The 54,475-nt window shown below is 72.6% G+C and carries 56 protein-coding genes and 2 pseudogenes; 25 read left to right on the top strand and 33 right to left on the bottom strand.

The features are described from left to right. Positions 1–101 precede the first annotated feature (101 nt). From ACFRFC_RS30330 to ACFRFC_RS30320, 3 genes are all read right to left on the bottom strand, one after another. Positions 102–728, bottom strand: coding sequence for a YigZ family protein (locus ACFRFC_RS30330; protein ID WP_382691174.1), 627 nt, complete (start codon positions 726–728; stop codon positions 102–104). A 107-nt stretch (positions 729–835) separates the two neighbouring features. Continuing rightward, a complete protein-coding gene (locus ACFRFC_RS30325; RefSeq protein WP_382691172.1) occupies positions 836–1,384 on the bottom strand; it encodes a SixA phosphatase family protein in 549 nt (182 codons plus the stop codon). Then, positions 1,381–2,205 (bottom strand): hypothetical protein, encoded by an 825-nt coding sequence (locus ACFRFC_RS30320; protein WP_382691169.1) that lies wholly within the window; start codon positions 2,203–2,205, stop codon positions 1,381–1,383. The genes ACFRFC_RS30325 and ACFRFC_RS30320 overlap by 4 nt, the downstream gene beginning before the upstream one ends. Before the next feature lie 184 nt (positions 2,206–2,389). Between ACFRFC_RS30320 and ACFRFC_RS30315 the strand changes: the two genes are divergently transcribed. After that, complete coding sequence (locus ACFRFC_RS30315; RefSeq protein WP_382691166.1) at positions 2,390–2,797, top strand: CoA-binding protein; 408 nt, start codon at positions 2,390–2,392, stop codon at positions 2,795–2,797. A 17-nt stretch (positions 2,798–2,814) separates the two neighbouring features. On the opposite strand, the gene ACFRFC_RS30310 is transcribed toward ACFRFC_RS30315, so the two are convergent. Beyond that, positions 2,815–3,174 (bottom strand): ArsR/SmtB family transcription factor, encoded by a 360-nt coding sequence (locus ACFRFC_RS30310; RefSeq protein WP_382691163.1) that lies wholly within the window; start codon positions 3,172–3,174, stop codon positions 2,815–2,817. Positions 3,175–3,191: 17 nt separating this feature from the next. Here ACFRFC_RS30310 and ACFRFC_RS30305 point away from each other — a divergent pair, with 17 nt between their 5' ends. Then, positions 3,192–4,409 (top strand): cation diffusion facilitator family transporter, encoded by a 1,218-nt coding sequence (locus tag ACFRFC_RS30305; protein ID WP_382691161.1) that lies wholly within the window; start codon positions 3,192–3,194, stop codon positions 4,407–4,409. Positions 4,410–4,460: 51 nt separating this feature from the next. On the opposite strand, the gene ACFRFC_RS30300 is transcribed toward ACFRFC_RS30305, so the two are convergent. From ACFRFC_RS30300 to ACFRFC_RS30290, 3 genes are all read right to left on the bottom strand, one after another. After that, on the bottom strand, positions 4,461–5,018 hold the full coding sequence (locus tag ACFRFC_RS30300) for a YbaK/EbsC family protein (protein ID WP_382691158.1): 558 nt from the start codon (positions 5,016–5,018) through the stop codon (positions 4,461–4,463). Positions 5,019–5,064: 46 nt separating this feature from the next. After that, entirely contained in the window at positions 5,065–5,637 is a 573-nt protein-coding gene (locus ACFRFC_RS30295) for an XRE family transcriptional regulator (protein WP_382691155.1), read from the bottom strand. 160 nt (positions 5,638–5,797) lie between these two features. Then, on the bottom strand, positions 5,798–6,535 hold the full coding sequence (locus tag ACFRFC_RS30290; RefSeq protein WP_382691152.1) for an acyltransferase: 738 nt from the start codon (positions 6,533–6,535) through the stop codon (positions 5,798–5,800). Positions 6,536–6,708: 173 nt separating this feature from the next. Between ACFRFC_RS30290 and ACFRFC_RS30285 the strand changes: the two genes are divergently transcribed. Beyond that, complete coding sequence (locus ACFRFC_RS30285) at positions 6,709–7,239, top strand: gamma carbonic anhydrase family protein (protein WP_382691149.1); 531 nt, start codon at positions 6,709–6,711, stop codon at positions 7,237–7,239. Between the two features lie 4 nt (positions 7,240–7,243). Here the strand turns inward: ACFRFC_RS30285 and ACFRFC_RS30280 are convergent, their stop codons facing one another. Next, positions 7,244–9,850 carry a beta-glucosidase gene (locus tag ACFRFC_RS30280; protein ID WP_382691147.1) on the bottom strand — a complete coding sequence of 869 codons (2,607 nt, stop codon included), beginning with the start codon at positions 9,848–9,850 and terminating at the stop codon, positions 7,244–7,246. A 204-nt stretch (positions 9,851–10,054) separates the two neighbouring features. After that, on the bottom strand, positions 10,055–10,492 hold the full coding sequence (locus ACFRFC_RS30275; protein ID WP_382691287.1) for a DUF4442 domain-containing protein: 438 nt from the start codon (positions 10,490–10,492) through the stop codon (positions 10,055–10,057). A 135-nt stretch (positions 10,493–10,627) separates the two neighbouring features. Between ACFRFC_RS30275 and ACFRFC_RS30270 the strand changes: the two genes are divergently transcribed. Further along, positions 10,628–11,677, top strand: a complete 1,050-nt coding sequence (locus ACFRFC_RS30270; RefSeq protein WP_382691143.1) for a hypothetical protein — start codon at positions 10,628–10,630, stop codon at positions 11,675–11,677. Positions 11,678–11,838: 161 nt separating this feature from the next. Beyond that, entirely contained in the window at positions 11,839–13,275 is a 1,437-nt protein-coding gene (locus ACFRFC_RS30265; protein ID WP_382691140.1) for an MFS transporter, read from the top strand. On the opposite strand, the gene ACFRFC_RS30260 is transcribed toward ACFRFC_RS30265, so the two are convergent. The 3 genes from ACFRFC_RS30260 to ACFRFC_RS30250 form a co-directional block, all read right to left on the bottom strand. Further along, positions 13,237–14,028: a spermidine synthase gene (locus ACFRFC_RS30260; RefSeq protein ID WP_382691284.1), complete on the bottom strand. Its 792-nt coding sequence runs from the start codon at positions 14,026–14,028 to the stop codon at positions 13,237–13,239. The two genes, ACFRFC_RS30265 and ACFRFC_RS30260, sit on opposite strands and share 39 nt — an antisense overlap. Before the next feature lie 337 nt (positions 14,029–14,365). Next, positions 14,366–15,535: an elongation factor Tu gene (gene tuf, locus ACFRFC_RS30255; RefSeq protein WP_382691138.1), complete on the bottom strand. Its 1,170-nt coding sequence runs from the start codon at positions 15,533–15,535 to the stop codon at positions 14,366–14,368. 331 nt (positions 15,536–15,866) lie between these two features. Further along, positions 15,867–16,601, bottom strand: a complete 735-nt coding sequence (locus ACFRFC_RS30250) for a DNA alkylation repair protein (protein ID WP_382691136.1) — start codon at positions 16,599–16,601, stop codon at positions 15,867–15,869. Positions 16,602–16,650: 49 nt separating this feature from the next. Between ACFRFC_RS30250 and ACFRFC_RS30245 the strand changes: the two genes are divergently transcribed. Next, positions 16,651–17,496, top strand: a complete 846-nt coding sequence (locus ACFRFC_RS30245) for a TVP38/TMEM64 family protein (RefSeq protein ID WP_382691134.1) — start codon at positions 16,651–16,653, stop codon at positions 17,494–17,496. 4 nt (positions 17,497–17,500) lie between these two features. On the opposite strand, the gene ACFRFC_RS30240 is transcribed toward ACFRFC_RS30245, so the two are convergent. Further along, complete coding sequence (locus ACFRFC_RS30240) at positions 17,501–18,676, bottom strand: thiolase family protein (protein ID WP_382691133.1); 1,176 nt, start codon at positions 18,674–18,676, stop codon at positions 17,501–17,503. 155 nt (positions 18,677–18,831) lie between these two features. Here ACFRFC_RS30240 and ACFRFC_RS30235 point away from each other — a divergent pair, with 155 nt between their 5' ends. Continuing rightward, entirely contained in the window at positions 18,832–19,302 is a 471-nt protein-coding gene (locus ACFRFC_RS30235) for a winged helix-turn-helix transcriptional regulator (RefSeq protein ID WP_382691131.1), read from the top strand. Between the two features lie 196 nt (positions 19,303–19,498). Next, positions 19,499–20,374 (top strand): undecaprenyl-diphosphate phosphatase, encoded by an 876-nt coding sequence (locus ACFRFC_RS30230; protein WP_382691128.1) that lies wholly within the window; start codon positions 19,499–19,501, stop codon positions 20,372–20,374. 130 nt (positions 20,375–20,504) lie between these two features. On the opposite strand, the gene ACFRFC_RS30225 is transcribed toward ACFRFC_RS30230, so the two are convergent. Further along, positions 20,505–21,035, bottom strand: coding sequence for a hypothetical protein (locus tag ACFRFC_RS30225; protein ID WP_382691282.1), 531 nt, complete (start codon positions 21,033–21,035; stop codon positions 20,505–20,507). A gap of 287 nt (positions 21,036–21,322) precedes the next feature. Here ACFRFC_RS30225 and ACFRFC_RS30220 point away from each other — a divergent pair, with 287 nt between their 5' ends. Together ACFRFC_RS30220 and ACFRFC_RS30215 are read left to right on the top strand one after the other, a co-directional pair. After that, complete coding sequence (locus ACFRFC_RS30220) at positions 21,323–21,502, top strand: hypothetical protein (protein WP_382691125.1); 180 nt, start codon at positions 21,323–21,325, stop codon at positions 21,500–21,502. A gap of 54 nt (positions 21,503–21,556) precedes the next feature. Next, positions 21,557–22,129: a chloramphenicol phosphotransferase CPT family protein gene (locus ACFRFC_RS30215; RefSeq protein WP_382691122.1), complete on the top strand. Its 573-nt coding sequence runs from the start codon at positions 21,557–21,559 to the stop codon at positions 22,127–22,129. 6 nt (positions 22,130–22,135) lie between these two features. Here the strand turns inward: ACFRFC_RS30215 and ACFRFC_RS30210 are convergent, their stop codons facing one another. Then, the gene (locus ACFRFC_RS30210; protein ID WP_382691119.1) at positions 22,136–22,876 is read right to left on the bottom strand and encodes an SDR family NAD(P)-dependent oxidoreductase; all 741 of its coding nucleotides are present in this window, start codon (positions 22,874–22,876) and stop codon (positions 22,136–22,138) included. Between the two features lie 88 nt (positions 22,877–22,964). After that, positions 22,965–23,510 carry a DUF4291 domain-containing protein gene (locus tag ACFRFC_RS30205; protein ID WP_382691279.1) on the bottom strand — a complete coding sequence of 182 codons (546 nt, stop codon included), beginning with the start codon at positions 23,508–23,510 and terminating at the stop codon, positions 22,965–22,967. A 68-nt stretch (positions 23,511–23,578) separates the two neighbouring features. Between ACFRFC_RS30205 and ACFRFC_RS30200 the strand changes: the two genes are divergently transcribed. Both ACFRFC_RS30200 and lnt read left to right on the top strand, forming a co-directional pair. Then, positions 23,579–24,037: a nuclear transport factor 2 family protein gene (locus ACFRFC_RS30200; protein ID WP_382691116.1), complete on the top strand. Its 459-nt coding sequence runs from the start codon at positions 23,579–23,581 to the stop codon at positions 24,035–24,037. A gap of 81 nt (positions 24,038–24,118) precedes the next feature. Then, positions 24,119–25,921 (top strand): apolipoprotein N-acyltransferase, encoded by a 1,803-nt coding sequence (gene lnt / locus ACFRFC_RS30195; protein WP_382691113.1) that lies wholly within the window; start codon positions 24,119–24,121, stop codon positions 25,919–25,921. Here the strand turns inward: lnt and ACFRFC_RS30190 are convergent. Then, positions 25,839–26,750: a Gfo/Idh/MocA family protein gene (locus ACFRFC_RS30190; RefSeq protein WP_382691111.1), complete on the bottom strand. Its 912-nt coding sequence runs from the start codon at positions 26,748–26,750 to the stop codon at positions 25,839–25,841. The two genes, lnt and ACFRFC_RS30190, sit on opposite strands and share 83 nt — an antisense overlap. A 42-nt stretch (positions 26,751–26,792) precedes the next feature. Then, positions 26,793–28,025 carry an FAD-dependent monooxygenase gene (locus ACFRFC_RS30185; RefSeq protein ID WP_382691108.1) on the bottom strand — a complete coding sequence of 411 codons (1,233 nt, stop codon included), beginning with the start codon at positions 28,023–28,025 and terminating at the stop codon, positions 26,793–26,795. Positions 28,026–28,168: 143 nt separating this feature from the next. Between ACFRFC_RS30185 and ACFRFC_RS30180 the strand changes: the two genes are divergently transcribed. The 3 genes from ACFRFC_RS30180 to ACFRFC_RS30170 all read left to right on the top strand — a co-directional run bounded on the left by ACFRFC_RS30180 (position 28,169) and on the right by ACFRFC_RS30170 (position 30,390). Next, positions 28,169–28,807: a TetR/AcrR family transcriptional regulator gene (locus ACFRFC_RS30180; RefSeq protein WP_382691105.1), complete on the top strand. Its 639-nt coding sequence runs from the start codon at positions 28,169–28,171 to the stop codon at positions 28,805–28,807. A gap of 78 nt (positions 28,808–28,885) precedes the next feature. Next, on the top strand, positions 28,886–29,398 hold the full coding sequence (locus ACFRFC_RS30175; protein WP_382691102.1) for a DinB family protein: 513 nt from the start codon (positions 28,886–28,888) through the stop codon (positions 29,396–29,398). Between the two features lie 500 nt (positions 29,399–29,898). Then, positions 29,899–30,390 (top strand): hypothetical protein, encoded by a 492-nt coding sequence (locus tag ACFRFC_RS30170; protein WP_382691099.1) that lies wholly within the window; start codon positions 29,899–29,901, stop codon positions 30,388–30,390. A gap of 165 nt (positions 30,391–30,555) precedes the next feature. Here the strand turns inward: ACFRFC_RS30170 and ACFRFC_RS30165 are convergent, their stop codons facing one another. The 7 genes from ACFRFC_RS30165 to ACFRFC_RS30135 form a co-directional block, all read right to left on the bottom strand. Next, positions 30,556–31,047 (bottom strand): hypothetical protein, encoded by a 492-nt coding sequence (locus tag ACFRFC_RS30165; RefSeq protein ID WP_382691096.1) that lies wholly within the window; start codon positions 31,045–31,047, stop codon positions 30,556–30,558. 111 nt (positions 31,048–31,158) lie between these two features. Then, the gene (gene ung / locus ACFRFC_RS30160) at positions 31,159–31,842 is read right to left on the bottom strand and encodes a uracil-DNA glycosylase (protein ID WP_382691093.1); all 684 of its coding nucleotides are present in this window, start codon (positions 31,840–31,842) and stop codon (positions 31,159–31,161) included. 162 nt (positions 31,843–32,004) lie between these two features. Beyond that, positions 32,005–33,585, bottom strand: coding sequence for an ABC transporter substrate-binding protein (locus ACFRFC_RS30155; protein WP_382691090.1), 1,581 nt, complete (start codon positions 33,583–33,585; stop codon positions 32,005–32,007). Positions 33,586–33,882: 297 nt separating this feature from the next. Continuing rightward, positions 33,883–34,698, bottom strand: coding sequence for an SDR family oxidoreductase (locus tag ACFRFC_RS30150; protein WP_382691087.1), 816 nt, complete (start codon positions 34,696–34,698; stop codon positions 33,883–33,885). A gap of 123 nt (positions 34,699–34,821) precedes the next feature. Continuing rightward, positions 34,822–35,583 (bottom strand): 3-oxoacyl-ACP reductase FabG, encoded by a 762-nt coding sequence (gene fabG, locus ACFRFC_RS30145; protein ID WP_382691085.1) that lies wholly within the window; start codon positions 35,581–35,583, stop codon positions 34,822–34,824. Positions 35,584–35,766: 183 nt separating this feature from the next. After that, complete coding sequence (locus ACFRFC_RS30140; RefSeq protein WP_382691276.1) at positions 35,767–36,183, bottom strand: DUF3037 domain-containing protein; 417 nt, start codon at positions 36,181–36,183, stop codon at positions 35,767–35,769. Between the two features lie 29 nt (positions 36,184–36,212). Then, complete coding sequence (locus ACFRFC_RS30135; RefSeq protein ID WP_382691082.1) at positions 36,213–36,977, bottom strand: HipA family kinase; 765 nt, start codon at positions 36,975–36,977, stop codon at positions 36,213–36,215. Positions 36,978–37,157: 180 nt separating this feature from the next. Here ACFRFC_RS30135 and ACFRFC_RS30130 point away from each other — a divergent pair, with 180 nt between their 5' ends. Continuing rightward, entirely contained in the window at positions 37,158–37,619 is a 462-nt protein-coding gene (locus tag ACFRFC_RS30130; protein ID WP_382691079.1) for a Rieske (2Fe-2S) protein, read from the top strand. 27 nt (positions 37,620–37,646) lie between these two features. On the opposite strand, the pseudogene ACFRFC_RS30125 reads toward ACFRFC_RS30130, so the two are convergent. Beyond that, a pseudogene (locus ACFRFC_RS30125) lies at positions 37,647–38,164 on the bottom strand (isochorismatase family protein); the annotation flags it as partial. 96 nt (positions 38,165–38,260) lie between these two features. Here ACFRFC_RS30125 and ACFRFC_RS30120 point away from each other — a divergent pair. Then, positions 38,261–38,707 (top strand): annotated as a pseudogene (locus tag ACFRFC_RS30120) (pyridoxamine 5'-phosphate oxidase family protein). Positions 38,708–39,052: 345 nt separating this feature from the next. Here the strand turns inward: ACFRFC_RS30120 and ACFRFC_RS30115 are convergent. Further along, positions 39,053–40,030 carry a LysR family transcriptional regulator gene (locus ACFRFC_RS30115; RefSeq protein ID WP_382691076.1) on the bottom strand — a complete coding sequence of 326 codons (978 nt, stop codon included), beginning with the start codon at positions 40,028–40,030 and terminating at the stop codon, positions 39,053–39,055. A gap of 93 nt (positions 40,031–40,123) precedes the next feature. Here ACFRFC_RS30115 and ACFRFC_RS30110 point away from each other — a divergent pair, with 93 nt between their 5' ends. Further along, a complete protein-coding gene (locus ACFRFC_RS30110; protein WP_382691073.1) occupies positions 40,124–41,077 on the top strand; it encodes a DMT family transporter in 954 nt (317 codons plus the stop codon). A 283-nt stretch (positions 41,078–41,360) separates the two neighbouring features. Here ACFRFC_RS30110 and ACFRFC_RS30105 read toward each other — a convergent pair whose 3' ends face one another. Further along, the gene (locus tag ACFRFC_RS30105; RefSeq protein WP_382691070.1) at positions 41,361–42,695 is read right to left on the bottom strand and encodes an aminotransferase class I/II-fold pyridoxal phosphate-dependent enzyme; all 1,335 of its coding nucleotides are present in this window, start codon (positions 42,693–42,695) and stop codon (positions 41,361–41,363) included. A gap of 35 nt (positions 42,696–42,730) precedes the next feature. Here ACFRFC_RS30105 and ACFRFC_RS30100 point away from each other — a divergent pair, with 35 nt between their 5' ends. Continuing rightward, on the top strand, positions 42,731–43,555 hold the full coding sequence (locus ACFRFC_RS30100; protein ID WP_382691067.1) for a pyridoxamine 5'-phosphate oxidase family protein: 825 nt from the start codon (positions 42,731–42,733) through the stop codon (positions 43,553–43,555). An 81-nt stretch (positions 43,556–43,636) separates the two neighbouring features. Here the strand turns inward: ACFRFC_RS30100 and ACFRFC_RS30095 are convergent, their stop codons facing one another. The 3 genes from ACFRFC_RS30095 to ACFRFC_RS30085 all read right to left on the bottom strand — a co-directional run bounded on the left by ACFRFC_RS30095 (position 43,637) and on the right by ACFRFC_RS30085 (position 46,551). Next, positions 43,637–44,608 (bottom strand): DMT family transporter, encoded by a 972-nt coding sequence (locus tag ACFRFC_RS30095; RefSeq protein WP_382691273.1) that lies wholly within the window; start codon positions 44,606–44,608, stop codon positions 43,637–43,639. A 316-nt stretch (positions 44,609–44,924) separates the two neighbouring features. Then, complete coding sequence (locus ACFRFC_RS30090) at positions 44,925–45,929, bottom strand: DMT family transporter (protein WP_382691064.1); 1,005 nt, start codon at positions 45,927–45,929, stop codon at positions 44,925–44,927. 91 nt (positions 45,930–46,020) lie between these two features. Next, the gene (locus ACFRFC_RS30085; RefSeq protein ID WP_382691061.1) at positions 46,021–46,551 is read right to left on the bottom strand and encodes a Clp protease N-terminal domain-containing protein; all 531 of its coding nucleotides are present in this window, start codon (positions 46,549–46,551) and stop codon (positions 46,021–46,023) included. Between the two features lie 199 nt (positions 46,552–46,750). On the opposite strand from ACFRFC_RS30085, the gene ACFRFC_RS30080 reads away from it, so the two are divergent. Then, entirely contained in the window at positions 46,751–46,954 is a 204-nt protein-coding gene (locus ACFRFC_RS30080; protein ID WP_382691059.1) for a hypothetical protein, read from the top strand. 192 nt (positions 46,955–47,146) lie between these two features. On the opposite strand, the gene ACFRFC_RS30075 is transcribed toward ACFRFC_RS30080, so the two are convergent. Then, positions 47,147–47,755 (bottom strand): PadR family transcriptional regulator, encoded by a 609-nt coding sequence (locus tag ACFRFC_RS30075; protein WP_382691056.1) that lies wholly within the window; start codon positions 47,753–47,755, stop codon positions 47,147–47,149. 272 nt (positions 47,756–48,027) lie between these two features. Here ACFRFC_RS30075 and ACFRFC_RS30070 point away from each other — a divergent pair, with 272 nt between their 5' ends. The 5 genes from ACFRFC_RS30070 (at position 48,028) to ACFRFC_RS30050 (ending at position 53,328) form a co-directional block, all read left to right on the top strand. Further along, entirely contained in the window at positions 48,028–48,444 is a 417-nt protein-coding gene (locus tag ACFRFC_RS30070; protein WP_382691053.1) for a hypothetical protein, read from the top strand. Beyond that, the gene (locus ACFRFC_RS30065) at positions 48,437–49,489 is read left to right on the top strand and encodes a polyprenyl synthetase family protein (protein ID WP_382691050.1); all 1,053 of its coding nucleotides are present in this window, start codon (positions 48,437–48,439) and stop codon (positions 49,487–49,489) included. The genes ACFRFC_RS30070 and ACFRFC_RS30065 overlap by 8 nt, the downstream gene beginning before the upstream one ends. A gap of 54 nt (positions 49,490–49,543) precedes the next feature. Next, positions 49,544–50,707: an oxygenase MpaB family protein gene (locus tag ACFRFC_RS30060; RefSeq protein ID WP_382691047.1), complete on the top strand. Its 1,164-nt coding sequence runs from the start codon at positions 49,544–49,546 to the stop codon at positions 50,705–50,707. Positions 50,708–50,890: 183 nt separating this feature from the next. Further along, positions 50,891–52,336, top strand: a complete 1,446-nt coding sequence (argG, locus tag ACFRFC_RS30055; protein ID WP_382691045.1) for an argininosuccinate synthase — start codon at positions 50,891–50,893, stop codon at positions 52,334–52,336. A 179-nt stretch (positions 52,337–52,515) separates the two neighbouring features. Beyond that, complete coding sequence (locus ACFRFC_RS30050) at positions 52,516–53,328, top strand: PhzF family phenazine biosynthesis protein (protein ID WP_382691042.1); 813 nt, start codon at positions 52,516–52,518, stop codon at positions 53,326–53,328. Between the two features lie 21 nt (positions 53,329–53,349). Here ACFRFC_RS30050 and ACFRFC_RS30045 read toward each other — a convergent pair whose 3' ends face one another. Beyond that, positions 53,350–54,126, bottom strand: coding sequence for a CPBP family intramembrane glutamic endopeptidase (locus tag ACFRFC_RS30045; protein ID WP_382691039.1), 777 nt, complete (start codon positions 54,124–54,126; stop codon positions 53,350–53,352). Positions 54,127–54,475: the final 349 nt, after the last annotated feature.

Here is a 54,475-nt window from a genome sequence, read left to right as displayed (position 1 = left end):
ACAGCTGAGACGCGAGGGCGGCGGCCCGCTCGGACACGGCCCTCGCCCCCGTCGCGCACCTGAGGCCGAACTCCCGGTCGTGGCCCCCGGCCGCGACCGGGTCAGGCGTCCCCGTACGCCTCCCCGCCCAGTTCGCATCCCGCCGACCCGGCCGTGCTGTCGGCGAGCCAGGCGCGGAAGGCGGCCACGTCGGCGTCCGGCAGGCCGATCTCGATCGTGACCTGTTCGCCGTAGCGGACGTCCCGGACGGTACGGCCGGTCGCGAGCAGGTCGTTGTGCAGCCTGCCCGCGCGCTGGTGGTCCACGGTGAGGGTGGCCAGCCGGAAACGGCGCCGGGTGAGGGTGCCGAGCGTGTCGAGGGCCTCGCCGACCGCGCCGCCGTAGGCGCGGATGAGGCCGCCCGCGCCTAGTTTGACCCCGCCGTAGTAGCGGGTCACCACGGCGACGACGTACCGCGTGTCACGACGCAGCAGCATCTGGAGCATCGGCACCCCGGCGGTGCCTCCTGGCTCGCCGTCGTCACTGGCCTTATGGATCGCGGCGTCCGCGCCGATGACGTACGCCCAGCAGTTATGGGTGGCGTCGGCGTGCTCCTTGCGCACGCGCGCGATGACGTCCTGCGCCTCCCGCTCGGTGCCGGCCGGGGCGAGCGTGCACAGGAAACGGGAGCGGTTGACCTCGGTCTCGTGCACCCCCGCGCGGGCGACTGTGCGGTACTCGTCCTGCATCCGGCCAGCCTATGCGCCGCCCGCGCGCGGGACGCGGGGAGGCTGCCCGGCGGCCGGCCGGCCGTCCCGCCGTGGCCTGGCGGCGCTCAGCAGTGGCCTGGCAGCGCTCAAGGGGTCTTCTTCCGGCCCCGGGGCACCGTCACCGCCGTCAGCAGCGCCGCGCCCGGCACCAGGGCCTCCCAGGTAGGGCCGTACCAGGTCAGGACGGCGATCGCCGAGGTCGGGAACTTCACCCGTACCCGCTCCAGGGTGTCGTCCATGCCGTCCCCGGCCAGGTCCAGGATCAGCTCCTCCAGGCCGGGGTTGTGCCCGACGAGCAGCAGGGTCTCCACCCGGGGCCGGGTCTCCCGTACGACGTGCAGCAGGTCCGGTACGTCGGCCGCGTACACCCTCGGGTCGTGGCGGACCGGCGGTGGGGTGCCCCATTGCGCGGACGCCAGTTCCCAGGTCTGGCGGGCCCGGACGGCGGTGGAGCACAGGGCGAGGTCGGGCAGGCAGTCGGCCTCGGCGAGGGCGCGGCCGGCGGCGGGGGCGTCGCGGCGGCCCCTGGGTGCCAGCGGGCGGTCGTGGTCGGGGACGCCCGTCGGCCAGGCCGACTTCGCGTGCCGCAAGATGATCAGGCGGCGCAGCGGGCCCGCTCCCTTGCGCCCGCTCACGCCCCTGCTCCCAGGTCCCGGACGAGTTCCAGGCCGAGCAGCCGGTCGGCGTAGGCGCAGGTCTCGAAGCGGGCGCCGTCGGGGATGCCGGGTGCGTTCTCCAGCCAGTGCAGCACCCGGAGCACGGCGGGTGTGTCGAGGTCGTCCTCCCAGGCGGCACGGAGCCGGTCGCGTACCTCCTTCGGCATCGGGCGGGAAGGGCTGCGCGCCCAGTCCGCGACCGCGCGGCGCCAGCGGGTGAGCGTGTCACGGGCCTCGTCCAGGGCGGGCGCGTCCACGCGCGCGTGCAGGCTCCGTTCGGTGGAGAGGAGGGCGAGGCGGAGGACGGAAGGGTCCGTCGCGGGTGGGGGGTCGGAGGCCGGGTCCACGGGTGCGACGGCGACCAGTACGCCGTCGGAGGGCTTGGGGGCGGCGCCCTGTCCGGACGGCGACGCCACGTGCTGCGCCTGCTGCGCCTGCTGCGCCTGCTGCACCACATGTATCACCTGCGCCGCGCCCAGCGCCTGGCCCAGGTCCCGCCCCTCCTCCAAAGGCCGGATGCCGAGCGCGGCGGCGTCCGCGCGCAGCTCCGTCCGGTCCGTCCGGTCCGGCGCCCCGCTCAGCAGCGCCCACACGGGCGTGCCGCCCAGCTCCAGGGCGCGGACGAGCACGTCGGCCACCAGCAGCACCCGCAGGGCGGAGATGTCGTGGCCGAGGGCATGGATCTCGACGCGGGTCAGCCCCCTGCGGAGCGGGGCGGCGTCGGCGGGGTGGCCCGTACGGGCGTCGATGATGCGCAGCACGGCCCGAGCGTAGGCCCGAAAGCTGCGATACGCAGGCATGTCGCGCGGGATCCGGGCACGATGACGGGGAAACGGCGGGGAGACGACGGGGAAACGGCGGGGAGACACGGGACCCGGGACATGAGGAAGGGACACGGCCGACGGGAATCTCCCGGGACCGTCGCACGTTCCCCTCACAGATATCCGTGTCGGACAGATCCGTGAGACCACCAGGAGGCCGGCCGTGTACGGCGACGCAGCGACCATCCGCAAGATCCTCACCGAACTGGGCGACACCTGGGCCGTGGTGGGGCTGTCCGCGAATCAGTCACGGGCGGCGTACGGCGTCGCCGATGTGCTCCAGCGGTTCGGCAAGCGTGTCATACCGGTCCACCCGAAGGCGGAGACGGTCCACGGCGAGCGGGGCTACGCGTCACTCGCCGACATTCCCTTCGACGTCGATGTCGTGGATGTCTTCGTCAACAGCGACCTCGCGGGCGCGGTGGCCGACGAGGCCGTCGCCAAGGGTGCTCGGGCGGTCTGGTTCCAGCTCGGGGTGATCGACGAGGCCGCCTACGACCGCACCCGCGCGGCGGGCCTCGACATGGTCATGGACCGCTGCCCCGCGATCGAGATACCGCGCCTGGGCTGATCCGGCCGGTCGCCGGCTCAGTCGTGCAGCGGACGGTCCGTCAGGCGGTGGTCGGCCACGTTCAGCGCCTCGTCCACGAGCCGTCGCAGATGTCCGTCCGGCAGGGCGTAGACCACCCGGCGGCCCTCTTTGCGGGTCGTCACCAGGCCGGCCAGCCGCAGCCGCGCCAGATGCTGGCTGACGGCGGGCCGCGCCGCGCCGCACAGGTCGGTCAGCGTGGTGACATCGGCCTCTCCCTCCATCAGCGCGTGCAGCAGCGTGAGCCGTGTGCGGTCGCCGAGCAGCGCCAGCACCTCGGCCGCGAGCGCGAACTGTTCCTCGCCCGGGGTGCGCGGATGCGTATCGTGCGCAGCTGATAGGTGCATGCGTGCGTTCATATGCACATAATGGCTCCATGGACGGGGTACGTCCACCTCCGGCCCGCACGCACCGGAAGGGGAGGCCCGTGAGCGACCACCCACACACCCACTCGCACACCCACCCGCACCCGCACCCGCACACTCACGGCCACGAAGACAGCCACCGTCGGCGCCCGGTCCGCCACCGGCTCTCCTGGCTCTCCCATCTCCTCACCCCCCACTCCCACGAGACCGCCGACAAGCTCGATCACGCCCTGGAGTCCTCCGCCCGGGGCATGCGGGCGCTGTGGGTCTCGCTGGCCGTGCTCGGGGTGACGGCGCTGGCGCAGGCGGTCGTGGTCGTGATGTCCGGGTCGGTCGCGCTGCTCGGCGACACGGTGCACAACACGGCGGACGCGCTGACCGCCGTACCGCTGGGGATCGCGTTCGTGCTGGGCCGCCGGGCGGCGAACCGGCGGTTCACGTACGGCTACGGGCGGGCGGAGGATCTGGCGGGGATCGTGATCGTGCTGACGATCGCGGCCTCGGCGGCGTTCGCCGGGTGGACGGCGGTCGAGCGGCTGCTGGACCCACGGCCCGTCGCGCATGTCCCGGCGGTCGCGGTGGCGGCCCTGGTGGGGTTCGCGGGCAATGAGTGGGTGGCCCGGTACCGGATCCGGGTGGGCCGGTCCATCGGCTCGGCGGCGCTGGTCGCGGACGGACTGCACGCCCGTACCGACGGGTTCACGTCCCTGGCGGTGCTGCTGGGCGCGGGCGGAGTGGCGCTGGGGTGGCAGCTGGCCGACCCGATCGTGGGGCTGGCGATCACGGCGGCGATCACGCTGGTGCTGCGGGACGCGGCGCGGGAGGTGTTCCGGCGGGTGCTGGACGCGGTGGATCCGGAACTGGTGGACCGGGCGGAGCAGGCGCTGAGGGCGGTGCCCGGGGTGATCGGGGTGAGCGAACTGCGGCTGCGCTGGATCGGGCACCGGCTGCGCGCCGAGGTGGCGGTGGTGGTGGACGGGGAGGCGACGGTACGGCGGGCGCACGCCATCGCCGTGGACGCCGAGCACGCGTTGCTGCACGCGGTGCCCCGGCTCACCGCCGCGCTGGTGCACGCGGATCCGGCACCGGTCCCGGGCGAGACGGACCCGCATCTGGCGCTGGCCCACCATGCCCAGGCGGAACCGCATCCGGCACTGGCCCACCACGCCCCGACGGAGCCGCATCCGGCGCTGCCCCACCACACTCCGGCGGAACCGAGACCGGCGTGACGAAGACGACCGGGCCTGACGAAGACGGAAGGGGCAGGGATGCCAGGAAGCTCAGGCGACGCCCAACCCCTCCACCACCACCGCGCCCGGCAGTTCGGCGAACGCCTTGCCCGGGATCAGCAGCTTGCCGCGTCGGCGTCCGCTGCCGACGAGGACGTACGGCAGGTCGAGGACGGCGGAGTCGACGAGCACCGGCCAGTCGGCGGGCAGGCCGACCGGCGTGATGCCGCCGTACTCCATACCGGTCTCACCGGTCGCGGTGTCCATCGAGGCGAAGGACGCCTTGCGGGCGCCGAGCCGGCGGCGGACGGCGCCGTTCACATCGACGCGCGTGGTGGAGAGGACGACACAGGCCGCGAGGGTGGTCTCGCCGCCCCGCTTCCCGGCGACGACCACGCAGTTCGCGGACTGTTCGAGCAGTTCCTGCCCGTAGTGCTGCACGAAGACGGCGGTGTCGGCCCACTGCGGGTCGGTCTCGACGTAGACGAGCTGGTCGGCCGGGACGCTGCCGCTCCAGCCGCGCACGGCGTCGGCGACGGGGGCGATCAGCTCGTCGAGGCAGTCGGGGGCGGGGGTGGCCTGGTCGAAGTGTCCGATAGGTGCGCGCATCACGGCACCGTAACAAACGCCCGTCGGGCCGCCGGGAGGGGTGGTCTCAGTGCACGGGTGGCACGGACACGGCCATCATCAGCCGCATCGGTACGTCGCCCTCATTGCCGTACGTATGGGCGGCGTTGGCCTCGAAGGCGGCGCTGGCTCCGGCCGGGACCCGGTACGCCGTTCCGTCCACGGTGAGGGTCAGTTCGCCCTCGGTGACGTGGAGCAGTTCGGCCGTGCCGGTGGGGTGCGGGTCGGAGGTGCTGGACTCGCCGGGCAGCAGCCGCCACTCCCACAGTTCCAGCGGGCCGGGGGCCTCGGTGCCGGCGAGCAGCAGGTTGTAGCTGCCGGCGTCGGTGTGCCAGAGCCGGACGGCCTGGTCGGCGGGGACGATCCGGACCTTGGGGCCCTGTTCGTAGTCGAGCAGGGTGGTGATGCTGGTGCCGAGCGCGTCGCCGATCTTGACGACCGTGCCGAGGCTGGGGTTGGTGCGGGCCTGCTCGATCTGGATGAGCATGCCCCGGCTGACGCCCGAGCGGGCGGCGAGCACATCGAGGGTGAAGCCGCGCACCGCGCGCCAGTGCTTCACATTGCGCGCCAGGGACTGGGTCAGCAGTTCGAGGTCCGACACATTCCGTCCAACGTCTGGGCCATTGTCTGGTGATGGCTCTCTTGGATCACTGTCCTGGATAACCGTCTTGGATAACTGTGATGCACCTGGTCGTTCACCGAACTGTACTGCGCGAAGTACATGACAGCGGCACTGGGCAAGTCCGCGACTAGGCGGGGGCTCAGTCGGCGTCGCGTTGGGTCAGGCGGGCGAGGGCCAGCAACTGCTCCGGCGTCACCCCGGCCGGGATCGGCACCGGCGCCGGGGTCCGCAGCGGCGGCTGCCAGCCCTCGGCGGGGGTCCAGCGGCGTACGACCCGGGCGGGCGCGCCCGCCACCACCGCGTGGTCGGGGACCGTGCCGCGCACCACCGCTCCGGCCGCGACCACCACGTTCCGCCCGATGCGGGCGCCGGGCAGGATGACCGCGCCGGTCCCGATCCAGCAGCCGGGGCCGATCTCCACCGGTTCCATGCGCGGCCACTGCTTGCCGATGGGCTGGTGCGGATCGTCGTACGAGTGGTTGGTGGAGGTGACGTAGACGTACGGGCCGACGTAGCAGTCGCTGCCGATGGTGACGGTCGTGTCGGCGATGACATGGCTGCCACGGCCCAGCACCACGCCGTCGCCGATGCGCAGGATCGGTTCGGGGCCGAGGTCGAGGTCGGGCATCAGACCGGCGGTCAGGGTGACCTGTTCGCCCACGATGCAGTGGGCGCCGACCTGGATCCATGGCTCGCCGAAGACCGTGCCGAGCGGGAAGGCCAGTCTGGTGCCCGTACCCATCGCGCCGAAGCGGAAGCGGCCCGGTCGCTCGGCCGTGACGGAGCCCGTGCGCTGCACCCAGGCCCAGCCCGAGTGGACCGCGCGCTGCGCCATCCGGCGCCGCCAGGACGAGAACGTGTTCTTGCGCGTAGGCACGCGTTCACGTTACTCAGCGGAAGCGTCGCGCTGTGTGCCGGTGAGCTGTGATGTTCGCCCTACCGGGTGACGTACGGTGCGAGCGGTGACGTTCGCAGAGAGGTTCCGGCGGCTCTGGCAGCTCTGGCAGCTCTGGCGATTCTGGAGGTTCTGGTGTTCTTCGGGGAGACGGTATGACGCGGCAGGCGCTGATCACGGGCATGGGCGGCAAGGAGCCCGAGGTCGATCCGACGGCCTTCGTGGCACCGACGTCCACCGTGATCGGGGACGTGACCATCCGGGCGGGGGCGAGTGTCTGGTACGGGGCGGTGCTGCGGGGCGACGCGGAGCGGATCACCGTGGGCGCCGACAGCAATGTGCAGGACAACTGCACCCTCCACGCGGACCCCGGGTTCCCGGTGACCATAGGCGAGCGGGTGTCCGTCGGGCACAACGCGGTGGTGCACGGGGCGACCGTCGAGGACGACTGTCTGATCGGCATGGGCGCGACCGTCCTCAACGGGGCGGTGATCGGCGAGGGGTCGCTCGTCGCCGCGCAGGCCCTGGTGACGCAGGGGATGCGGATCCCGCCGGGGTCGCTGGTCGCGGGCGTCCCGGCCAAGGTCCGCCGGGAACTGAGCGCGGAGGAACGGCAGGGGCTGACACGGAACGGCACGCATTACGTGGAGTTGGGGAAGGTACACCGGGAGGTGCACGAGGGGTAGCGCCTCACCGCTCCCACCCGGCCACCTCCACTTCCATTTCCGCCTCCGCCTCCACCTCCACCGCCGTCCGCAGCCCCAGATCCCCCGAGGACGCCCCGACCCACACCGTCCGTCGCCCGGTGCCCAGCGCCCAGTCCTGGTGCTCGGGATGCCAGGACGACAGTGTGCGGGCGCCGATGCCGACGGTGACCTCCCGGCGCTCACCCGGCCGCAGCGTCAGCCGCCGGTATCCGGCCAGCACCCGCACCGGCTGATCCAGCGGCACGTCCGGCGACGGCCCGAGATACACCTGCGGCACCGCGATCCCCGTACGGCCGCCGGTGTTGCGCACGAAGAAGGTGACCGCCACGCCCTGCCGGGTGCGCCGCGCGCGGAGACCGTCGTAGGAGAAGGAGGTGTACGACATCCCGTGCCCGAACGGGAACAGGGGGCGCACGCCCTGCGCGTCGTACCAGCGGTGGCCGATGTGCACGCCCTCCGAGTACTCCAGGACGCCGTCCTGCCCCGGGTAGCGGTGGGCGTCGGAGGCGACCGGGTGATGGTCGTCGTCGGCCGGGAAGGTCTGGGTGAGCCTGCCGCCGGGGTCGCAGTCGCCGAAGAGCACGGCGGCCGTGGCGGCGGCGCCCTCCTGGCCCGGGTAGTACATCTGGAGGACCGCGCCGGTGCGGTCCAGCCAGGGCATCGCGGTGGCGGACGAGGTGTTGAGGACGACGGTGGTCCGCGGGTTGGCGGCGGTCACCGCCTCGATGAGCCGGGCCTGGTTGCCGGGCAGGGCGAGGGTCGTACGGTCCTGGCCCTCGGTCGCGTCCTCGTAGGCGAACAGCACCACCTGGTCCGCCTCGCGCGCGACACGTACCGCCTCCGCCACGTCGTCGCGCCGGGTCCCGGCGGTGATCCGGCGCAGCCGGAAGCCCAGCCCGGCGCCGCCGCCCTCGGCGGTGATGCTCAGCCGGTGGATGCCCGGGGCGAGTTCGCGGGCGGCGCGGCGGACGGTGAGTCCGTCGGGGGCCGTGCCGATCAGGCCGCCCATGAAGTACTCGCCGTGGTCCGGGAGTTGCGGGAAGAGTTCCGTGCCGTCGAGCCGTACCCGGGGGCGGCGGGCGGGGTCGCCGGAGAAGTGCAGGACGAACGTCCACTCGTCGGACGCGTCGAGGGTGAGTGTGCCGTCGTAGGTCCAGGTCTTTCCGGCGGCCACGCTGCGGTGTTCGGCGTCGAGGGACGGGGTGAACGCGGCCGGGGGGATGCGTCTGCCGAAGAGGTCCTCGCCGAGGGCGTACGTCACCTGCGGGGCGGGGGTCCCCGTCCTCGTACCCCCCGTGGCCCCCGCCCCCGTAGACCCCTTAGCCCCCGTACCGTCCGACTTGGTGGCATGTCCCGCTCGGGACCGGGCCGTGATGGCGTCGAGCGGGCTGTCGGCGCGGTCGGGGACGACGTGCGCGCTGCCGCCGCCGCTGGCGAAGGGCAGGGACGCGGACGGTCCGATCACCGCGATACCGGCGTGTCCGTCCAGCGGGAGGGTGCCGTGTGCGTTGTGCAGAAGGGTGGCGCCCGCCTTGGCGACCTCCAGGGCGACGGCCGCGCCCGCCTCGGGATCGCGCTCGGGGCGCGGCGGGGCGCTGCCGTCGAGCAGGCCGAAGCGGTCCATGACGGTGAGGATCCGGCGTACCGATCTGTCGACGTACCGCTCCGGCACGCTCCCTTCGCGGACCGCTGTGCGCAGGGCCGTGCCGAAGTACGTGCCGTCCGGCATCTCCATGTCGAGGCCCGCCGTGATCGACTCGACAGTGCTGCGGGCGGCGTTCCAGTCGGTCAGCACCCAGCCGTCGAAGCCCCACCGGTCGCGCAGAATGCCGGTGAGCAGGGTCTCGTTCTCGCAGGCGAAGGTGCCGTTGACCTTGTTGTACGCGCCCATGACCGCGCCGGTACCGGCCCTCACGGCGGCCTCGAAGGCGCGCAGTTCGACCTCGTGCAGGGTGCGTTCGTCGACCCGCACGTCGATGGACATGCGGTCCTTCTCCTGGTTGTTCAGCGCGAAGTGCTTGACGGTCGCGATCAGGCCCTCGTCCTGGACACCCTGGATCTCGGCGGCGACGAGATCGGCGCTGAGCAGCGGATCCTCCCCGAACGTCTCGAAGTTGCGGCCCGCGTACGGCGTCCGGACCAGGTTGACCATCGGCGACAGCAGCACGTCCTGACCGAGGGCGCGGCCCTCACGGCCGATGACCTGCCCGTAGCGGCGGGCGAGCGCCGGGTCGAAGGCGGCGGCCAGCAGCACGGGCGCGGGCAGCGCGGTGGCGTGCCGGGCGACGCGGACCCCGGCCGGGCCGTCGGCCAGCCGCAGCGGGGGGATGCCGAGCCGTCTCACCCCTGGGACGTAGCCCGCCTGGCCGAGCGGGGCGGGGTCGGTGGCCCCGTGCAGCAGGGAGAGCTTCTCGTCGAGGGTGAGCCGGGCGAGGAGTTGCCCGAGGCGGTGGTCGGTCCCGGCCGTGCCGGTCCGGGCCGTCGCGACCGCGTGCGCGGCGGGGGCGATTCCGCTGGTGGCCGCGGCGGCGACGGCGACGGCACCGCCCAGCAGACGCAGGAAGGATCGACGGGGAACGGTGTCGGTCATGATCTCACTGTGCGACAGCGGAGCGTGACGAAACGTCAGGCGGGGCTTCGGCGCGGCGAGCGAGAAGGGTGAAGGGGGTGGGAGTGGAGGGGAAGGGGGTGGGAGTGGGGGGGGAAGGGGGTGGGTGACGGCATGCGCCGGCGATGGCATCCGCGCCGTCGGCCACGGTGTGCCCCACCGAGCGCCGCCCGGCCCACCGTCGCATCAGCTATGGGGCCGCAACGTCCAGATCACCGTCATCTCCGTCGTGACGGCACCGTCCTCGCGCCGGATGGCGACGGCGACCGGGAACTCCGGGCGCCCGCCCGCGTCCAGTTCGGCGACGACCTCGGCGATCGGGCGCCCGAGGGTGGCGGTGGCGGTGACCGGACCTCGGGCGATCTTCCTGAAGTCGATCTCCGCGTGCACGGGCAGCGGCACGGCCCGCGCGAGCTGGTCACCGAAGGCGGCCAGGACGAGGGCGCCGCTGGCGGACTCGCCGAGCGTGAACATCGCGCCGGCGTGCGGCCCGCCGACATGATTGCGGTACTCCTCCTGGTCCGGGAGGAGGAGCACCGCCTTCTCCGGGGTGGTCTCCAGGTAGCCGAGGTTCAGGGTGCGAACCATCGGCACGGTGGCGGCGAGCAACTCGCCGATCGACATCTGATCTGCGCTCATGACCCGATATTACCCACGGGTAGCGACCGGGTGCCGCTGAGGCGCGTTCCTGGCATCGGTACGTTCCTGACAAAGGCCGGTGACCTCATCGTGTCCCGCCCCGCACTAGGGTTACGGCTCATGTGGCCAGGACAGCAGCCGCCCGGGGGCGAGCAGAACCCGCAGGAGAACCACCCGCAGCAGCACAACCCGTACCAGCAGCCGGGGTACCAGCAACCGAATCCGTATCAGCAGCCTGGTTATCAGCAGCCTGGTAATCAGCAAACCCCCTATGCACAGCAGCAGGCGCAGTGGACCGTACCCACGCCGGTGAGCGGCCCGCAGCCGCCGTCGGGCGGCGGTGGCGGGAACCGGACCAAACTGGTCGCCATCGTCGCGGCCACTGCCGTGGTGATCGCGGCGGGGGTCACCGGCTATCTGGTGCTGGGCGGCGACGGCGACGGCACCAACGACTCCGCGGACCCCAAGCCCAGCCTGTCCACCACCGTGGAGTCACCGGGGTCACCCGAGTCGCCCGAATCTCCCAGCGGCGCCGCGGAGAACCCGCGCGGCAACGAGACCGAGGAACCGACCGTGCCCGGCTGGAAGGTCGTGGTGAACCCGAAGTGGGGCATCGCCTTCGACGTCCCGGCGGACTGGGAGGTGCAGTCGCCGACGCTGGCCATCGGCTTCGAGGAGTCGGACTCGGACGACCCGAAGCCGCTCATCACCATGTCCGCGACCGCGCTGTACAAGTCCAAGTGGTGCACGAGCGACGAGAACAAGGACGGCAGCACCGAGGACACCTCGCTCGGCGCGGTCGGCACCAAGGGCGCGGACGGCGCGAAGAACACCGATGAGGTCGCGATCAACAATGTGTCCTGGTGGGTGTACGGCGGCTACACCCAGCCCGACCGTGAGAGCGTGCAGAGCCCCGAGAAGGCCGAGGCATTCAGCACCGACTCCGGCATCAAGGGCTCCATCGCCTGGGCACGCTCCACGAACACCCCGCAGACGGGCAAGTGCGCCAGCGACGGCAAGGCGCTCACCTTCGGCTTCAAGAACTCCAGCAACGACTTCGTCTCCTGGAACTTCTACGGCGCCAAGGGCGTGCAGGACGAGATCCCGGACGACACCGTCCTCCAGATCCTCAAGACCGTACGGCTGCACGGCGAACCGACCGGCGGCTGACCGGCGCACGCGCGGGCCCGGGGCGCGGCCCCGAGGCGCGGACCCGGGGCGGGACCCCCACGCGGGACCCCCACCCGGAGCCCGCCGCAAGCCCGCCCCGACCCGCCGGAAATCCGGCCATAGGTTTGGCAAGCGCGGGCCGGGCCAGCGATAGTCGGCCCGTGAAGAAGCCCCCCACCCGCCACCCGCCGTTCTCCCGCGTCCTGTCCCGCCGCCCGAACCGGCCCGCCTGGGCCGGCCGCAACTACAGCCTCCTCACCGGCGCGGCCTTCATCACCAGCCTGGGCAGCAGCGGCGCGCTGATCGCCGCCGCGTTCGCCGTGCTGGAATCGGGCGGCGACGGTGGCGACGTGGGGCTGGTGGCCGCCGCGCGCACCCTGCCGCTGGTGCTGTTCCTGCTGGTCGGCGGCGCGATCGCGGACCGGCTGCCGCGGCACCGGGTGATGGTCGCGGCGAACGCCCTGAACTGTGTCTCACAGGGCCTGTTCGCGCTGATGGTGCTCACCGGGCACGCCCAGTTGTGGCACATGATGCTGCTGTCCGCGCTCGGCGGCACCGGCCAGGCGTTCTTCAGCCCGGCGGCCGAAGGCATGCTGCTGTCCAGCGTGGACGCCGAGCACGCCAGCCGGGCGTTCGCGATGTTCCGGATGGCGATGCAAGGGGCGGCACTCGGCGGGGCCGCGCTCGGCGGCGCGATGGTCGCCGTGCTCGGGCCGGGCTGGGTACTGGCGGCGGACGCGGTGGCGTTCGCGCTCGCGGGGGCGCTGCGCTGGTTCCTGGACGTCAGCCATATCCCCGAGCGGGAGCCGGGCGGCGGGCTGCTGTCCGATCTGCGGGAGGGCTGGCAGGAGTTCAGCGGACGGCCCTGGCTGTGGACCATCGTCATCCAGTTCTCGATCGCGAACGGAGTGATCGCCGCCGCCGACGCGGTGTACGGTCCGCTGGTCGCCCGTGACCATCTGGGCGGGGCCGGTCCCTGGGGTCTGGCGCTCGGCTTCTTCGGCGCGGGCACGGTCGCCGGGGCGCTGCTGATGACCCGCTGGAAACCCCGTCGGCTGCTGCTCGCCGGCACCCTGGGCGTCTTCCCGCTGGCCCTGCCCGCGGCGGCGCTCGCCGTGCCGACGTCGGTCGAGGTGCTGTGCGCGGCGATGTTCCTGACCGGCGTCACGCTGGAGATCTTCGGCGTCTCGTGGATGACCGCGCTCCACCAGGAGATCCCGGAGCACAAGCTCTCCCGGGTCGCGGCCTACGACTGGTTCGGCTCGGTCTCCCTGGTGCCGCTGGCGACCGCGCTGACCGGCCCCGCCGAGTCGGCCTTCGGCAGATCGGGGGCCCTGTGGGGCAGCGCGGCCCTGGTCGTGCTGGTCACGGCCCTCGTCCTGTGCGTACCGGACGTACGGAATCTGCGGCGCCGGAGCAAGCCGGTGACCGCGGCGAAGACACCGGAGGCCCCGGAAGGCTCCCCGGCCTCACCCGCCCAGGCCGACCCCGTGGACTCAACCGCCCCGGCCGCCCCAGACCTCCCGGCGGATCGCGCGGACCGCCCAGGCCCCGCCGCCTCACCCGACACCGAAGGCCCCGTCCGGCGGCACGGGTGACGGCACGGCGTGCGCGTCGCCGACGGGCCGCGCGCCGCCGATGAAGTCCCGTACCGCGTCGCCGTGCTGGACCCGGGCCGGAAGGGCGTCGGCGGACGTGCGCCGGGCCAGCGCCGCCGTGTCGACGGGCTGGTGGGAGGCGACGAACACGGCGTTCCCGAAGCGCCGCCCGCGCAGCACGCCCGGCTCGGCGATCAGCGCCAGCTCCGCGAACACCGTGCCGAACGTGGCGAGTTGCGATCGCAGAAAGGCGAAGGGCGCCGCGTCCGCGAGATTGGCGAGATAGACCCCGCGATCGGTGAGCACCCGGGCGACCTCACGGGCGTACTCGACGGACGTCAGATGCGCGGGCACCCGCGACCCGCCGAAGACGTCGGCGACGAGCACCTCGGCCGATCCGTCGGGGGCGCCCTCCAGCCAGGCGCGGGCGTCGGCCGCGTGGAGGGTGATACCGGCGTCCTCCGGGAGCGGCAGCTGCTCGGCCACCAGCGCCAGCAGCCCCCGGTCGGCCTCCACCACCTGCTGGCGGCTGCCGGGCCGGGTCACCGCGAGGTAGCGCGGCAGGGTGAGCGCGCCCCCGCCGAGGTGCACCACGTCGTACGGCTGCCCTGCCGGGCCCAGTACATCCAGCACATGCCCGAGCCGCCTCGCGTACTCGAACTCCAGATACGCCGGATCGTCGAGATCGACGTAGGACTGCGGAGCCCCGTCGACGGTGAGCAGCCAGGCGCGGGGCCGGTCTATGTCGGGCATGAGCCGGGCACTGCCGAGATCGGTGTCCCGCACCACGGGAAGGGCGTCGTCCACCCGTCCATTGTGAGCCCGCGCGATCCCGGCGACGCCGGGCAGGGCGGGGAGGCGGTACGACCCCGTCCGCCAGGGTGTCCGCCAAGGCGTCCGGCAGACCGTCCGGCAGACCAGCGCCGGGCCAGGCGGGCGGGAGACTGCGCGACCGGCCACCAGCCACCCACAGTCCCCCACCCCCGACCACCCTGAGAACCCAGCCCCCCTGAGAACCCAGCCGCCCGCCGAACCCGGCCGCCCTCAGAGACGACCCGGCACCCAAGCCGCCCTCAGAGCCCAAGGCCCCTCACAGCAGCGCGGTCACGGTCCCCGCGCCCACGGTCCGCCCGCCCTCGCGGATGGCGAAGCCCAGCCCCGCCTCCAGCGGTACGTCCCGCCCCAGCTCCACGGTCATCGTCACCGTGTCCCCGGGCGCCGCGACGGCGGCCTCGCCGAGGTCGACGTCCCCGACCACGTCCGCCGTACGGATGTAGAACTGCGGCCGGTACCCGGTGGTGACCGCCGTCGTGCGCCCGCCCTCGCGGGCCGAGAGCACGTACACCCGCGCCGTGAACCGCCGGCTGGGCACCACGCTGCCCGGCGCGGCGACGACATGCCCGCGCCGCACCGCGTCCCGCGCGACCCCGCGCAGCAGCAGCGCCACGTTGTCCCCGGCCTGCGCCTCCGCCATGGGCTTGCCGAAGGTCTCCAGGCCGGTGACGACGGACTCGATGCCGGCGCCGAGCACCTCGATGCGGTCGCCGAGCCGGACCGTGCCGCGCTCTACGGCGCCGGTGACGACCGTGCCCCGGCCGGTGATGGTGAGCACGTTCTCCACGGGTAGCAGGAACGGGGCGTCCAGGTACCGCTCGGGGATGGGCACATAGGTGTCCACCGCGTCGAGCAGCGCCTCGACGGAGGCCGCCCAGCGCGGGTCGCCCTCCAGCGCCTTGAGCCCGGAGACCCGTACGACGGGCACCGCGTCGCCCGGGTAGCCGTTGCGGGTGAGCAGGTCGCGGACCTCCAGCTCGACCAGGTCGGTCAGTTCCTCGTCGCCCGCGTCGGCCTTGTTCAGGGCCACGACGATGTGGTCGACACCGACCTGCCGGGCGAGCAGGACGTGCTCGGCGGTCTGCGGCATGATCCCGTCGAGCGCGGACACCACGAGGATCGCCCCGTCGAGCTGGGCGGCGCCGGTGACCATATTTTTGATGTAGTCGGCATGGCCAGGCATGTCGACATGCGCGTAGTGCCGGGTGTCGGTCTCGTACTCGACGTGCGCGATGTTGATGGTGATGCCGCGCGCGGCCTCCTCCGGGGCGCGGTCGATGCGGTCGAAGGGCACGAAGGTGCCGGAGCCGCGCTCGGCGAGCACCTTGGTGATGGCGGCGGTGAGCGTGGTCTTGCCGTGGTCGACATGGCCCATGGTGCCGATGTTGAGATGCGGTTTGGTGCGGACGTACGCCGTCTTGGACATGACGATTCCTCGAAGCCTGAGAGAAGCCTGATGAGGGAGAAGACGGGACCCCGGATTCCCACCGACCCTCCCCCTGCGGGGTCCGCCGGACGATCCGGGGAGGGTCAGCTTCGGGCGCCGTCGACTGCGGCCAGGAGGACCGGTACGGCAGCCTTCGGGGCATCCGCGGCTGCGGATGCTGCGAGGACGAAGGCGTACCGGAACATGACGCCGATCATCGCCGACGGCCCGCGCCACGTCGAACGATTTTCCCAGGCCCCGGGCGACTCCTGGGCGCCACGGGCCCTCGCGGCTCAGGGCGCCGCCGGACCCGCGCGGCTCCTGCTCCTGACTACGCGCCGACGTTCTTCAGCGCCTCCCGCACCGACAGCGGCGCGAACCGGCCGCCTTCCCGGGCGAGGAAGGCCCGTACGGCGTCCGGGTCTGTCTTGGCGTACTCGCGCAGGGCCCAGCCGATGGCCTTGCGGATGAAGAAGTCGGGATGCCCGGACTGCCGCAGGCAGTAGCCGAAGAGCCGGTCGGCGTCGGTGTGTTCCTTGTGGCGCAGCTGATGCAGCAGGGCGGTGCGGGCGACCCAGAGGTCGTCGTCGGCGATCCAGCGGTCCATGTCGGCGGTGAGCGCGGTATCGGCGGCCACCAGGGCGCCCACGACATGCGCGGCGAGCAGATCGACGGTGTCCCACCAGGAGCCGCTGGTGATGAGCCGCCGGGTCACCGGCAGGAACGCGGAGGAGCAGCGGCCGGTGTGGCGGCGCAGATAGTCGACGGCGAAGTACTGGTACTCGCGCTCGGGCAGTGCCCAGCAGCGCAGGGCGACGGCCGTGCAGTCGGCCTCACCGGGGCGGGGCGTACCGGCGAGGACCGTACGGGACAGGGTCCGCCGGACGGGGGTGGTGAGGCCGAGGAAGGGGGCGATGTCCTTCATGTACGCGCGCATGGACGCGGCCCGTTCCGGGTCGGCGGCGGCCGGGTAGGCGGTGGTGAGCCGCGCCAGCAAGGTATCGGCCAGCGCACTGTGCGGCACCCCGGCCGTGACCCCGGCCGTTCCCTCTTCTGTGACGCCCATGAGACGAACCATACGGCGATCACACTTATCCGTCGGATACTGTCGCCGAATGCTCGATGCCACCACCCGTTCTGGGGGCACCGACACGGCCGCATCCCCGGCCGCGTCCTCCGCACTCGCGCACGCCGCCGCTCTCCCCGCCGGTGCCGTGCCCCCGCGCCCCGGACTCACCGCCCGCTGCACGAGGGCGCTGCTCTCGCCGTGGGCCCGGTTCTCGCTGCTGGTCGCGCTGCTCGCCGGGGCGGCGTCGACCGTTCTGCTGTTCGAGCCGCAGCGGCTGCTCCAGGACGGCTGGCCACCCCAGCTCGGTGGTCTGCTGGCGGCGCTGGTCTTCGCCGGGGCGTACGGCGTGGTCACCGTGGCGTTCGTGCCGCGCCCCCTGCTGAATCTGGCGGCGGGCGCGTTGTTCGGGTCGCAGGTCGGGATCGGTACGGCGGTGGCCGGGTCGGTGATCGGCGCCGGGATCGCCTTCGCCCTCGGCCGATTCCTGGGGCAGGACGCGCTGCGCCCGCTGCTGCGGGGGCGGTTGCTCACCGCCGTCGACGGCCAGTTCAGCCGGCACGGCTTCCGCTCGGTGCTGGCGGTCCGTCTCTTCCCGGGCACGCCCTTCTGGGCGGTGAACTACTGCGCCGCCGTCTCCCGGGTGGGCTGGTTCCCCTTCCTGCTCGCGACCGCGCTGGGCTCGATCCCGAACACGGCCGCGTACGTGGTCGCCGGGGCCCGTGCCTCGACCCCCACCTCGCCCGCCTTTCTGATCGCCCTGGCCTGTATCGCCGTACCGGGCCTGGCCGGAGCGGTGGTGGCCTGGCGTAAACGCCATCACCTGCGGGGCCGCCCGGCGGCGAAGGACACAGCGGCGGTCTGCCCGTCGGCGGACGACGGACAAGCTCCGTAGAGCGTCAGCTCCGGACGGCCTCCAGGATCATCGCGTTGGCCAGCCCGCCCGCCTCGCACATGGTCTGGAGGCCGTAGCGGGCCCCGCGCCGCCGCATCTCGTGGACCAGCGTGGTGGTCAGCCGGGTGCCGCTGGCGCCCAGGGGGTGGCCCAGGGCGAGGGCGCCGCCGTTGACATTGACCTTGGCCGGATCGGCGCCGGTCTCCTGCTGCCAGGTCAGTACGACACTGGCGAACGCCTCGTTGACCTCGAACAGGTCGATGTCGGCGAGGCCGAGTCCGGCCCGGCGCAGCACCTTCTCGGTGGCCGGGATCACGCCGGTGAGCATCAGGAGCGGGTCGGAGCCGGTGACGGCGAAGCTGTGCAGCCGGGCGAGCGGACGCAGGCCGAGCCGGGCGGCGGTCTCGCCGGACATGATCAGGACGGCGGAGGCGCCGTCGCTCAGGGGGCTGGCGTTGCCCGCGGTGACGTGCCACTCGATCTGCGGGAAGCGCTCGGCGAAGGCGGGGTCGTGGTAGGCGGGCCGGAGCCCGGCGAGGGTCTCGGGGGTGGTGCCGGGGCGCACGGATTCGTCGCGGGTGACGCCGTCCAGCGGGGCCACCTCGGCGTCGAAGCGGCCGGCGGCCCAGGCGGTGGCGGCCCTGTGGTGCGAGGCGGCGGCGAAGGTGTCCAGGCGCTCGCGGGTGAGGGACCACTTCGCGGCGATCAGTTCGGCGCTGATGCCCTGCGGGACCAGTCCCTCGGGGTAGCGGGCGGCCACACCGGGGCCGAAGGGGTCGGCGCCGGGCGGGACGTTCGACCACATCGGCACCCGGCTCATGGACTCCACCCCGCAGGCGACGACGATGTCGTACGCGCCCGACAGCACGCCCTGGGCGGCGAAGTGCGCGGCCTGCTGGGAGGAGCCGCACTGGCGGTCGACGGTGGTCGCGGGGACCGTCTCGGGGAAGCCCGCCGACAGGACGGCGTACCGGGTGGTGTTCATGGCCTGCTCGCCGACCTGGTCCACGGTCCCGCCGATGACGTCGTCGATGAGCGCCGGGTCGACGCCGGACCGCTCGACGAGGGTGCGCAGGGTGTGGGCGAGGAGTTCGACGGGGTGCACCCGCGCGAGGGCGCCGCCCGGCCTGCCCTTGCCGATGGGGGTGCGTACGGCTTCGACGACGACGGCGTCACGCATAGCGCGGCCTCCTTGGCGGCGGGGGGCAGGACGGGCGCGGGCGGCGCGATCAAGGACGTCCAGCGGCCACCTCACCCGCACCCCTGATGAGTAGGAAATCCAAACCCACCCTACTTTGCATGGTTGGAAAATCAAACCCTCACTACACTGGGCCCATGGCCGCCCGAAAAGACGCTCGCCCCTGCTCGATCGCCGACACCCTGGCGCTGGTCGGCGAGAAGTACTCGCTGCTCGTCCTGCGGGAGGTGTGCCTCGGCAACGGCCGCTTCGACCAGCTGGTGCGCAACATCGGCGCCCCCCGCGACATCCTCGCCACCCGGCTGCGCCGCCTCCTGGACGCCGGGATCCTCACCAAGCAGGTCTACAGCGAGCGCCCGCAGCGCTTCGAGTACCGGCCGACGCGGGCCGGGCTCGAACTGGAACCGGTACTGATGACCCTGATGGCCTGGGGCGACCGCCATCTCCACCCGGACGACGACCGCCCGATGGTGATCGAACACAGCTGCGGGCAGGAACTGATCCCGCGGATCGTGTGCCAGGCGTGCGGGGAGCAGGTCCGTCACGAGGACCTCAGGGCCCACCCGCAGTCCCCGGGCTGGACAGTGACCGGCCCGACCGCCGCGTAGGCGTCACCGGCCCCGCCCCCGCCCCTCAACACCCAACTCCCGCACGGACCGCACGCACCTCCCACCCGTGAAGCCCCTGTGTCGGGGGCGGGCGCACGGGACGCTACGCTGCCTCCACCACACCCGATCACCCACATGGCCGTGCTCGGTGTGACCGTCGCCCGTTTCACGATCGGCACTTGGACTCCCAACTTCCATGTCTTGGTTCGAATCACTCATCCTCGGACTCGTCCAGGGGCTGACCGAATTCCTCCCCGTGTCCTCCAGCGCGCATCTGCGGCTGACCGCGGCCTTCTCCGGCTGGGAGGACCCGGGTGCCGCCTTCACGGCGATCACCCAGATCGGCACGGAGGCCGCGGTGCTGATCTACTTCCGCAAGGACATCGGGCGGATCGTGGTCGCCTGGTTCCGCTCGCTGTACAGCAAGGAGTGGCGCCGGGACCACGACGCCCAGATGGGCTGGCTGGTGATCATCGGCTCGATCCCGATCGGCGTGCTCGGCGTGACGCTCAAGGACCAGATCGAGGGGCCGTTCCGTGACCTGCGGATCACGGCGACCATGCTGATCGTCGTCGGCATCATCATCGGCATCGCCGACCGGCTCGCGGCCCGTGACGAATCGGGTGGCCGCCACCGCGCCCCCAAGCAGCGCAAGGGCCTCCAGGACCTCAACGCCAAGGACGGCCTGATCTTCGGCCTCTGCCAGGCCTGCGCCCTCATCCCCGGCGTCTCCCGCTCCGGCGCGACCATCACCGGCGGCCTCTTCATGGGCTACAACCGCGAGGCCGCCGCCCGCTACTCCTTCCTCCTCGCCATCCCGGCGGTCCTGGCCTCGGGCCTGTTCGAACTCAACGACGCCATGGGCAGCGGGCATGTCACCTGGGGCCCGACGATCTTCGCGACCGTCGTCGCCTTCGCCACGGGATACGCCGTCATCGCATGGTTCATGAAGTACATCAGCACCAAGTCCTTCATGCCGTTCGTCTGGTACCGCATCGCCCTCGGCATCATCATCATCGTGCTGGTCATGGCGGGTGTACTGAGCCCGCACGCGGCGGAATCGACGGGCTGAGCCACTGCTCCCGAGCGGCTCTCGACCGCCGCCCGGCCACCTCCCGACCGCCGCCCGACCGCCGCCCGACCGCCTCCCAGCCGCCTCCCGACCACCGCCCGGCCGTCGATGGTGCTCCCCGACCGTCCGGTCAGACCGTCGGGGACAACCCCGCCGCCCACGACGCCAGCGTCTCGAAGTCCGGGTTCAGCAGGCCCAGTCGTGGGCTCACGTAGTGCAGGAGGGCCGGGGCGTCGTGGTGGTCGGCGACGAACTGCCGGTCCACGTCGTCGATGTCGTCGTCGATCCACGCGAACGCCCGCCCCCGCGCCCACGCCACCACGTGCCGGGTCTTCCAGAAGGTGGGGTCCTCGGGGGTCCGGTCCCGGGCCGCGCTCGGTGGCCAGGCGATGACCGGCAGGGACTCCAGGCCGATCTGCGGGGCTATCCACTCGTTGGCCTCCGCGGCCCATGTGGTGCACCAGACCAGTTCGAAGGGCAGTGCCCGCAGGGCGGGACCGTGGTTCGGGTTGAGCCACACCCGCAGCGGCTTCTGCCACGACTGCTCCCAGCCGGTGGGCCGCATGCGATGGGTCAGATAGCCCTCCGGTCGCCGGAACGGCTTCGCGGCGTACGGGTTGAGCGGGCCGTCGACGTCGATGAGGAGGAGAGGACGGGTCATCATCTGGCGGCATCCCTCGGTGGTGGGGTGTTCGAATCGCGAGCCGGACTGGGCGTCAACGATGCCCCAAAGCAGCCTCGTACTCACGTTCCCCCGCGCCCGCACCACGCCGTTCATGCCGTTCGTCCGGTCCCGCGCCCCCCTCGGCGTCATCGTCTTCCTGCTGGTCATCGCGGGTGTCGACAGGGTCCGCGCGGCCGTTCCGCCGGGCCGATCCTGGCCAGTTGCCGCCCATCGCCGTAGCCGGCCGGTAGCGCAGTGTCAGTGCTTGCCCCTAGGCTTGCCGCATGTTCCCAGATTCCGTGCCCTTTGGTTCCGTGCGGTCTGCCGCCGAGGTGAACGAAAAGATCCGGGCGCTGTGGCTGCGCGCGGGCGGTTCTCTGTCCACCCAGGAGCGCGCGGAGTACGAGCTGCTGGTGGTCGAGTGGGCGGCGGCGATGCGCGGCAACATCGTCGAAGCGGCGTGAGCAAGGCAGCAACGGCGGCAACCGCAGCGGCCCCGCCATGACACGATCCGCGCCATGGAGCATCTCGCCGACGTCCCGGCCCGCCAAGGGCTGATCATCTTCCTGAACGGCACGACCAGTTCGGGCAAATCAGCCATCGCCGCAGAGCTGCTGCGGATCCTGGACGAGCCGTACTTCCATCTCCCCGTGGACGCCTTCCACGCGCTGCGCTCCCCCGTCCCGGTGCCGCCGGACGCGTTGGACACGCTGCTGCACCGCACCTGGCGTGGCTATCACCGCGCGGTCGCGGGCATGGCGGCGGCCGGAAATCACGTGGTCATGGACCATGTGCTCAGCGCGAAGTGGCGGCTGGAGGACTGCCTCGCCCTCTTCGCCCCACGCGATGTGGTCCTCGTCGGCGTGCACTGCCCGCTCCCGGAACTGGAACGCCGTGAACGCCTGCGCGGCGACCGGCCGGCCGGCCTCGCCGCCCGCCAGCTCCCCCACGTACACGCCCACGGCGTCTACGACATCGAATGCGACACCAGTACGACGGATGCGGCGGCGTGCGCCCGTCGTATCAAGGAGTTCCTGCCGCACCGGCCCACCCCGACCGCGTTCGAACGGCTGAGCGGCGGCCTGGTCTGAAGCCGCTCAGCGTCCGCCCGACACCCTCAGCACCGCGCCGGTCGTGAACGAGGCATCCGGCGACAGCAGCCAGGCGATGGCCGCCGCGATCTCCCCGGGGTCACCGGGCCGGCGCAACGGCGTCGTCGCCGCCATCCGCTCCGCCCGGCCGGGATCGCCCATCACCGCGTGCATCCCGGTGTCGCTCACCCCGGGCGCCACGGCGTTGACCCGCACCCCGTCGGGCCCGAGTTCCTTGGCCAGACCCAGCGTCAGCGCGTCGACGGCCGCTTTCGTGGCCGCGTAGTGCACATACTCCCCGGGGCTGCCGATCGTCGCGGCGGCGGACGACACATTGACGATCGCCCCGCCGCCCCGCCCGGTCATCAGCTGGGCCGCGCGGCGCGAACACAGCAGTGTGCCCAGCAGATTGACGTCCAGAACCCGCCGCAGATCCGCCGGGTCCGTGTCCGCGAGGCGTCCCAACGGCCCGGTCACCGCCGCGTTGTTCACCAGTCCGGTGACCGGCCCGGCCTGCGCCTCCGCGATCTCGAACAGCCGCGCGACCTCGCCCTCGACCGAGGTGTCGACCCGTACGGTCACACACCGCCGCCCGGCCGCCCGTACCCCGTCGGCCACCCCTTGCGCGGCCTGCTCGTCACGGACGTACCCGACGACCACGTCATGTCCGTCCGCGGCGAGCCGCAGACAGGTGGCGGCGCCGATCCCCCGGCTGCCGCCGGTGACGACAGTGACGGGACCAGTCATCCGGGCCTCCCCGACCATTCCTGAGCCATGCCCAGGCTATTGCTGGATCCGAGCCGTTCTCCGGGTCCCCCGCTGATCGTGATCAAGCCTACGGCCGGACATGCGCCGGCAGATCGTCCGGCAGCGGATACGGCCGCTCCGGCGGCAGCAGTTCCGTCGCGCGGCCGAGATCACCGGCCCGCACCAGCGCGTGGACCTCCGCGGCCAGCGGTGTCACGTCCTCGATGCCGACGATCCACTCGTCCGCGTACCGGCCCGCCGCCTCCCCCGCGAGCCCGAGTTGCAGCGACCGGTACGGCAGCGGGCCGAAGCGCAGATCGCGCTCCGGGTCCCACTGCACCCGCGTGGGCGCCCGCCGCAGCTGTTCCTTCCAGGCGGCCCGGTCGCCGTGCAGATCGGGGACGTAGTGCGAGAGGCAGGAGTGACGCAGCGCCCATAGAAACCCCTCACGGGTGATCTCGACGGCCAGGACCGTCTCCTGGTCGGCCTTGGCGCCCCAGCCGCAGCGGTACATCATCCAGCGGAAGGACGGCTTGATCCCCCGGCCGGTGTGACGGTCGGGATCTGGATGGGCGGGATCTGATCGTTCATGCCCGTAAGCCTCCGGCCTACCGTCGATCTTCGGCCACCGAATATCGACACGTCGAGCGAATGTCCTGCGCAGCCCTTGGCTGTGCACTCCTGATGTTCAACACTGATCGTGTGACGCAGCGTGTGGAGCTTGCGACGGTGCTGGATCGGCTGGCCGTGGACGGACTGATCACCGATTACGCGGTGACGGTCGACGACGGCGACTGGGAGGGGTACCGAGAGCTGTTCACCACAGACGGGCGGGCCGACTACACCTCGGCGGGCGGGATCGAGGGCGAGGCGGGTGCGGTGGCCGACTGGCTCGCGGAGAGTCTGCGGGGGTTTCCGGCGCGGCAGCATCTGATCGTCAACCGGCGGGTGCGGTTCGAGGTCCTGGAGCGGGACACCGGCGACGTCGCCCGGGTGCAGGCCGACTATGTCAATCCGATGGCCACCGCGGGCGCCGACGGCGGCTCGGCCGTGCCCGACTTCGTGTGCGGCGGACGGTACGCGTTCGGGCTCGTGCGCACGGCCGACGGGTGGCGGCTGCGGCATGTCGCCGTACAGGAGAAGTGGCGGCGGCTGCCCTGACCCTGCGCCGGCACCCTCGGCACCCGCTGTACCCGGATCGGCGACGCCGCCACACTGGACGCATCCGTGGGAAGGCGTCGTATGAAGTCGTGGGACCACTGGCTCACCTCCCCCTGGCGCCGCTCGGTCATCGCGGCGGGCGCGGGCGCGCTGCCGCTGGTGGCGTTCCCGGCACCGTCGCTGTGGTGGTGCGCGCCGGTCGCGCTGGTGCCGTGGATCCTGCTGGCGCGCGGGGCGGTCAGCGGGCGGCGGGCGCTGTACGACGGCTGGTGCGGGGGTTTCGGCTTCGTGCTGGGCGTGCATCACTGGCTGCTGCCGAATCTGCATGTCTTTACGTTCGTCGTCGCGGCGCTGCTCGGTGCCCTGTGGGCGCCCTGGGGGTGGCTGGTGCGCCGGTTCCTCGGCGGGCCGCCCTCGCCGGGGCGGGTCGGCGCCGCGCTGCTGGTGCTGCCGTCGGGCTGGCTGGCGGTGGAACTGGTGCGGTCCTGGCAGGCGCTGGGCGGGCCCTGGGGCATGCTCGGGGCGAGTCAGTGGCAGGTGGCTCCGGCGCTGCGGCTTGCCTCGGTCGGCGGGGTGTGGCTGCTGAGCTTCCTGCTGGTGGCGGTCAATGTGGCGGTCGCGGTGTTGGTGGTAGTGGCGGTGGTGCTGCGGGCGCGGCGGGTGTCGGCGGTGGACGGCGGCCGGGGGTCGGCGGTGACCGGTCCGATGGCGGAGACCGGAAACCAGACACCGGCGACAAGCGGAAGCCAGGTACCGGCGACAACCGGCAGCCAAGCACCGGCGACGACCGGTCCACCCGCGACCACCGGAAACCAGGCACCGGCGACACCCGGCCCAGCGGCAACGACCGGCGGCCGGGTACCGGCGGTGGCCGGGCTGGTGGCGGTCGCCGGGCTGGTGGTCAGCGCCGCCGCCGCGTCCCTGGCGTGGGTGTGGGCGCCACGCCCCGAGGTGGGTGAACGGGTCGCCGTGGCCGTCGTACAGCCGGGGATCGTGGAGGGTGCCGACAGCGGTGACCGGCGGTTCGAGCGGGAGGAGCGGCTGACGCGTGAGCTGGCCGGGCGGGGGGTGGAGCTGATCGTGTGGGGCGAGTCCAGCGTCGGGTTCGACCTGACCGAACGGCCCGATCTGGCCGCGCGGATCGCCGCGCTGTCCCGGGAGACGGGCGCGGAGATCCTGGTGAACGTGGACGCGCGGCGGTTCGACCGGGCCGGTATCCACAAGAGTTCGGTGCTGGTGGGGCCGCAGGGGCTGACCGGGGACCGGTACGACAAGATGCGGCTGGTGCCGTTCGGTGAGTATGTCCCGGCGCGTTCGCTGCTGGGCTGGGCGACCTCGGTCGGCCAGGCCGCGGGCGAGGATCGTGAGCGGGGCACCCGGCAGGTGGTGATGGACGTCGGCGACGGGCTGCGGATCGGGCCGATGGTCTGCTTCGAGTCGGCGTTCCCCGATATGAGCCGGTCGCTGGCGCGGGACGGGGCCCAGGTGCTGATCGCGCAGTCGGCGACCTCGACGTTCCAGCGGAGCTGGGCGCCGGAGCAGCATGCCTCGCTGGCCGCGCTGCGCGCCGCGGAGACCGGGCGGCCGATGGTGCACGCCACGCTGACCGGCGTCTCCGCGGTCCACGGCCCGGACGGCGAGCGGGTCGGCGCCCCGCTGGGCACGGAGGCGAGTGTGACGCGCGTGTACGAGGTGCCGCTGGCGGACGGGGTCACCCCGTATGTGCGGTACGGCGCCTGGCCGGTGTGGGTGGCGCTGCTGGTGCTGGCCGGGCTGGGCCTGGCGGAGGGGCTGCGCGCGGTCAGGCCGCGGCGGGACCGTCCTGCACCGCACGCACCACGCGCTCGCACAGCTCGTGCGTGGCGAGGGCGTCCCGGGCGCTGAGCACCTTCCCGGCCCGTACGGCGTCCAGGAAGGCCAGGGCCACCTGTTCGATGCCGCGCTGCCGGGCCACCGGCACCCAGTCGCCGCGCCGCCGCACGGTGGGCTGACCCTTGTGGTCGATCACCTCGGCGATGTTGAGCACCTGGCGCTTGGTGTCCTGCCCGGAGACCTCCAGGATCTCCTCGGTGGAGCCGCTGAGCCGGTTCATCAGGCCGAGCGCGGTGAAGCCGTCCCCGGCGAGCTGGAGCACCACGTGGTGCAGCAGCCCGTCCACCACCCGCGCCCGCACGCTGACGTCGTCCACCCGGCCGGGTACCAGGAAGCGCAGGGTGTCCACGACGTGGATGAAGTCGTCCAGGATCATCGCGCGGGGTTCCTCCGGCAGCCCGACGCGGTTCTTCTGCATCACGATCAGTTCGCGCGGATGGTCGGCGCACTGCGCGTAGGCCGGGGCGTACCGCCGGTTGAAACCGACCGCGAGGCTCACCCCGCGCTCCTCGGCGAGCGCCACCAAGCGCTCGGAGCCGGCGAGTTCGTACGCGAGCGGCTTGTCGACGTACGTGGGGACGCCCGCCTCCAGCAGCCGGGCGACGATCTCGGGGTGCACGGCGGTCGGAGCGTGCACGAAGGCCGCGTCGAGATCCTGCGCGAGCAGTGCGTCGAGCGTGGTGTGGCGCTGCCCGGCGGGGAGGTGGAGGCTGTCGGCGACCCGGTGGAGGGTGGCGGGGGTACGGGTCTGGAGGTGCAGTTCGATGCCGGGCCTGCTGCCGAGCACCGGCAGATACGCCTTCTGCGCGATGTCACCGAGCCCGATGCAGCCGACCTTCACGCCATCTCCCCGCTCTTCGGTCCGTGGGACGCCCGTCAGTCCTCAGTCCTCAGGGCGCTCGCCCGCCCCGGTCTGCTCGGAGCATACGGTGTCGTCCGCGCCCGGCTCCGTCCGCGTGTGCGATTCCCTTGGCGGGTGCCAGTCGGCGATCCCGTCGAAGCCCTTCAGGAACAGCGTGGGCCCGGCCTTCGACAGCGCCGCGACCGCAGTGTTCCGTACGGCGATGGCGGCCCGGTTGTCCGTCAGGTTGAGCCGCGCCACCCGCAGCGCCCGGCGGGCGATCCGGGTCGTACGGGGCAGCCGTGCGGCCGAGTAGGCGGCGAGGTCGGTGTGGTGGTGGGCGAGGACGATCGCGTCCTCGATGGCCTGGTTGCCGCCCTGGCCGAGGTTGGGCGGCATGGCGTGCGCGGCGTCGCCGAGCAGGGCGGCCCGGCCCCGGTGGTAGGCGGGCAACGGCTCGGCGAGGTGGTGGACGTCGTGGCGCAGCACGTCCCCGGGCCGGGCGGCGGCCAGCACGGCCGGGATGGGGTCGTGCCAGTCGCCGTAGCGGCGCAGCAGTTCGGCGCGTTCGTCGGGGGCGCGCTCACCGGCCGGGGCGAGGGCGGCGGCGTACGCGTAGACCCGGCCGTCCTTGAGCGGGTGGGTGCCCCAGATACGGCCCCGGCCCCAGGTCTCGTGCGAGGCGAACGACGCGCCGGGCACCGGGATGGTGATCCGCCAGGTGGTGAAGCCGGAGTAGACGGTCCCCGGGTGGGCGGGGAAGAGGGCGTGCCGTACGACGGAGTGGATGCCGTCGGCGCCCACCACCAGGTCGGCGGTGAGCGGGCCGTCGACGGTGCGGACCTGGGCGGGGCGGGTACGGTCGCCGGGGTCACCGGGGTCGGTGACGGTCGCCTCGGCACAGGTGCGGATCGTGCCGTCGGGGAGGCGGGCGGCGAGGGCGGCGATGAGGGTGGCGCGGGGCAGCAGCACGAGCGGCCCCCCGAACCGCTCGGCCACCGCGGTGGCGTCGGTCCGCGCCAGCCAGCGCCCGCCGGGGGTGCGCAGGCCGCCGTCGCCCTGCCAGGCGGCCAGGGCGCGGATCTCGTCGCCGAGTCCGATGACGTCCAGGGCGCGCAGGGAGTTGGGGGCGAGGGAGATCGCGGCGCCGACCGGTTCCAGCGAGGGCGCGCGCTCCAGGACGGTGACGCGCACGCCGCGCCGGTGCAGGGCCACGGCGGCGGTCAGTCCGCCGATCCCGCCGCCGATGACCACGGCCGTCGTCGTCTCCCGCATGGCTCTCCTCCTAGGACACCGACCCGCTCACTACATCCACAGTGGCCCTCACTACGGGTGTAGTGGCTTCTGTCGTCGCGACTGTACTACAGGTGTAGTGGGTGAGGATAGATCGCGATAGATCGCCGGGTAGATTGACCCCCATGCCCGAACGACCCGCCAGCGCCTCCGCCGGCACCTCCGCCGGCGTGCCCACCAGCGCCCCCGGCGTCGCCAGCCGTGCCGAGCTGGTCGCCGACACCGCCATCGCCCTGCTCGCGGCGCGCGGGATGCGTGGGCTGACCCATCGCGCGGTGGACGAGGCCGCGGGACTGCCGCAGGGCTCCACCTCGAACGTGGCCCGCACCCGCCAGGCCCTGCTGGAGCTGGCGGTACGCCGACACGCCGAGCGGGAGGCCCAGGTACTGGCGCTCGGCGAGATGCCCGACCCGCGCGGCGGCCCCGAGTCGCTGGTGAACGGGCTGGCCCTGGCCGTCCACCGCTCCCTCACCGACCATCGTGAGCTGCTGATCTCCCGCTACGAACTCGCCCTGGAGGCGACCCGGCGCCCCGAGCTGCGCGCCTACTACGACGCGACCGGCGCCGTCTTCCGCGCCCAGCTGGCCGCGCTGGTGTCGGCGATGGGCTCGACCGCTCCCGACCGGCACGCGCTGTCGCTGGTCGCCTGGACGGACGGGCTGATGTTTTCGTGCGCCGCGGGGTCGTTCAGCGCGGAGGTGCCGGGGCTGGCGGAGGTGCGGGCGGGGCTGCGGGAGCTGGTGACGGGCATGCTGGGCGAGTGACGCACCCGGCAGGCGCCGACCGGAACCCGGCGCCGGGAGACCTGGCGGATGCCCCTTCCCGCAGGTCAGGATGCATCCATGACCATCGAACGCAGTGAACCCGCCCAGACCGCCGACGAACGCACCATGCTGGAGGGCTGGCTCGAATACCACCGCGCCACCCTCGCCGTGAAATGCCAGGGCCTGACCGACGAGCAGCTTCGGACCGCGTCCGTGGCGCCGTCCGATCTGACCCTGCTGGGGCTGGTACGGCACATGGCGGACGTCGAGCGCGGCTGGTTCCGCAGGGTCCTGGCCGGAGAGGACGCCCCGCCGATCCACTACACCGCCGAGGACCTCGACGGCGACTTCCGGGTCACCGAGGCGGACACCTGGCAGGACACGTACGCGACCTGGCAGAGCGAGATCGCCGTCGCCCGCCGCCACGCGTCCGGCTTCGCCCTCGACGACCTCGCCAAGGGCAGCCACCACAGCACGGACGAGCCCTTCAATCTGCGCTGGATCTACACCCACATGATCGAGGAGTACGCACGGCACAACGGGCACGCGGATCTGTTGCGGGAGAGCGTTGATGGGGTTACGGGGGATTGAGGGACGTGGCGGGAGGGCGGGGCGCGGTGACCGGGTAGGGCCGGGCGGGCGCGGGTGGGGCCGGGCGGGGGCCGGGTGCGGCTGACGCCGGAGGGTGGGGTGGGGCGGCGCACGCTGGCGGGTGCGGGGGCTGGCCTCGGCGGCCGAAGCAGCGGGGCGGCGGGGCGGCGGGGCGGCGGGGCGCGAGCGTGAGGCGGCTGGGGGCTGGGGGCTGCGCCCGAGGGCGAGCCGGGCACGCGTGCGGGCGACCGGTGGACCGACCTCGACAGCCGGAGCGGGCGCCTCCGCGGGGCCACCCGGACCCCCGGCCCGCACTGGCAGCCGTACCGGCAGCCGCACCGGTACCCACGGGCACCGCGCCTCGCCTCGCCTGGCCTCGCCCCCAGGGCGTCAGCCGTCGTGCGGGAACACCCGCCGGTCGGGGCCGGAGATCACCCGTGTGGGTCATCCTGTGCCTGTCCGGGGCCGGGAAACGGGGCGGAGCCACCAGAGTGGCCCGGGTGCATCGAACGACGACCACCGCCACGCTCCTGGTCACCGTGGCCGTCTCGGCCCTCACCGGCTGTACGACGGTCCAGCGCCCGCCCGCGCCGGGGCCCTCGGCGACGCCCGTGCAACCGCCGGTGCCCCGGCCCGACGGCAGCTCGGGACCTCAGATCGTGCAGGCACCGGCCCGCGAGGCGCTGGAGATGATCGGCCCGACCCGGCCGCCCGCCGCACCGCAGCCGACCTCGACCGGCCGCCCGGCGGCGCCCCCGGCCACCACTCCCCCGGCGCCGAAGTCACGGGCGCCGCGCTCCGACCCGCCCCCGAGGGCGGACCGGCCCGCACCCCGGCCGCCCCGGCGGTCGACCACCGCCAACGACCTCGCCGACTCGATCGGCAAGGACGTCCGCGGCCGGACGGATGTCTGCGCGCTCGGCAAGCAGTACGGCGGCTGGCGCGAGGACAGCCCGGAGGCGCGGATCTGCGAGCAGACGTACGGGCGTTGAGGCGTGGTCCGGGCGGGGCCGTACCGCGATCCGCGCCCGGCCGTAGCCGTCCGTCGCCCCTGCACGACCGGTCGAGCCGGTCGGGCCGGTCGGGCCGGTCGAGCCAGTCGGGCCGGTCGGGGCCGCCACCCGCGGGCTTCCCCCTCGCCGCCCGCCGGGCCTCCCCTATTCCCCTCCCCCTTGGTCCACGGCCAGCCGTGTCTCCAGGCGGCCGATCGCCGCCCGGACGCCCTTGCCGTACCCGTCGTCGGCCAGGGTGGCGCAGGCACGGCGGGCACGGCGGACGTGGGTGCGGGCGGCGTCGGCGCGGGCGAGCCTCAGATAGTCGGCGGCGAGGTTCAGATGCAGCGAGGGGTACAGCGCCCGTACCGCGACCGTGCTCCCGGGGTCGGCGGGGCGGCCGTCCGTCAGCTCCTCGGCCGCCGCCAACGCCCGCAGGTCCCAGGCGAGTTCGTCCGCCGGGTCGTCCTGGGTGTCGGCCAGGTAGTGGGCCAGTGTGCAGCGGTGCAAGGGGTCGCCGTGCTCACCCAGCTCGTCCCAGAGCCGCAGCAGGCGGTCGCGGGCCTCCTCGCGGTCGCCCGCGTGGTGCAGCATGACGACCTGCCCGATCCGGGTCATCAGAGCGTCCGGCACCGACTGCTCCTGTCGCTCCGTCACCACGGCCTCCGCCCGTTCGCCGACTGTCCCGGACGACGCTAACCGCCACCGGCGGCGATCCCGCAGAGGCGGGTCCGGACCGGCCCGCAGTGGACCGGCCCGGCGCAGGGCTCAGGCCAGGTTCGGGACGGTCCAGTCGATCGGCGTGTGGCCCTGTCCGGCGACCGCCTCGTCGATCTGCGTGAACGGGCGCGAGCCGAAGAACTTCTTCGCGGACAGCGGGGAGGGGTGGGCGCCCTTGACGACCACATGGCGGCTCTCGTCGATCAGCGGGAGCTTCTTCTGCGCGTAGTTGCCCCACAGCACGAACACGGCCGGGTCGGGCCGCTCGGCGACCGCGCGGATCACGGCGTCCGTGAACTTCTCCCAGCCCTTGCCCTTATGGGAGTTGGCCTCGCCGGAGCGGACCGTGAGCACCGCGTTGAGCAGGAGCACGCCCTGGCGGGCCCACGGCATCAGATAGCCGTTGTCCGGGACGGGGGTGCCCAGCTCCTGGTGCATCTCCTTGTAGATGTTGCGCAGGGACGGCGGGATCCTCACCCCGGGGCGCACCGAGAAGCACAGGCCGTGGCCCTGGCCCTCGCCGTGGTACGGGTCCTGGCCGAGGATCAGGACCTTCACCTCGTCGTACGGCGTGGCGTCGAGGGCGGCGAAGACCTCCTCGCGGGGCGGGTAGACAGGTCCGCTCGCCCGCTCGTCCTCCACGAACTCCGCCAGCTCCTTGAAGTAGGGCTGCTGGAGCTCGTCGCCCAGGACTCCGCGCCAGGACTCGGGCAGCATGGCGATGTCGGTCACGTCAACTTCCTTACGGTGTGCGGTCGCTTCCAGGTCTTCGAACCTGCTCCCAGAACCTACAGGCGACCACTGACAATCGACTCCCGGCCCAGCCTTCGCCCGGCCCTGCGACGGCCCGGGAAGCCCGGGAAGCCCGGGTCGGCCCGGGCCGACCCCGCTCGGCTACCAGCTGGTCTTCCGCGACAGCGTCCACATCATCATGATCGTCGACGGGTCCAGGGCCTGTTCCCCGCCGGCGATCTCCTCGCTGGCGGCGATGTACTGCTTGCCCTGCCACAGCGGCAGCAGCCGGGCGTCGTCCACGAGGATCTGCTGGGCCTCCTCGAAGTCCTTCACGACCTGGGCCCGGTCGCTCTCCTGGCGGGAGCGGGGCAGCAGGACGCCGGTGATCTCCTCGGCCGGGTAGGGCGTACCGAGCGCGTTCTGTTCGCCGACGAAGGGGGCGATGAAGTTCTCGGCGTCGGGGAAGTCGGGGAACCAGCCACGGCCGAAGACCGGGTACTCGCCCTTCTGGTAGCCCTCGACGTAGGTCTTCCAGGGGCGGCTCTTGAGGGTGATCTCGAACAGGCCGGACTCCTCCAGCTGCCGCTTCAGCTCCTTGAAGAGGACGGCGGTCTCGGAGCCGTAGCGGTCGGTGGTGTACCAGAAGGTCAGCTCGACCGGGGTGGTGATGCCCGCCTCGGTGAGGATCTCGCGGGCCTTGTCGGCGTCGGGGTCGCCGTAGTCGTCGAAGAAGCCGGTGGTGTGGCCGGTCAGGCCCTTGGGGACCATGGAGTACAGCGGTTCGACGGTGTCCTTGTAGATGGTGTGCGCGATGGTCGGGCGGTCGACGATCTGGGCGACGGCCTTGCGGACGGCGGGCTCGCCGGCCATCGGGTCCTCGGGGTTGAACACCAGGTAGCTGATGTCGGTCCCGGTGCCCTCGACGAGCTGGAGCCCGGAGTCGGGGTCGGTGCTCTGGAGGTCGACGATGTCGTCGGCGGCGAGACCTCGGTAGGTCAGGTCGATGTTCTTGGCCTTGAGGGCCTGGACCATCTCGCCGGAGTCCTGGAAGTAGCGGATGGTGACCGCATCGTTGCTGCGCTCGGCGAAGCCCTGGTAATTGTCGTTGCGGACCAGTTCGGCCTGCCCGTTCTCCTGGTAGGAGGCCAGGCTGTACGGACCCGAGCCGGTGATCTCGGTGCCCTCGCGCAGGGCGTCGGCCGGGTAGTGGTCGGGGTCGACGAGGGACATCGCCGGGGTGGCCAGTACGAACGGGAACGTGGCGTCGGACGTCTTCAGGCGGAAGAGCACCTGGTCGTCGCCCTCGGTGTCGATCCGTTCGAGGTTGCCGAGCAGCCCCGCCGGACCGCCGGGGACGTTGATCGTCCGGATCCGGTCGATGGAGTGCTTCACGGCCGCCGCGTCCAGCTCGTGCCCGTCGGAGAAGGTGAGGCCGTCGCGCAGGGTGCAGCGGTACGCGGTGTTCGAGGAGTCGGTGAACTCGCAGCTCTCGGCGGCGTCCGGCTGTGGGGTGGTCGCGCCGTTCGGGTAGCTCAGCAGCGTCTGGTAGATGTTCCGGTACAGCTCCCAGGAGCCGTCCCAGGACGCGGCCGGATCGAGCGAGCTGGGTGCGCTCGTGGTGCCGACCACGATCGGGCCTTCGTCCCCGGAACCGGTGTCGGAGAACAGTCCGCATCCGGTCGCCAGGGATATGGACGCGATGGCGGCGATTGGCCGCAGGCATCGGTTCCGGTTGAACACGCGCTCGCTCCTCGATCTGCCATGCCAAGGGTGGGCAGACCCTACCGCAGCCCATAGCGGTGTGAAGCACGGTTGACCGACCAGATGGATCAACTGGTGAATGATTACGTTGTCATGGCCGAAATGTCCCCTGGAAAGACGCCGGAGACGCGTCCGTGGGGCGACAGAGACGCGTCATCCGTCAAGTGGGGGGCGGTAGTTGGGGGGCGATTGCCTACCCGGATTCACCGTCTGCTCAGTTTCACCGTCTGCTCAGTTTCACCGTCTGCCCGGTTCACCGCCCGCCCAGGTTCGCGGTCAGCTCACCCCGGCGTTCAGGAAGATCCCCCCGTCCACCACCAGCGTCTGCCCGGTGACCCAGTCCGACTGGTCGGACGTGAGGAACGCGGCGGCGCCGCCGATGTCGGAGGGGACGCCGAGCCGGCCGAGGGGGTAGGCCGCGGCGGCTTCCACCTCGCGGCCCTCGTAGAGAGCCTGGGCGAACTTGGTCTTGACGACGGCCGGGGCGATGGCGTTGACCCGCACCTTGGGGGCGTACTCGTGGGCCAGTTGGACCGTCAGGTTGATCATCGCCGCCTTGCTGACGCCGTACGCGCCGATGAACGGCGAGGGGGCGAGCCCCGCGACGGAGGCGATGTTGACGATCGCGCCGCCGTTGTCCTTCTGCCAGGCGTGCCAGGTCTTCTGGGCGAAGCCGAGCGCCGAGATGACGTTGGTCTCGAACACCTTGCGGGCCACGCCCAGGTCGAGATCGGCGAGCGGGCCGAAGACCGGGTTGGTGCCCGCGTTGTTCACCAGGAAGTCGACCCGGCCGAACACCTCCATCACGCGTGCCACGGCGACCGCCTGATGGGCCTCGTCGTGGGCCTTGCCCGCGACGGCGATCACCCGGTCCGCGCCGAGCCGCTCGACCGCCTCCTCAAGGGCGTCCTCGCCCCGGCCGGTGATGCAGACCCGGTCACCGCGCGCGACCAGAGCTTCGGCGACGCCGTACCCGATACCACGGCTCGCACCCGTGACCAGGGCGACCTTCCCGGAGAGCGGGGGGCGCCCGGCCGCGCTCGCGGCGTCTGCCGTGTCTGCCGTGTCTGCCGTGTCTGCCGTGTTCGTCATATCCGCCACATCCGCCACGTCCACCGCAGTTGCCTTGCCTGTTGTCTTGCCCGCTGCCCTGCTGCCTGCTGCCGTGCTGCCTGCTGCCCTGTCAGGCATGTTTCAGGCATGTCTCCCGCGCGCCTAGTCGAGCGGTCCGCCCGCCACGTACAGCACCTGGCCCGATACGAAACCGGCCGCGTCGCCCGTGAAGAAGGCGACGGCGTTGGCGATGTCGGCGGGCTCGCCCACGCGCTGGACCGGGATCATCGAGGCCGCGGCGGTCTTGAAGTCCTCGAAGCCCATGCCGACGCGTTCGGCGGTCGCGGCGGTCATGTCGGTGGCGATGAAGCCGGGGGCGACGGCGTTGGCGGTGACGCCGAACTTGCCGAGTTCCTTGGCGAGGGTCTTGGTGAAGCCCTGGAGTCCGGCCTTGGCGGCGGAGTAGTTGACCTGGCCACGGTTGCCGAGCGCGGAGGACGAGGAGAGGTTGACGATCCGGCCGAAGCCCGCGTCGACCATGTGCTTCTGACACGCGCGGGACATCAGGAAGGCGCCGCGCAGATGCACGTTCATGACGGTGTCCCAGTCGTCGACGCTCATCTTGAAGAGCAGGTTGTCGCGGAGCACACCGGCGTTGTTGACGAGGATCGTCGGGGCGCCCAGCTCCTCGGCGACCCGTGTGACGGCGGCCTCGACCTGGGCCTCGTCGGAGACGTCGCAGCCGACGGCGAGGGCCGTGCCGCCCGCCGCGGTGATCTGCTCCACGGTGTCCTTGCAGGCGGCCTCGTCGAGGTCGAGCACGGCGACCGCCCGGCCCTCGGCGGCCAGCCGTACGGCGGTGGCGGCACCGATGCCCCGCGCGCCTCCTGTGACGATCGCGACGCGCTGCTCAGTGGTGGACATGGCTGCTACTCCTCGCCCTCGGGGATGCGGCACCCGCGGCCGGTCCGACCGATTCGGTGAGCGACCGCTTAGTACCTTCAGCAGGACGTGACGCTAGAAGCCCTGGCACCCGGTGTCAACGGGGCACGGCCCGATGTGATCCATTACCGCCCGTACCGCCCGTACCGCCCGTACCGCGCCGGGTCAGCGCACCAGCAGGTCCAGCAGCCGCCGGGTCTCCGCCGCCGGGTCCAGGGTCAGCCCGGTGTGCACGGGGCCCGGTTGCACGACCGTCGACCGGGGCGCGACCAGCCAGCGGAAGCGCCGCCCGGCGTCGTCGCCGCTCGCCTGCCCGGCCCCCTCGCCGCCCGCGCACACGCCTTCCACCGCGCGCAGGGCGGCCCGCACGCCGGTCACGTCGGCGTCGGGGTCCAGCGCGCGTAGCCGTGTTTCGTCGAGGTGGGTGAGGGCGCCTACGTATCCCCGGGCCCGGCAGTAGAGCAGGACGCCGGCGTTGATGCACTCGCCGCGCTCCACGCGCGGGACGACCCGCAGCAGGGCGTACTCGTAGACGTCCCGGTCACCGCCCTGTCCGGCCCGGGTGATGTGGCGCTCGGTCATTGCCCCGGCCACGTTGATCCGCTGGTTGCTCACCGGGGGCCCTCCAGGCCGTTGATGCGGTCGTGGACGCCCGCTGCGCGCGCGAGCAGCGGTCCGGCGTAGGCGCGGCGCAGGTCGTCGGGCGTGTCGAAGCCGGGTTCGCCGGTCAGCCAGGCGTCCGGGACCAGGGCGGTGACCTCGGCGAGCAGTTCCTCGGTGATCTGCGGCGCGAGCCGCGCGGCGGCGGCCGTGACGTCCGGGGCGAAGGGCCGCAGGGCGTGGTCGGAGGCGTCGTAGGGGCGGGCGGCGGAGGCGTCGGCGCCGGGCCAGTTGTGGTGCCAGATCATGGTGGCGCCGTGGTCGATGAGCCACAGGCCGCCGTGCCACATCAGCAGGTTGGGGTTGCGCCAGGAGCGGTCGACGTTGTTGACGAGCGCGTCGAACCATACGATCCGGCCCGCGTCCTCGGCGCTCACCTCGAAGGCGAGCGGGTCGAAGCCGAGCGCGCCGGAGAGGAAGTCCATGCCGAGGTTGGGGCCGGCGCTGCCCTTGAGCAGTTCCTGGACCTGCTCGTCGGGTTCGCCGAGCCCGAGCACGGGATCCAGGGCGACGGTGACCAGCCCGGGTACCCGCAGACCCAGCCGGCGGGCCAGCTCCCCGCACACCACCTCGGCGACCAGCGTCTTGCGGCCCTGTCCGGCGCCGCGGAACTTCAGGACGTACGTCCCGAGGTCGTCGGCCTCGACGAGTCCGGGCAGGGAGCCGCCCTCACGCAGGGGCGTGATGTAGCGGGTGGCGGTGACTTCCTTGAGCATCGCCCCAGGTTACTGGGGCGTTCACAAGCGTCGCGGGCCGCCCTGTGGCGCAGGCGTCTCGATCGGGTGAAGATCCGCGTGACGGTGAACTCCGTCCGCTTCCCGACCGTACTTCCTGCGAGACCGCGAAACCCTCGCAGATCCAGAAAGATCACACCACGTCCCTGGAGGAACGCCAGCATGGCCAGCGATTCGCTTCACCCCGCCGTCCGGCCCGCCCGTCGTACCGTCATGGCCGCGGCCGGGGCGGCCGGGCTCGCCGCGGCGCTGACCGCGTGCGGTTCGGGGGACGACAGTTCCTCCTCGTCGTCCTCGGACGCGCCGGCGGCCTCCGGCAGCGCCCCGGCCGAGGGCGGTGCCGTGCTCGCCCTGACCACCGACATCCCCGAGGGGGGCGGCAAGGTCTTCGAGGCCCAGGGGGTGGTGGTCACCCAACCGGTCGCCGGGGAGTTCAAAGCCTTCTCGTCCGAGTGCACCCACCAGGGCTGCGCGGTGAAGGACATCGCCGACGGGGTGATCACCTGCCCCTGTCACGACAGCCAGTTCTCCGCGGCCGACGGCAGCGTGCGGCAGGGGCCCGCGACCCAGCCGCTGCCCGCCGCCCAGATCAGCGTGGAGGGCGATGAGATCAGGCTGGTCTGAGCGCGGATCCGATCGGCCGAGCACAGGTCAGCTCGACCCGAGCCCGGCTCCTGCCGATCCGACCCTGCCGGGAATCTCCTGGCGGCGACGTTCGAGGCACCCCAGGACCTCGTGTCCGTGGTCGCGACCGCGACGACCAGCGCGAGGGTGTGGCGGATCATCGCGGCGGTGCACTCGGCGGGCACTCCCGCGACGGCGCCCGAGGCGGCCACGGCGCCGGTTCCGCGGTTCACTGCGTCGAACACCGCGTTGGGGATCGCCACGTTGACGGAGACGCCGGTGACGATCACCGTGCGGCGGCCCGGATTGCGCGGCAGCGCGTCCACCTCGGCGCCCTGGGTCGGCGACAGCCCGTGCGGCCGTCGTACGACGGTGTCGTCCTCGGCTACTTCGATCGGCGGGGCGTTGCGGCTGGCGGCGCGGCCGGCGGGGCGGCATTCAACGAGGGCGTGGACGACTTGGACGCCGCTCTCGTGCGCGGCGGCCACCAGCAGGGCGACATTGGCGAGGGCGCCGGACGCGCGGGCCTGCCGGGCGTGGGTCGGTTCTCGACCGCGCCACCAACTCCGCCAGACCCGTCACCGTCCGTTCAGGGAGACCGTATGGCCGCCATCGCTCAGCGCCGGAGCCGGTAGATCACGATGTCCGCCGAGGGGCCTGACGCGTTTCTCGCCGTGGAGCGGACCTGCCGGGTGGCGACCATGGCCGCCGACGGCACCCCGCACCTCAGTCCCCCTGTTGTTCGCCGAGGACGGCGGCGTGCTGTGGCTGTACTCGCCGCTCACTGACCCGGAGCAAGCGCTGGGCCCGAGCTGCGCCGGGACGCACGGATCGCCGTGGTGGTGAACGCCGGGCACGACTAAGGGGAGTTACGCAGGGTGGAGCTGACCAGGTGAGGTGGAGTTCGTCGGGGAGCGCCGCGCGCCGGAGAACCGGCTCCTGAACTCGTCGCCGTGGAGCGGCTGTTCGCCCGGAAGCACTTCGCCCTCGACGAGCTGCCCCACGACGGCCGACATGCCTGGCTGCGGCTGACGCCGGAGACGGTGGCGTCGTGGGACTTCCGGAAGGGGGGTGGGGCGGGGGCATAGCACCGCCGACCCCGCCCGGTCGCCGGACCGCCGGAGGCAAGGGGTGGGGCGGAGATGCAGCACGGCCCACTCCGTCCGGTCGCCGGGCTGCCGGAGGCGGCGAGGCGGGACGGAGGCGCAGCACGGCCGGCCCGTGAGCCCACCGGGCACCCGGAGGCAGGGCGGCGAGCCGGGGGCACTGCATCGCCGACTCCATCAGGCCACGGGACCACCGGAAACCGGGCGGTGGGCCGGGGCACTGCACCGCCGCCCCCCTCACATCACTGGACCACTGGACCACCGGACGACCGGACGACCGGACGACCGGACGACCGGACGCAGGCGATGGGCCCGGGCATTGCCCCCTCAAACCACCCGACCACCGGAAACCAGGCGGTGGGCCGGCGAAGTGGCGCCGGTTCGGCCGGGCGGGGTGACGGACGCGCCGATCTTCTCGCCGGCCATGCGCAGGGCCTTGACGGCCGCGCGGATCGACGGGCGGCGGTCGGCGTCGGCGCGCCAGACTACGTAGACATGGCGCTGTACCCGCTGCTTGAGCGGGACCGTGACGACGCCGGGTGGCATCGGGTGGCGGCCGAGCAGGGGGGCGATGCAGACGCCCAGCCCGGCGGAGACCAGGCCGAGCTGGGTGTGGGTCTCGGCGGCGCGATGGCCCAGGATCGGCTCGACACCGCGCGAGCGCAGGGTGAAGACCAGCCACTCGTGGCAGAACTCGCCCTCGCCCCAGGTGATCCACTCGTCGTCGGCGAACTCCCCGAGGTCCACCTCGTCCCGGTCCGCGAGGGGATGGTCGGCGGGCAGGGCAACGTCGGCCGGGTCGTCCAGGATCGGCGCCTTGACCAGCCCGTCGGGCAGCGGCAGCGGCTTGTTGTACCAGTCGAGGACGACGGCGAGATCGAGGTCCCCGCGCACCACCCCGCGGATGCCGCCCTCGGGCTCCAGCTCGCGGGAGCGCAGCCGCAGCCCGGGGTGTTCGGCGCGCAGCGCGGACAGGGCCAGCGGGAACAGGCCGCGCGCGGCGGTCGGGAACGCCGACAGCCGCAGCTCCCCCACCACCTGGCCCCGCTGTGCCTCCAGATCGGACTGAGCGAGCTGCACCTGCGACAGGATCCGGGCCGCGTGATCGGCGAGCAGCCGCCCGGCGTCGGTGAGCCGTACACCCCGCCCGTGCTTGGCGAGGAGCCGCTGTCCCACCTCGCGCTCCAGCTTGGCCATCTGCTGCGAGACGGCCGAGGTCGTGATGTGCAGCCCCTCGGCGGCACCACTCACCGAGCCGTGCCGGGCGAGGGCGTCGAGGGTGCGCAGCCGGTCGAGATTCAGCATGGCCCCAGCCTACGCACAATTAAGCGTTGCTACGAGATACACCGCACGAGATTTCGATTGTGCTACGACGTCAGCGGCGCGATCGTGGACCGCATGACCACCGTCCCCCGCACCACCGCCTCGGGCGCAGCGGGACTCCCCGCCGCCACCCGCCCGAAGGGTCCCCGCACGGACTGGCGGCTGCGCTTCGCCGCCCTGTCGCTCGTCTGGGGCTTCAGCTTTCTGCTGATCAAGGTGGGCACGGACGGCTACGCCCCGTTCCAGGTCACCCTGGGCCGGCTGGTGTTCGGTACGGCGGTGCTGGCGGCGGCGATGGCCGTGCGGCGGGAGCGGCTGCCGCGCGGGGCCCGTACCTGGGCACATCTGACGGTCGCCGCGCTGCTGATCAACGCGCTGCCGTTCTCCCTGTTCGCCTACGCGGAGCTGACCATCCCGTCCACGCTGGCCGGTATCTGCAACGCCACCTCCCCGCTGTGGGGCATGGCCCTGTCGCTGGTGGCGCTCTCCGAGGACCGGCCGACCCGGGTCCGCGTGGCCGGGCTCGGCATCGGCTTCCTGGGCGTGCTCACCGTGCTCGGCGCCTGGCAGGGCTTCGCCGGTCTGGACGCCACCGGCACGGCCCTGGCGCTGCTCGCCGCCCTGAGCTATCCGATCGGCTGGATCTACGTCCGCCGCACGCTGGCCGGGTCGAACGCGTCGCATCTCTCCCTGACCGGAGCGCAGTTGCTGCTGGCGACGGTCCAGCTGGCCGTCGTCACTCCCCTGTTCACCTCCGCGCCGGACGGGTTCCACCTGCTGCCCCTGCTGTCCATCGCCGCCCTGGGCACGCTCGGCACGGGCTTCGCGGTCCTGGTCCAGTACGGCCTGGTCGCCGAGGTCGGTCCGACGACGGCCCAGATGGTCACGTACTTCATCCCGGTCATCGCCACGGCAGCGGGCGCCGCCGTACTGGGCGAGTCACTGACCTGGTCGACACCGGTAGGGGCGGCGATCGTCATCACAGGCGCGGCACTGACCCAGACCCGCCGAAGACAACAAGGCGACTGACGCCCGGGGGGGGTACGGGGGGGACGGGGGGAACAAATGCCGGACCAGCCCAGCGCCGCACGGGAAAGGCGCACGGGAGATCGCAGAGCAACCCCAACGCCCCAGGAAGCACCGGCAATCCCAGGCCAACCCCAACGCCCTTAAGGGGCGCGGGGAACTGCGCGACCAGCCCACCACCACCCGCACCCGCACACACCCAGCACCCCCACCCACCCCGCGCCCCCACAAGCCCGCGCAGCGACCCCGCACCGCCCTCTACCACCTACTACGTACTACCTACTACCTACACATACCGCCGATCCGCCACCCCCGGCCCCACCGCCTCCGCAATGGCGTCAGCCAGCCCCTCCACCTCCCCCTCCCGCAAGGTGGACACCGTCACCCGCACCCCCGGCGGCGCGCTCATCCGGAAACGGGCGCCGGGCGCCACCGCCCACCCCGCGTGCAGCAACCGCGCCACCGCCCCGGTCTCGTCGGGCACCGGCACCCAGACATTCAGCCCGCTGCGCCCGAACGCCGGGACCCCGCGCTCGGCGAGGGCACCGATGAGCGCCGCGCGCCGCGCCCCGTACGCCGCCGCGACCGCCCGCGTGTCCACCGCGCCGCCGCTCCACAGCCGGGCCACCGCGCGCTGGACGAGCCGGCTGACCCAGCCGGGGCCGAGGCGCTGCCGGCCGCGCACCCGGTCGACGGTGACCGGATCGCCGGTGAGCACGGCGAGGCGCAGGTCGGGACCGTACGCCTTGGCGGCGGAGCGGACGAACGCCCAGGAGCGGGTCGCCCCGGCCAGCGGAAAGAGCGGGAGGTCGACGATCCGGTGGCCGTGGTCGTCCTCGATCAGCAGCGTGCGCGGAAACCCGCGGAGCACCTCGCGCAGGGCACGTGCGCGGGAGGCGTTCAGGGCGGCGCCGGTGGGGTTCTGGGCGCGGTCGGTGACGATCAGGGCGTGGGCCCCGGCGGCGAGGGCGGCGCGTACGTCGTCCGGGAGCGGGCCGTGGTCGTCCACCCGGACCGGGACCGTACGCAGTCCCAGCGCCGGGATCAGATCGAGCAGGCTGCCCCAGCCGGGGTCCTCGACGGCGACCGTGTCACCCGGTTTGAGATGGGCCGCGAGCACGCGCTCGATGGCGTCCAGGGAGCCGGAGGTGACGGCGAGGGGCCCGTCCGGCACCCCGTCGGCGTCGAGGTCGGCGCGGGCGCGGCGGACCAGGCCGGGCTCCTCGGGGGCGGCGCCGTAGAGGACGGGTTCGCGGTCGGCCTGGGCGGCTGCCTCGGCGAAGACGCCCGCCAGGGAGGGCAGCAGCGCCGGATCGGGATTGCCGGCCGCCATGTCCCGCACCCCCTCCGGGACGTCCACCCGGAGCTGCTCGCGCCCGGTCGTGGCCGGTTTCGCGCGCACCCGGCTGCCGCGCCGCCCGGCGGTCTCGATGACTCCGCGTTCGCGCAGGACGCGGTACGCGGCGGCCACCGTGTTCGGGTTCACGCCCAGGCGCTCGGCCAGCTCGCGCATCGGCGGCAGCGGCTGCCCCGGCGTCAGCTCCCCCGCCGCCACCGCGCGCTCCACGCTCGCCGAAATCTCCGCTGCGCCCCGCCCACTGATCGGATACTCTACTAGCACAAACCTAACTATGCACTAGTACAATGGAGATCGCCATGCCGGACACCACGGGGACGACCACGACACCGGGGACCGCGACGCCGGAACGGGGCCTCTCGACACCGGGAACGGAACCGTCGGGAACGGATCCGTCGGCAACCGAACTATCAGGAACCGCCACACCGGATACCGCGGCACCGGAATCCACCACACCCCCGCAGCCGGCCACCCCCTCCTACACCGCCACCGACCGCACGGTCCCCACCCGTGACGCCGACCGCGCCCGGTACGACAAGGAGATGGTGCACGCGATCCTGGACGAGGGCTACGTCTGTCATCTCGGCTTCGTCCGCGACGGCGCCCCCGTGGTGCTGCCCACGCTCTACGGCCGGGTCGGTGAGCGGCTCTACGTCCATGGCTCGACCGGTTCGCGCCCGCTGCGGATGACCGGCAAGGCGGACCCGGGCCTGCCGGTGTGCCTGACGGTCACCCATGTCGACGGGCTGGTCCTGGCCCGCTCCGCCTTCCACCACTCGATCAACTACCGCTCGGTGGTGGTGCACGGCATCGCGCGCGATGTGACCGACCCCGACGAGAAGCGTGCCGCGCTGGACGCTCTGGTCGACCATGTCGTCCCCGGCCGCGCGGCCGACTCCCGGCCCGCCAACCGCAAGGAGCTGGCGGCGACCGCCGTGATCTACCTCGACCTGGACGAGGTCTCCGCGAAGCTGCGCACGGGCGGGGTGAACGAAGAGCCGGAGGACCACGCCCTCCCCCACTGGGCCGGAGTGGTCCCGCTGCGCAAGGGCTACGACGCCCCGCTCCCGGACCCCGGCCTGGCCTCCGGCACCGCCCTGCCGGACTATCTGGCCCGGCTGTGATGCAGACCCGCTGGGACGCGGTGGACGTACGGGCGGGGTATGGGGGCAGGACCCCACGGGGAGACGCCCGCCCCCCGTCCATCAAGGGAGGGGCGCCGGGGCCGAGGTCACGCCCGCCCCACCCCCCACCTCCACCCCAGCCCCCGCCCCCTTCGCCTCCGCCACCGCGAGCCCCGCCACCGAGCCCAGCATCAGCAGGGTGCCGATGACGGTCGGCGCGGTGAGGTGTTCGCCGAGCAGGACGACCGCGAGCCCCGCCGCGCTGACCGGTTCGAGGAGCATGATCACGGAGACGGTGGCGGACCGGATGACGGCGGCTCCGGCGAAGTACAGCGCGTAGGCGAGGGCGGTCGGGACGGCCGCGATGTACACCACCAGCCAGACCACCCGCAGCGGGTCGGCGGTGTGCGGCACCAGCCCCTCGACCAGCGCGAACGGCAGCAGGCAGACGGTCGTCACGGCGAACGCCCACACCGTCGTGCGCGAGGCGTCCGTGCCACCGTCGCGGCCCCAGCGGCGGGTGAGCAGGGTCATCGCGCAGTATCCGGCCGCGGACAGCAGGGCGAGCGCCACGCCCCACGGGCGTACGGAGGTGTCACCGCCGCCGAGGACCAGCACCCCGAGCCCGGCGAGCGCACCGGCCACGGCGAGCACACCGCCGCGTCCGAGCCGCTCCCCCATGGTCAGCCGGGCACCGAGCGCGATCAGTACGGGCCCGGCGCCGAGGGTGACCACGGTGGCGACGGCGAGACCGGTGGCGGCCACGGCGGCGAAGTAGGCGGTCTGGAACACCGCGAGGCCGACCCCCACGGCCCCGGCGCGCAGCGCCTTGCGCCGCAGCGGCTCGGGCACGGCGACGGCCGGTGCCGTGGTGGCCCGGGGCCGTAGCGCGCGAGCGGCGAGCAGCAGTACGAGTCCGGCGGCGCAGCGCCAGAAGGACAGGGTGACCGGGCCCATGTCGCTGGCCTCGTAGACCAGCGAGGCGGCGGCGCCCGCGGTGCCCCAGGCGACACCGGCGACGATCAGATAGGCCAGGCCCCGCCCGACGGGCAGCCCGCCGACGGACCTGACAGAAACAGAAGACGAAGACGAAGACGAAACGGAGGGCGAAGCAGCAGGCGAAGCAGCCAAGCAGCCTGAAGAAACCGAGGAATCTGAGGAATCTGAGGAAAAGGACACGCGTTGTCTCCGCAGTCGCGCGTGGTGCGCGGAAGTTCGTGGAGGGACCGCCGCTCAGCGGGGTTTGCGGACTTCGTCTGCGGGCAGCACCGTCACGCCCGGCGAAGTGCGCGGGGCGTGGGTATTGGAGAGCCCGCCTCAGACGGCCGGGGGCGGAAGAACGAGGGCCTTCGCATGCATGATCGATACCCTACGTGGCCGTTTCCCGGGCGGACAACTCCCGCTCGGCCCCGCCCGTGGCCACGGGTTGTGCGGAGCCCTTGGCCGGGGTCGCCGACTGGGCGATGAACGCGCCGGTCAGCACGACCGCCCCGCCGATGATCTGCGGCGCGGACAGATGCTCGCCGAGCAGCACCCAGGCCAGCACGGTCGCGATGACCGCTTCGAGACAGGCGACCACCCCGGCGACCTGCGGTGACAGCCGCCGTACGGACACCACTCCGGTAACATAGGCGATCACCGTGGCGACCAGGACGATCCAGCCGAGCAGAGCGAGGGCCGGGACGGCGTCGCCGTCCATGCTCGCGCTGCCCGCGAGGACGCCCCAGTCCATGCCCCAGGGGCGGGCGACGACGGTGAGCACGGCGGCGCCGATCAGCAGGCCGTAGGCGATCACGCCGAGCGGGTCGGGGGTGTCGGCGCCGGAGTCACTGCCCTGGTCGGAGAGGACGAAGTAGCCGACCTGGCAGCAGGCCGCGCCGAGCGCCAGCAGCAGCCCCACGGCGTCGAAGCTGAGCCCGGACCACACCTCGACGACGCAGGCGAGACCGCCGACCGCGAGGACGACCCCGACGGCCGCGGCCCGGGTCACCGCCCGGCGCTGCACGAACCGCACCCAGCCCAGCACCAGCGCGGGCGCGAGGTACTCCACGAGCAGCGCCACGCCGACCGGGATACGGGAGATGGAGGCGAAGTAGAACGCCTGCACACCGGCCACGGCGAGCAGCCCGAACCCGGCGAGCAGGGCGGGGCGGCGGCGCAGCAGCGCGCGGTGACGCACGGCGAGCGGCAGCATCACCAGGGCGGCTCCGGCGACCCGCAGCCACACCACGTGCAGCGGGTCGAGGCCCGCCTCGATCAGCGGCTTCGCCGCCACCCCGGAACCGCCGAAGGCCAGGGCCGACCCGAACGCGAGGCCCAGCCCGAAGCCCTTGCCGCGGCCTGCGTTGCTGCTCTGTGTCGTACGCACCGGCACATGATGACAGGCGATGACATGACCGTCACCCCCGTGGCACCTGTCTCAAGAACTCGGCCGGTCCCAGGAAGGTGAACCCGGCCGTACGGTCTCAGTGGCGCGGTGCCGGTTCGAGGCGCTTGAGGAGCTGTTCGGTGTCGATGCCGGCGCGGGTGAGCACCTCGACCGCCCGGGCGTCCGGGTCGGTGGCGAGGGCGGCGAGCAGATCGAGGCCGCGCGGCCGGTCGTCGCCCCGGCGGGCGGCGCGGCCCGCGGAGTGCTCCAGCGCGGCGGCCGCGAGCGGTGAGTAGCCCTCGGCGACGGTCATCACGGGCAGTGCGCCGGAGTCCTCGACGGTGCTCTGCCAGCGCAGGCCGTAGCCGATGCTGCGCTGGACGAGGTAGCCGAACAGCCGGGCGAGGCGCGGTCCGTCGTCGCCGCACGCCGCGCGCACCTCGGGGTCGGTCTCCAGCAGGGAGTGCAGCAGATGGGCCGTGTCGATGTGCCGGTCCCCGTCCCGCACCGCCCGCCTGCGGGCGCCGGCGAGCACCGCTGCCAGCTCGGCGCCGAGCCTGGCATCGTGGTCCGCGCGTGAGGCACTGCCCTGGTCGGAGTCGGGTTGCCGGGGGATTCGGTGGTGCACATCCCCTACCCCATCAGTCCCTTTGGCCCGAGTCATCCCCGGCGGGAAGCATTCTCACGTCCCACGCAGAGCGGACATCCGCGGCGGGAATCTCCTCCTTGCGGATGAGATCACACCCAATCCGGCACAAGGGCGCACGAAAGTGCGCCGCACGCCCCTGTCCGCAACCATCACGCAGTGTCGCTCGTCCGACACAGACATGGACCACGATTGCTGGCTGGTGGCGCTGCCGGCGGTCGACGGCAGGGACTACGTGTACCGGGTCTACGCCCCGATGGACGCCCTGCTCGCCGACCTGTTCTGGGAGGCCTGGCACTGCCACGACGAGGGACCCTACCCGCGCGCGTGGGACCTGTTCGACGCGGCGGTGATCCGCAGGGTCGGCCGGGCATGCCGCTCCTGACGGTTCACCCCTTCTGGCAATTCATCAGCATTGAGGGTTTCGGGAACTGCCGAGTCCCTGCGAAAGCCGGACGGACCGCTGACCCCACCGGACGGACAGGTCCGCAACTCACAGGAGGGCGCCCCGGGACTCTCCCCGGGACGCCCTCCACCCCCGTACCCCCGTAGTCCCTGGCACGGGTGCGTGCGGCCGTCAGTCCTCGTCGGCCAGGATCAGGTACAGCTTCTTGCGCGCGTCGGTGATGACGGCCAGCGCCTTCTCGCGCTGTTCCTTGCTGCCGGTCTTCCAGACCTGGCCGAAGGCTTCCATGAGGCCGAAACCGGCCTGCCGGATCTCGTTCAGCGTGTCCCAGTCGACGCCGCGCGAGGCTTCCTCCCAAGGGGCGTCCGGCCCCTCGTCGGCGGCCCGGCGTCCGGCGTCGGTGAGGGAGAACAGCTTCTTGCCGCCCTCGCTCGCACTGACGATCAGTCCCTCGTCCTCCAGCAGCTGAAGGGTCGGGTAGACCGAACCGGGGCTGGGTTTCCATGCCCCGCCGCTGCGCTCGGCGATCTCCTGGATCATCTCGTAGCCGTGCATCGGGCGGTCCTTCAGCAGGGCCAGGATCGACGCCCGTACATCACCGCGCCGGGCCCTTCCCCTGGGTCCGCCGCGTCCACGGCCACCCCAGGAACCGGGACCGAATCCCGGTCCGCCGAATCCAGGACCACCGGGACCGAAGGGCCCGAAAGCCGCTCGTCGGCCCTCGAAACCGCCCTTGCCGCGGCGTCGTCCGTGCTCGTTCTCGTATCCGTGCGTGTGCATCGCGATCATTCCATTTCTCATGTTTCCGCGTTTTCGCATCGCGTTCGTTCACATACATCGCGCCTCATCGTTGATCAGTCGCGATGCGTCAACGATATATCGGAATGACCGCGACGGCAACCGTGGCGCTCATCCGCACGGTCGAGCGAGCCGATCACTCGTTGGTGACTTCCGCCGCTCGGCCCCGCGCACCGCCGGGATCCTCGGGAAGGGCGGCGCACGACCGGCGCCGCCGGAGGCATGCGGGTGGGGACACACACATGACAGACGGCATGGCAGACGGCACGACGGACGGCCTGACGGGTGGCACGGAACGGAACGCGGGACGGCGAGGGGCGGGCCCGGACGGACAGGCGCTGCTGCTGGCGGCCGGGCTGGCGGACCTGGCGGTGAGCACACTGGGGACGGCCCTGGGCACGGTACGGGGCCTGCTGCGCCGCTCGGACGGCGCGGAACTGGCCGAGCAGGCCGAGCGGGACCTGCTGGCGCGGGGGCGGCTGGCGCTGGACCGGTACACGGCCGCACCCCCGCCGCACCTGGAGATCCTCGCCCGGAACGCCCGGAACGCCAGAGGCACCAGAAACACCAGCGGCACCAGCGGCGCCCAGCAAGCCGGGCCCACCCGGCAAGCCCGGCCTGCCCGGCCTGCCCCGTCCACCCCGCCCCACCACCCCACCCCCGATGTCTGATCCCTGGCACCCGGCGTCCTTCCGCGCCCGGGTGGACGAGGTGCTGCGCGTCTTCGTCGCCGAGGAGGCCGACCGGTTCGCGGAGATCGATCCGCTGCTGGCGCCGGTGGCCGCGCAGGTCGAGGCCGCGGTCGCGGACGGCAAACGGCTGCGTGCCGCGTTCTGCTACTGGGGCTGGCGGGCGGCGGGCCAGCCGGACAGCGACGCGCTGGTGCGGGCGGCGGCGTCCATGGAGCTGGTGCACGCGGCGGCGGTGGTGCACGACGACCTGATCGACGACAGCCGGCTGCGCCGCGGGCGTCCCACCGCGCATCTCGCCCTGCGCGGCGCGCTGCGGCGCCGTCCGCGTGCCGCCGCCGCGGCGCGGTCGCTGGCGATGCTGGTGGGCGATCTGCTGATGGCGCTGGCCGGGCAGTTGTTCGCGAGCAGCGGGCTGCCCGCCGCCTATCTGGCGCGGGCCCGTCCCCTGTGGGCGGTGCTGGCCCGGGAGCTGATCGCGGGCGAGTGCCTGGAGATCCTGCGCACCGGGACCGGTCCGGACACCGAGGCGTCACTGAAGGTCATCCGGTACAAGACCGCCAAGTACACCGTCGAACAGCCGCTGCTGATCGGCGGCGCCCTGGCGGGAGCGGGTGAGCGGCTGCGCGAGGGCTTCTCGGCGTACGGGCTGCCGCTGGGCGAGGCGTTCCAGCTCCGCGACGATCTGCTCGGGCTGTTCGGCGACCCGGAACGCACCGGCAAGGCCAACGCCGACGACCTCTGCGCCCACCGGCCCACCGCCCTGCTCGCGGAGACCTGGCGGCTCGCCGACGCCGGTGACCGGGAACGGCTCACCGCCCTGCTGGGCCGCCGCGCCCTGGACGCGGACGCCGTCGACAGCGTCCGCGCGCTGATGCGCCGCCTCAAGGCGCCCGACCGGATCGAGGACATGATCGGCGTCCGGGTCGAGGAGGCGCTGGACGCCCTGCACGGCCTGGACCTGCCGGCCCCCGCCGCCGGGGCGCTGACCTGGCTGGCCCGCTCGGCGGCGGACCGCGCGTCCTGACCGCCCCGCCTCCGTACGCCGCCCCCTCTCCCCCTCGTACGACAAGGAACCCCCATGCCTGCTCACACCGACGCCTCGATGGACACCCTGCGTCTGGCCGGTGACGAACTCGCCGACGCCACCGTCGCCGCCCTCTTCGACCGGGGGGAGGTGGGCAAGTTCAACACCCTGATGCGGTACGTCTCCACGGCCGGCGCCCCGCTGCCGGACGGGCTGCCGGACGTGGCCCGGGAGTATCTGGCGGCCACGAGCACACCCCCGGCCTGGGTGGACTGGGCGGAGATGGAGAAGGCCCGGCTGTTCTTCATCGACAACAACGTGCACATCACCACCGCGCTGTCCTTCGCCTCCATGCCCGCCTGTTACGTCGTCCCGCACGTGGCGAAGCTGCTGTCGGCCAGCCACGGGCTGAAGTACCCCGCCAAGCGGATGGCGGAGACCGGCCAGTTCACCGTCTATCTGATGCAGCCGGGCGCCTTCGAGGCGGGCAGCCGTTTCATCCCGGCGGCGCAGAAGGTGCGGCTGCTGCACGCGTCCATCCGCCATCACCTGAGCCGCGAGGACCTCTGGGACACCGGGACCCTCGGCACGCCGATCTGCCAGGAGGACATGATCGGCGGCCAGATGTTCTTCTCGATGCTGGTGCTGGACAGCCTGCACCGCCTCGGTATCCATATGTCGCAGGAGGGCGCGGAGGCGTACTACTACGCCTGGCGGGTCGTCGGCGCGATGCTCGGCGTGGACCAGGAAGCGGTCCCGGGGAACCTGGACGAGGCCCGGCAGTTCCTCGACCTCTACATGATCCGCCACATGGGTCCCTCGGCGGAGGGCACCCAGCTGACCCGCCAGCTCATCGATCTGTACGAGGAGGTCGTCCCCGGCACCTTCTTCGACCCGATCGTCGCCGCCCTGATCCGCTATCTCGTCGGCGACACCTGCGCGGACTGGCTCGACGTCCCGCACACCCCGTGGGACACGGCCGTCAAGGCCGTACCGCATCTCCTGGGCGTGCTGGAGACCATCGAGGACCGCTCCCCGCTCGGCGCGTGGGCCCTGGACCGGCTCGGCCGGCTGACCACGGTCTTCGAACTGTCCTCCCTGACCCGGGGCCGGGTCATGCACTACGCCATCCCCGAGTCCCTGAAGAAGGACTACGGCGTCTCCAGCGCGGTCCCCCGCCACCACCGCTGGACGCCACCGGCCCCGGCGATCCCCTGACGGACCCGGCCTCCTTCCCGGGGTCGCCGGACCCGGCCCCGCCGCGCTGGTCCTCACCGGCCCGCACTCCGTCGTTCAGCACGGGGTTTCGAAGAGGACTTCGAAACCCCGGCTTCGAATGGGCTTCGAAAGACGACCCCCAAGGGCTTTGCATGACCATGCGGCATCATGCATACTCTTCCTATGTCCAAGGTCCTCACCTCCCTGCCCACCGGCGAGCGCGTCGGCATCGCCTTCTCCGGCGGCCTCGACACCTCCGTCGCGGTCGCGTGGATGCGCGACAAGGGTGCCGTCCCCTGCACCTACACCGCCGACATCGGCCAGTACGACGAGCCCGACATCGCGTCGGTGCCCACGCGCGCCAAGACCTACGGCGCCGAGGTCGCCCGGCTGGTCGACTGCCGCGCCGCGCTGGTCGAGGAGGGCCTGGCGGCGCTCACCTGCGGCGCGTTCCACATCCGTTCGGGCGGGCGGGCGTACTTCAACACGACGCCGCTCGGCCGGGCCGTGACGGGCACGCTGCTGGTCCGGGCGATGCTGGAGGACAACGTCCAGATCTGGGGCGACGGCTCGACGTTCAAGGGCAACGACATCGAGCGGTTCTACCGCTACGGGCTGCTGGCCAACCCCAAGCTGCGGATCTACAAGCCGTGGCTGGACGCCGACTTCGTGACCGAGCTGGGCGGTCGCAAGGAGATGTCCGAGTGGCTGGTCGCGCACGAGTTGCCGTACCGGGACAGCACGGAGAAGGCGTACTCCACGGACGCCAACATCTGGGGCGCCACGCACGAGGCGAAGACCCTGGAGCACCTGGACACCGGCGTCGAGACCGTCGAGCCGATCATGGGCGTGAAGTTCTGGGACCCGTCGGTGGAGATCGCCGCCGAGGACGTGACGATCGGCTTCGACCAGGGCCGCCCGGTCACCCTCAACGGCAAGGAGTTCGCCTCCCCCGTCGACCTGGTGATGGAGGCCAACGCGATCGGCGGCCGGCACGGCCTCGGCATGTCCGACCAGATCGAGAACCGCATCATCGAGGCCAAGAGCCGTGGCATCTACGAGGCCCCGGGCCTGGCCCTGCTGCACGCGGCCTACGAGCGCCTGGTGAACGCCATCCACAACGAGGACACCCTCGCCCAGTACCACAACGAGGGCCGCCGGCTGGGCCGGCTGATGTACGAGGGCCGCTGGCTGGACCCGCAGGCGCTGATGATCCGGGAGTCCCTCCAGCGCTGGGTGGGCGCGGCCGTCACCGGCGAGGTGACGCTCCGGCTGCGGCGCGGCGAGGACTACTCGCTGCTCGACACCACCGGCCCCGCGTTCAGCTACCACCCGGACAAGCTGTCGATGGAGCGCACCGAGGACTCGGCGTTCGGCCCCTCGGACCGGATCGGCCAGCTCACCATGCGCAACCTGGACATCGCCGACTCCCGCGCCAAGCTGGAGCAGTACGCCGGGATGGGCCTGATCGGCACCGCGCACCCGGCCATCGGCGCCGCCCAGGCCGCCGCGACCGGTCTCATCGGTGCCATGCCGGAAGGCGGCGCCGAGGCCATCGCCTCCCGGGGCGAGGTCTCCGAGGAGGACGAACTCCTGGACCGCGCGGCGATGGAACTCGGCACGGACTGAGAAGCGGCAGAGGCGGTACTGATCAGCGCGGTGAAGGCCGTCCGGCAGCAGCACGCCGGGCGGCCTTCGCCGTGCGCCGCGCGAGCCCCGTGTCCCCTGCGCGGATGGCGTCCCGATCGGTCCAGCTCCCCCCGATTGGCCTTGGCCCGCCCTTCCCGCCACCCCCTACCTTCGACGCCATGCGGATTCGAATTGTCGACGCCTTCACCGACCACCCCTTCTCCGGCAACCCGGCCGGTGTGCTGCTGCTGGACGCGTTCCCGCGGGACGGCTGGTTGCAGGACGTGGCGAGGGAGGTGAATCACGCGGAGACGGCGTTCGCGCACCGGCTTCCCGGGGGCGGGGACGCCGACTGGGCGCTGCGGTGGTTCACGCCGGTCACCGAGGTCGCGCTGTGCGGGCACGCCACGCTCGCCACCGCGCACGTCCTGCACCGCACCGGCGCGCACGAGGGCCCCGTACGCTTCGCGACGCGCGGCGGAGTCCTGGTGGCCCGGCCGCACGCGGACGGGTCGATCACGCTGGACTTCCCGACCGCGCCGCTCACCCCCGTCGCCCTGCCGGAGGGCGTCGCCGGGGCCCTGGGCGCCCGCCCGCTGACGGCCTTCGACACCGGCCCGGACGTCGGTGACCTGCTCCTCGAACTCGCCGACGAGCGGACGGTCCACGCCCTCGCCCCGGACCACAAGGCGCTCGGCGCGTACTCGGCCCGGGGCATCATCGCCACCGCCCGCGCCGAGGACCCGTCCCGTGGCTACGACTATGTCTCGCGCGGCTTCTTCCCGAACGTCGGCATCGACGAGGATCCGGTCACCGGCAGCGCCCACACGGCCCTCGCCCCCTACTGGTCCGAGCGCCTGGACAGCCCCGACCTCACCGGCCTCCAGGCGTCCCACCGGCCCGGCCGGGTGCGTACGGGGCTGCGCGGGGACCGCACGCTGCTCACCGGCCACGCGGTGACGGTCATCAAGGGCGAGTTGCTGACATCTTGACGCCCTGCCCGGCGGGCCCGGTCACGCCGTGGGCAGCCAGTCGACCTTCCCCGCCAGCAGCGCGTACCCGACGAAGGCGCCGATGTCGAGCAGGGTGTGGGCCACGACGAGCGGGCCGACCCGGCCCCAGCGGCGGTAGAGGTAGACGAAGACGACGCCCATCACCATGTTGCCGATGAACCCGCCGATGCCCTGGTAGAGGTGGTACGAGCCGCGCAGTACGGAACTCGCCGCGAGCGAGGCGCCCGGGGACCAGCCCAGCTGATCGAGGCGGCGCAGCAGATAGCCGACGACGATGACCTCTTCGAGGATGGAGTTCTGCGCGGCGGACAGGATCAGCACCGGGTACTTCCACCACACGTCCGGCAGCGCCTCCGGCACCACCGTGAGGTTGAAGCCGAGGCCACGGGCGGCGAGGTAGAAGGCGATACCGGTGCTGCCGATGCCCGCCGCGATCAGCGCTCCACGGCCCAGGTCGGGCCAGGGGCGGGTGCGGTCGAAGCCGATCGTGCGCAGGTTCGCGCCCTCGCGCAGCAGCAGATGCGCGACGAGCGCGACCGGCACCAGCGCGGTGGTGATGCCGAACAGCTGCCAGGCGAGGTCCAGCCAGGGACGGCCGGGCGCCGCCGAGGCGTTGAGCGTGGCCGCCTGGTCGCTCAGCCCGCCGGGGCGGGTGGCCGACCCGATGAAACTGATCAGCGCGGAGACCCCGCTCGCGCCCAGCGACAGGGCGAGGACGAGCAGTGTCTCGTCGCGCAGGGTCCGCCGCGAGAGCCGCTCACGCGGCTGGTCCGTCACCGCCGGACTGTCCTCCGCCTGCACGCGTGCCTCCAGTGGGTAGAGCCGTGAGAGATCACAGCTTGCCCCATGAAGCTGGGAAAGACGGCCCCAGGGTCGACCCGGTCTCCGGACACGGGCGAGCGCCCGGCCAGGACGACGCGACCCCCGGCTGGGGCTGGGCTCGGGCTCGGGCTGGGGCTGGGGCGGCTTGGGCTCGGGCTCGGGCTCCGGCGGGTCAGGCCGAGGGCTCCGGCTTGGCCAGCCCGGCGGCACGGGCCCGGGCTCCGGCGCGGTCAGCCCAGCGGCTCCGACTCCGGCAGGTCAGCCCGACGGCTCCGGGCTGGTCAGCCCAGCGACACCGGCACCG

This window comes from Streptomyces sp. NPDC056734 (assembly GCF_042790455.1).
Taxonomy (GTDB): Bacteria; Actinomycetota; Actinomycetes; order Streptomycetales; family Streptomycetaceae; genus Streptomyces.
This window is presented reverse-complemented; position numbering and strand designations above follow the sequence as displayed.

Bases quoted from the DNA above. Each gene is read 5' to 3' on its own strand.
- ACFRFC_RS30330 (WP_382691174.1), bottom strand. From the start codon at position 728: ATGCAGGACGAGTACCGCACAGTCGCCCGCGCGGGGGTGCACGAGACC.
- ACFRFC_RS30320 (WP_382691169.1), bottom strand. From the start codon at position 2,205: ATGCCTGCGTATCGCAGCTTTCGGGCCTACGCTCGGGCCGTGCTGCGC.
- ACFRFC_RS30310 (WP_382691163.1), bottom strand. From the start codon at position 3,174: ATGAACGCACGCATGCACCTATCAGCTGCGCACGATACGCATCCGCGC.
- ACFRFC_RS30305 (WP_382691161.1), top strand. From the start codon at position 3,192: ATGGACGGGGTACGTCCACCTCCGGCCCGCACGCACCGGAAGGGGAGG.
- ACFRFC_RS30300 (WP_382691158.1), bottom strand. From the start codon at position 5,018: ATGCGCGCACCTATCGGACACTTCGACCAGGCCACCCCCGCCCCCGAC.
- ACFRFC_RS30285 (WP_382691149.1), top strand. From the start codon at position 6,709: ATGACGCGGCAGGCGCTGATCACGGGCATGGGCGGCAAGGAGCCCGAG.
- ACFRFC_RS30280 (WP_382691147.1), bottom strand. From the start codon at position 9,850: ATGACCGACACCGTTCCCCGTCGATCCTTCCTGCGTCTGCTGGGCGGT.
- ACFRFC_RS30275 (WP_382691287.1), bottom strand. From the start codon at position 10,492: ATGTCGATCGGCGAGTTGCTCGCCGCCACCGTGCCGATGGTTCGCACC.
- ACFRFC_RS30270 (WP_382691143.1), top strand. From the start codon at position 10,628: ATGTGGCCAGGACAGCAGCCGCCCGGGGGCGAGCAGAACCCGCAGGAG.
- ACFRFC_RS30260 (WP_382691284.1), bottom strand. From the start codon at position 14,028: ATGCCCGACATAGACCGGCCCCGCGCCTGGCTGCTCACCGTCGACGGG.
- tuf (WP_382691138.1), bottom strand. From the start codon at position 15,535: ATGTCCAAGACGGCGTACGTCCGCACCAAACCGCATCTCAACATCGGC.
- ACFRFC_RS30250 (WP_382691136.1), bottom strand. From the start codon at position 16,601: ATGGGCGTCACAGAAGAGGGAACGGCCGGGGTCACGGCCGGGGTGCCG.
- ACFRFC_RS30245 (WP_382691134.1), top strand. From the start codon at position 16,651: ATGCTCGATGCCACCACCCGTTCTGGGGGCACCGACACGGCCGCATCC.
- ACFRFC_RS30240 (WP_382691133.1), bottom strand. From the start codon at position 18,676: ATGCGTGACGCCGTCGTCGTCGAAGCCGTACGCACCCCCATCGGCAAG.
- ACFRFC_RS30235 (WP_382691131.1), top strand. From the start codon at position 18,832: ATGGCCGCCCGAAAAGACGCTCGCCCCTGCTCGATCGCCGACACCCTG.
- ACFRFC_RS30230 (WP_382691128.1), top strand. From the start codon at position 19,499: ATGTCTTGGTTCGAATCACTCATCCTCGGACTCGTCCAGGGGCTGACC.
- ACFRFC_RS30225 (WP_382691282.1), bottom strand. From the start codon at position 21,035: ATGACCCGTCCTCTCCTCCTCATCGACGTCGACGGCCCGCTCAACCCG.
- ACFRFC_RS30220 (WP_382691125.1), top strand. From the start codon at position 21,323: ATGTTCCCAGATTCCGTGCCCTTTGGTTCCGTGCGGTCTGCCGCCGAG.
- ACFRFC_RS30215 (WP_382691122.1), top strand. From the start codon at position 21,557: ATGGAGCATCTCGCCGACGTCCCGGCCCGCCAAGGGCTGATCATCTTC.
- ACFRFC_RS30210 (WP_382691119.1), bottom strand. From the start codon at position 22,876: ATGACTGGTCCCGTCACTGTCGTCACCGGCGGCAGCCGGGGGATCGGC.
- lnt (WP_382691113.1), top strand. From the start codon at position 24,119: ATGAAGTCGTGGGACCACTGGCTCACCTCCCCCTGGCGCCGCTCGGTC.
- ACFRFC_RS30185 (WP_382691108.1), bottom strand. From the start codon at position 28,025: ATGCGGGAGACGACGACGGCCGTGGTCATCGGCGGCGGGATCGGCGGA.
- ACFRFC_RS30180 (WP_382691105.1), top strand. From the start codon at position 28,169: ATGCCCGAACGACCCGCCAGCGCCTCCGCCGGCACCTCCGCCGGCGTG.
- ACFRFC_RS30175 (WP_382691102.1), top strand. From the start codon at position 28,886: ATGACCATCGAACGCAGTGAACCCGCCCAGACCGCCGACGAACGCACC.
- ACFRFC_RS30150 (WP_382691087.1), bottom strand. From the start codon at position 34,698: ATGACGAACACGGCAGACACGGCAGACACGGCAGACACGGCAGACGCC.
- fabG (WP_382691085.1), bottom strand. From the start codon at position 35,583: ATGTCCACCACTGAGCAGCGCGTCGCGATCGTCACAGGAGGCGCGCGG.
- ACFRFC_RS30140 (WP_382691276.1), bottom strand. From the start codon at position 36,183: ATGACCGAGCGCCACATCACCCGGGCCGGACAGGGCGGTGACCGGGAC.
- ACFRFC_RS30135 (WP_382691082.1), bottom strand. From the start codon at position 36,977: ATGCTCAAGGAAGTCACCGCCACCCGCTACATCACGCCCCTGCGTGAG.
- ACFRFC_RS30130 (WP_382691079.1), top strand. From the start codon at position 37,158: ATGGCCAGCGATTCGCTTCACCCCGCCGTCCGGCCCGCCCGTCGTACC.
- ACFRFC_RS30115 (WP_382691076.1), bottom strand. From the start codon at position 40,030: ATGCTGAATCTCGACCGGCTGCGCACCCTCGACGCCCTCGCCCGGCAC.
- ACFRFC_RS30110 (WP_382691073.1), top strand. From the start codon at position 40,124: ATGACCACCGTCCCCCGCACCACCGCCTCGGGCGCAGCGGGACTCCCC.
- ACFRFC_RS30100 (WP_382691067.1), top strand. From the start codon at position 42,731: ATGCCGGACACCACGGGGACGACCACGACACCGGGGACCGCGACGCCG.
- ACFRFC_RS30080 (WP_382691059.1), top strand. From the start codon at position 46,751: ATGGACCACGATTGCTGGCTGGTGGCGCTGCCGGCGGTCGACGGCAGG.
- ACFRFC_RS30075 (WP_382691056.1), bottom strand. From the start codon at position 47,755: ATGCACACGCACGGATACGAGAACGAGCACGGACGACGCCGCGGCAAG.
- ACFRFC_RS30070 (WP_382691053.1), top strand. From the start codon at position 48,028: ATGGCAGACGGCACGACGGACGGCCTGACGGGTGGCACGGAACGGAAC.
- ACFRFC_RS30065 (WP_382691050.1), top strand. From the start codon at position 48,437: ATGTCTGATCCCTGGCACCCGGCGTCCTTCCGCGCCCGGGTGGACGAG.
- ACFRFC_RS30060 (WP_382691047.1), top strand. From the start codon at position 49,544: ATGCCTGCTCACACCGACGCCTCGATGGACACCCTGCGTCTGGCCGGT.
- argG (WP_382691045.1), top strand. From the start codon at position 50,891: ATGTCCAAGGTCCTCACCTCCCTGCCCACCGGCGAGCGCGTCGGCATC.
- ACFRFC_RS30050 (WP_382691042.1), top strand. From the start codon at position 52,516: ATGCGGATTCGAATTGTCGACGCCTTCACCGACCACCCCTTCTCCGGC.